We start from the raw sequence: 57,671 nt of genomic DNA, 5'->3' as shown, positions 1-57,671 counted from the left end.
GAGATGGCGTAAAACAGGCTTGTGATTCGGCCACATTTGTTCAGGAAGCCTTACATTATGTGGATACATTGTATTTTATGTGTATTGTCAGAGGTACCTGTGGAACCGATACCGTATATACGACACTTGATGTCGGCGATTACCGGCTGGCGAATTCTTCGCCGGATACCATATGTGCCGGAAGTAGTTATGCTTATTTGGTGGAGGTGGTTCCGTATGATTCTCCTTGTTATGGAGACGAGCCGGCTGTGTACACATGGTACCGGAACGATAGCGGGGTGAACGATACGATTAAAGGTGCCGGTCAGGTGTTACGTTTTCGGGATGTACAGCCCGGGGATGCGGGTACTTATTATTGTCATGTGTGGCGGGATTGCGGGGATACGACTTTTGCCTTGACATTGGTTGTGTTGGATGTACCGGATGTGCATTCGATCAGTGCTGTGGATAGTATTGTCATTGAAGGAACGGATTATGCCATTGAGGTGACGGCTTCCGGAAGCTCGCTTTCTTATAGCTGGGCAAAAGATGCTGTACCTTTGAGGGGAGAAAACAGGCCAATACTGGAGTTTTTGCCGGCAAAAGTGGAAGATAGTGGGAAATATACGGTTACGGTTGCTAATAAATGCGGGTATTTTTCCCGGAATTCGGTATTGAGGGTCTATGAGAAGACAATCGTGACTTCGCCTAAACGTCAGGCTGTTGCGGTATGTTATGGGGAACAGGCAACTTTCAGGGTGGAGGCTGTTGGAAAAGACCTGATGTATCGTTGGTATCTGGACGGGCGGTTGCTTGCCGCTTCGTACGATAATTTCTATTGTCCGGAAGATCAGACCGTATCAGGAGAGTATCTGTGTGAGGTTACAGGGGTTGCCGATGCGGATTCTTGTTATATTTCTTTTACGGTGAATTCGTTACCGCAAGTGCTGTTCAATGGAAATTTAGCGGTTTGCCGGGGTTCTTATCTTCAGGAATATAGCAGTGGCGTAGCGAACGGTGTGGCTTATGCCTGGACTTTTGCAGGGGCGGAAATCATCGGAAACTCAACCGATAGAGTAATACAGGTAAATTGGAACGGAGTAGGAGAAGGCGGAAAAATTAATCTGGTACATACGGATTTACTTACCGGTTGCCGGAATTCGTTGGAAAAGGAGGTAATATATCAGGAATTGCCGGAAGTGAATCTGGTGCTTCCGGAAATGGTGGGATATTGTTTTGATTCTCTGGCTTTGAATCAGGCTTGGCCTTCCGGAGGACAGTATATCGTGAATGGTTTTCCGGAAACGGTGTTGCAACTTACCGATAAATCGATTGATTATCAGGTTGTATATACTTACACAGATGCGACTACCGGTTGTGTTGCAAATGCGGACAGAACCGTCAAAATCGCTCCGCAACCCATTGTCCGTCTGGAAAAGAGAACGGATATGACAGGGCGTTGCCATACGCTTCCTTTGAATGTGGCGGAAGCGACTCCCGGAACGATCCGGTGGGATGGAGATGTAGATGTAGATTTGGATGTTACCGATCCTTTGCATGCCGTTTATGTACCTTCGGATCAGGATCCGGAAATTCTTTATTTCGAGGTTTCCCTGGAAGATGGTTACGGTTGCCGGGAGGAGGATTACGAATACGTAACTTCAGTGCCGTTACCCCGGATTGCATTACCGGCAGATACGATTATCGGTAAATGCGATGCAGCGGAAAAGATATTGGAGATTCCGGTGGAATACCATACAGGTTGGTTGGAAGACATCCGCTGGTCGCCCGATACCAATGTGACGGATTTGAGTTATTCTTCGGCTGTTTTGCATTTTACACATTCCGGGAAATATTTATTCGAAGCGACTGTTCTTGATGCTTTAGGATGTGAGAGTAAGGATACGATTAACGTGACAGTATCCGACGGACCGACGGTAGCGAGCCGGGACGTCTGTTACGGGGAAGCCATTCATGTGGATTGCCTGGATTACGATTTTGTGTGGAGCGACGGATATGGAGCGGCTTATCGGGAATTGAGGGATACTGGAAGCGTGAGTGTCCATCTGGAGGATACCCTGGGATGCCAGGCCGATGCTTATTTTTCCGTCCATCCTTTACCGGAATTGAGTTTGCCGGATACGTTGCTGATATTGAAAGGAGAGATGTTATTGCTGCAACCGTTACTGGATCCGAAGTATGCGCCTTATCAAATCCGTTGGCAGGACGGTAGTACGGATACAGAATATACGGTTAGCGAAGCCGGAGAGTATGAAGTGGTTGTAGCCGACCGGCTGGGATGTACTACAGTGGCCACGGTTGTCGTTTCGGATAGGATGAAGATTCTTTCTCCGGAGGAACGTAAAATAATTCTTTGTTTTGGAGAAGGTGTGGATTTCGATGTGAAGGTACAGGGGGAGGCAGAGGAGTATAGGTGGTATAGAAACGGCGAGCTTATGGAAGTATCCCGAAGCAATATCTGGAAGTTGTCCGGTCTGACAGAGGATGCCGAATATATGTGTGAAGTTATCGGGCCTTCGAATTCCGATACTTGCCGGATGAGTGTTGCTGTAAAAGCATTACCGGAAGTGTATTTGCCGGAGGATAAAGTGGTGGATGTCTGTCGGGAAGACCTTACTTACCGGATCGAAGGACGCTATGTAACAGCGGCGTTCGATACCTTGTTCTGGTATCCCGAAAATAGTGTCCGGCAAACGGGAAATGCTACCGGAGAGGTTGTTTTCCGGGATCCCGGAGAATATGAATATAAGCTTACTGTCAGAGATATATGGGGATGTGAAGGTTCCGACACCATCCGTTTTTCTGTCATCGGGCCTTTGGTTATCGAAGGAAAAGAAGTGTGTGCGGGAGAAACCATATCTGTCGATTGCAGCGGTTATCCTTTTGTGTGGGATGACGGTTATAACCAGGCGTACCGCCAGATTTCCGAAGTCGGACAATATGTATTGCGGGGAACCAATCCGTACGGTTGTGTAACGGAGGCTGTTTTTGCCGTCCATCCGCGACCGGTATTCGAATTGCCGGATACGCTCTATTTGTATGCGGGGCAACGTCATCTTTTCGAAGTGAATCCGGATGAAGTGTACGGGCCTTATTCGATTCGGTGGTCCAACGGCATATTGGGAGAGTCCTGTGAGATCAGCGACGAAGGATCGTACAGTGTAGAGGTGACCGACCGGGTCGGTTGTACTACCCGGAAAACGGTGGAGGTAATTCGTCCGGTACATTATTATGCTCCGAATGCCTTTTTACCGAATAGCAGTGGGGAAAATTCCCGTTTTTATCTGAAGGATGTCAATTTCTCGGAGCCTTTCGAGATGTATATTTATAACCGGTGGGGAGAATTGGTATATAAGACTAAAACGATTGGTTTTGAAGGGGGATGGAACGGAGTGTACGAAGGTGTTGATTGTTTGCCCGGTGCCTATGTATGGGTTGCTTACAGTGGTGGAAAGGTGTTGGGTAAAGGTACGTTGATGTTGATTAGATAATATGGATATTATGTGGAGATTGTTGTGTATATTATTGTTTATCGGGGGAGGTAGGCTTTGTGCCCAGGATTTGCAGTATTCGCAGTTTTTTGCGAATCAGCTTGATCTGAATCCTGCTTTTGCTGGTTCGCAACAATACCATCGTATTATTATGAATTACCGGAATCAGTGGCCGGAGATGGGAAATCCGTATGTAACTTATTCTTTTTCGTTTGATACTCATTTATACAAATGGAATAGTGGGGTAGGCGTGAGAATAGAACAGGACCGTCAGGGTGCCGGAGCATTGAAAACATTGACCGTAAGCGGGATGTATTCTTATTTGGTGAAGATTCGTCCGGAAGATGCCGGTTTGCGGTTTGCGGTAGGAGCTTCGATGATACAGAATTCCCTGGACATGTCGAAATTGGAATTTCCTGATATGATCGATCCGATTTACGGTTCGATTTATCCGCATAATCCTGCCGATGACCCGCAGAAATATAAAAAAGTTACCTGTGATTTCAGTGCGGGAGTACTCGGTTTTTTCGGACCTTATCATTTTGGCGCTTCGGTACAGCATATCGGAGAGCCTTCTCTGGCTTTTGGAAGTGATGCCCATTTACCGATGAAATATACGGTACATGCCGGGATGGAGATCGGGGTGAGAAGCGGGAAAATGTTCGGTTTGCATTGGCCGGTGAAGTTGACAATAAATCCTCTTTTGATGTATCAGAAACAAAGTGTTCACCAACAAATGAACTACGGGGCTTATTGTACGTATGGAGATTTTATAGCGGGGGCCTGGTATCGTCAGAATTTCGATCGTCCGTTGAGCGCCATGCTTTTTATGGTTGGCTATGATACGAAATATTTCCGGGTCGCTTATAGTTTCGATTGGACGATATCTAAACTGGAAACCGTAGGTAACGGGGCGCATGAAGTGTCGTTTATGTTTCTTTTCTGGAATAGCACCAAGAAAAAGTACAAGGCTATTCCTTGTCCTTCCTTCTATGGAAAGAACGGATTTTCGTAAAGCATAGAAAAATGTAGCCTGCAAGTTTGAAAGATCCGCATAAAATGACACGCTGGGACGGACTCATTTGTGTAATTTTGATTTTTGATTCTTTTGCAGTAGCAATGGTTATTTTGCTTTATTTTGTTTAAAACAGATTTTTTTGCTTCAACAGAACGTTTTCCCGGAAAAGGGTTAATTCCAATTGTATATCCGATATCGGAAATCGGAAATAAATTTGTAGAATCGGCGAAATCTGCGGGGCTCATTAAAAACAATTCTATTGTCTTTCCGAATTTGCATTTTATTAAGATTTTACGAAGATGTAATTCGTATTATCGGAAAGTTTTGCATTAAATCGGAAAGCATCCCATTCGAATTGCTTGATTTTTTCCGGTTCTTCGATTCGGTTTAACAGGATGTAACGGGTCATTTCACCCCGGGCCATTTTAGCGTAAGTACGGATGGTTTCATATTTCCCATTCCGAAATTCTTTAAATTCCGGCGTAATGACCCTGACTTTCTCGTTCAGCATTTTCATATCCAAGGCTCCGAGAACATCCAGGCTGGCCAGGTTAATTAAAATATTCCCGCTTTTTTGTGTCGCTTCAATTAAGGGGGTGGTGAGTTTGGGCAACCAGTATTCGTATAAATCTTTTTCTTCTATTCCTTTCAGTTTTATTTTGAAAGCAATGCGATAGGCTTTGATTAAGTCGAGTGGTTTGACGAGACCGTATAGGGTTGAGATGATGCGCAGGTGGTCTTGTGCATACCGGAAATCTTTATCGGTAAATGTAGACGGATTGATGTGTTGGAAAACATTTCCCGTATAGGCCAGTAAAGCCGGTTTTGCCGGTGTCGTATTCAAGCCGAAATCCCTGTATCTTTCATAATTGATATCTGTAAGCTTATTACTGATCTGAAGTAGAATTTGTAGTTGGTCACGGGAATATTCCTGCATTTTGGATGCGATAAATTCTGCATCGCTCTGAAATTGCGGTTTCGTTCCGGCAGGGGCATTGGCTACCGGATTCATATCCATTGACTTGGCAGGTGAAAGAATAATTAGCATGGTTCCAATCGGTTTATCGTGAAACAAAGATATAACTTCTTCGGGTTTTACGGAATTTTTGCATTTTTGATTTACAATTTACGGTTTATAATCAATCCGATCGTTTCCCTTTCTCAACTTTGTTTTCGAAGTTCTATTTAAAATCTGTAATCCGGCTGGTTTTATAATTTTCCGGTATTGTGTAACTAACTGTCCGTTATTAGGGTATAAATAGCACACGGGGATATTGTGCCTGAATGTTATAATGGATTATAAATCACGGGTGCAGGAACCGGGAAAAGTTTGTGATACATTGATTTAAAATTAAATATTATGAGACGTTTTTATGGAGTGATATTTATTTTAGGTGTCGTTTTACTGGCGGCATGTAATGATGACAATAGCGACCAATCGGGAAAACCGGGTGAAGGTCCCGGGAGAATAGAGTTATCGGTTACCGGACGGGTTGGAACTGTAACGGGGGAAAAATTGATTAATTATGTCAAATCTCTGGATTTGTTTTTGTTCCGGGAGAATACGAACGGTATTTATTTGTTGACGGAAACCGCTTCGCTGGATAAAGAGCAATTGGATGCATTAACCAATAGCACTACCGGAAGTAATGCCGGATTTACAGAACCGAAGGATGTCGATTTCGATAATCTGCCTATCGGTAATTACATGATTGTAGGGCTTGGAAATATGCTCGATTCGACGGGTATGGAGTTAGAGAATGCGAATCTGACCGGGGCTGTTATCGGGAATACGATGGATCAGGTAATTGCTTCGGTCGTATCGGGTAATACCGCACCACGCCTGTTTTTCGGACAGACGGAACGGATCGTATTGGGAAGTGCTATGCCGGTAACGCCGCAATTGACACTTTTCCGGAAAGTAGCTATGTTTTACCTGACGCTGGAAAATGTACCTTCTGCGGTGAAGCGTATCGATGTCGGAATTCAAAATACATACGGAGCATTCGATATGACCGGAGATTTTCTGAGTAACCGGATTATTTCAGTTGTTTCGTCGAACGAGTATATGTTTACGGAGGATCAGCCGCAGTTGCCGATAGGAGTGATTGCTTTGCCTACGGTTGCAGGACAGCAGTCTGCTTTTACATTGACTTTTTATCTCGATAACGGACAGGTAATTGATATTCCCTTGCAGAATGAATATACGTTGAAGAGTAATACGATTACGAAATTGACAGCGACCATCGATGCTAATCAGTCGGGAGGGGTATGGAAAGTAGATTTGACGCTTTCAATTTCAGCCGATGTCGAGTGGAATGTAGATCAGGAACCCGGAATAATCATCTAGTTATAGCCCTATAAATGAGAAAATTGTTAATCGGCTTGGGTGTCCTTTGTTTCGGATGTTCGGATAATACCGGAGAAATCGGCAATTTACCGGACCCGGATCCTTTTACCCGTTTGACGTTGACATCTGATGTTACAATAGACAGTTCGCAAGTGTTGTTTTTTCGTCAATTGGCAGAAGGAGATTCCCTGGTATGTCAGATAGGGATAGAAGGACCGAAAGCGGATCCGGACGAGCATATTTTCAGTGTACCTGCAGGATATTATCAATTGGTGACAATCGGGAACGGAGAACCGGAACATATCCGGTTTATGGGGGGACAACGCACGAAAGACAGTACTTTGATTGAGTATACCGGAGGGGTGCAGCCGCCTGATTTGTATTACGGGTCGGGTTATGTAAAAGCCGGAGAACAGAAAAGAATCGGTTCTGCCTTTCTGATTCTTACTTGTCGGATTGCATTGACAATACAGCAGGTGCCGCAGGAAGTAAAACGAATCCGGGCGGTTTTGGAAAATACGGCGGAGGGCGTGTACTTAAATCTGGTTATCCGGAAAAAGCCTGCTATACCGCCAATTTTTACAGAATTGACAGAGTTGCAGCCCGGAACGAGTCCGACGATTCATTTTAAATCGTTTCCGTCTGTCTCGTCAACGGACAGTTCTTTTCTGAATGTGAGTTGTTTTGATGCGGCAGATAATCTACTGTATCAGGGAAAATCGGTTTCTTTTCGTTTGGTGGGTTCGGAGGATATTCAGGTCAGTTGTCGTTTTCAATCGGTAGGGCGTACGGATGTGAAGCCGGTAAAGAAAAATAGCATTGTTTCCGATTTCCTTTTGCAATGAGATAAGATTTAAATCTGAAGAATATGAGGTATATACTCTTTTTTTTGACAGGAATATTACTGGCGGCTTGTTCCGATGATACCTCTTCTTTGCCGGCAAACCGAAAAATGATAAGGTTGAGCATGTCGACCCGGGGAATTTATGATTTTGCGACCTATATCAGAGATCTGCAAATATTTGCTTTCAAACAGGATATGAAAGGGGAATATGTCTTTTACGATAAATTGGCAGATTTGAATGAGCAGGAAATCCGGGAATTGGAGGAGGGAAAATCTCCGGGAACGACTTATACCGAATCAAAGTTATTGGATACGGAATTAGAGATCGGAAAGTACCGTTTTTATTTTGTAGGAAATGCACGGGCTGAGAGTGGGGGTATATTACAGGAGGGTATCACACGTCCTTCTGACGTCTGGTTGAATTATCCGGAGACCGGATTGTCTCTGCCTTATTTTCTGGGGCAGACGGAGACGGCGGTCGGAGAGGTTATCGAGACTGTAGCGGTCGAATTGCACCATGTTGTCAGCCGTTTGTTTATAAAGATTGACGGTGTCCCCCTGGAAATCGATACGATCCGTATGTCGGTGAAAAATATCGACCGTCGCATTACGCTGGAAGGTGAGTATTCAGAACCGGGGGATGCTCCGGCAGAGGTTTTTATTGTGAAAAATGAAAAACCTCACCAGCAGGTTACTGCTCTGTTCGATTTATATATTTTTCCATCTGCCGGAGAAACATCTGAAATTGAACTGGTGTTTCATGCCCGGAACGGGGAGGAAAGAACAAAGTTAGTGCCGGTAGAATTATTACCGGACCGGTATGTAAATTTGTTTGCAACCGTAAACAGTAGTTACGGGGCATTGTTGAGTTTTGAATTTACCTGCGTTTATTTTTTCGCTTTCGATTGGCAGAATATCGTATGGCCGGATTTTCCTTTAATACCGCAAAAATGATGAAGATTACCGGATATTGGATCATAGGGTGTATCCTTTTTGGGGGTATAGCTTGTACGGACGAAAAGGAATGTTCCCGGGAGGTGGCAGGAGCAGAGGGGCGTTTTAAAATGCAGGACGTAGCTTATGCTTTCGAGGGGGATGAGGCTGCGGATTACAAGCCTTATTATAATTTTACCGATCGGCTGGAATTATTGGCATTCCGGGAAAACCATATAGATACTTCTTTTGTTTATGATTATAATTACTGTCGTGAACATCCGGTTATTTCGGAATTTTTGAGACCGGGGAGCTATTATTTTTTATTTGCCGGGAATTTATTGGATCACAAATTAATGAACTGGCAGTTTATGGATTCCGGGATATTACAAGCCGTTTTCCGGATTGAGGATCATTTGGAGCCTCCGGTTTATCTGATAGATATTCTTCGGGGAAATCTTTGGGGCGTGGTTGATTTGCCTGTACAATTGCAGATGATTGTTTCCCGTTTGGAAATCAAAGTTATTAATCCGCCGGAATGGGTTACCGGCTTGGAGTTTTCTGTGCAACAAATTGCCCGGGAAATTCGTATTCGTAGAAATAATTATATGCAATTAGACGGGTTGGAAAGTGAACTTTCAGACACGACATCCGTATATAAAACAACCGATTTGAAATATATCGGTCCCGGTGATTATTGGGTCGGCGTAAACACCTTCCCGACTTATAAAGATCATCCGGCTGTCGTTGATGTGAAATTGAAAGGTGCTGAGAAAGTAAGTCAATTCGTCATTAATGATAACCGTTTGCTTTTTCGTCCGGGGCAGATCGTACGTATGAGTATTCTTTTTGAGACGGAGAGTACTATCCGGGTATCAGTAGAAATAAAAGAGAAATGGGAAATAATAGACGAAGGGAGAGTTGAAATTTGAGAAGGATGATTGTTAACAGAGAGGTAGAAATGGTCAGGTTAAATGGAATCCTAAAGGGGAAAAAACCGGTTTTAGTTCAATTCTATGCGAATTGGTGTCCTCATTGTCAACGAATGCGACCGATTTTGGATGCTTTGGAAAAAGAAAACAGTGAACACCTGATCGTAGAAAGGTATGATATCGATGCCCCGCAGAATGCGAGGTTGTTGGAATATTACCGAATACAATCTGTACCGACATTCCTGTTATTTTATGACGGGGATCAGGTATGGCGGCAAAGTGGCGAAATGCCTTCGGAACAATTGGAAGAAGTGGTCCGGAAATATGAATGAGTTTTTGATTGACGATTTACGATTCTGTCTCTCAATCCGAACAGTTAGTTTTGCTTTGTCCGGTTTAAAACAGATGTATTCTGACTCCGGCAAAACATCCTTGAATAAACACAGTTTATTCCGATCGTAAATTAAAAATGAATCGGCGGGAGCAATCCTGAATCGTCAATCAATCGATTCTTTTTTAAGCGGGGTTAAAATCGGAAGATTCCAGAATCTTTCCTAAATATTTGCTTAGATTTGCAAAAATAGGAAAGATATGAAAGTGCTTGTTATTGAAGATGAAGATAGTTTGCGGGGAACAATTGTGCGTTCCCTGGAGAAGGAACGGTTTATTGCGGAGTGGGCGGCAGATTACCGGACAGCTATGGAAAAGCTGAATGATTATGATTACGACTGTGTGTTGTTGGATATTATGCTACCGGATGGAAACGGTCTGGCTTTGTTGGAAGAGTTGAAAAAAATGCGTAAGAAAGAAAGCGTTATCATTATTTCAGCCAAGGATTCGATTGAAGATAAAGTGACCGGATTGGATCTGGGGGCGGACGATTATCTGGCTAAACCTTTCCATCTGGCGGAACTGCATGCCCGGGTGAAATCTGTTATCCGGCGTAAGCAAAATGACGGTGATGTGTCTATTGTATTGGAAAATTTGCATGTTTTTCCCGACCGGCATATTGTTTTTGTCAATGATGCTGAATTGGTGCTGAATAGAAAAGAATTTGATCTGCTTTATTATTTTGTGACGAACCCGGATCGTTTGATTCATAAGGAAGCTTTAGCCGAGGCTGTCTGGGGGGATTGTATAGATCAAGCGGATAGTTTTGATTTTATTTATTCTCAGGTAAAGAACCTGAGAAAGAAGATGAAAACAGCGGGAGCTTTGCCGGAAATAAAAGCCGTTTACGGTTTCGGATATAAAATGAATACAAAAGGGGACTGATTTTTAAGTATGAAACTGATTCACTATACAATAGGACGTTTGGCAATTGTCGTTTTAATAATTATGGCTTTCTGGTCGGTATTTTTCTATTTTCAGATTGTAGACGAGGTGTACGACGAGACGGACGATAGCCTGAAAAATTATAAAAAGATCGTTATCAAACAGATGTTGCGGGATGCAGACATACCGCGCAGTCATACGGATATTCTTACCCGTTATTATATTACGGAGATTCCTGCTGACGTGGGTAAACATTATCGGGAGCATTTTGAGACGACGGAGGCTTTTAATGAGTATGAAATGGACGATGAGCCTGTACGATTGTTGAGAACTGCTTTTAAGACGGAAAACGGACAGTATTACGAGTTGACGATCATGACCTCCATTATAGAGGAAGATGATATGCTGGAATCGATTTTATGGTCGATTGTTTATTTGTATGTTGCGGTGGTCATCTGTATTTTATTTGTTTCCCATTGGATGTTCCGGAAAAGTTTCCGGCCATTTTATGCTTTGATGGGGTGGCTGGATAATTTTACGGTGGGTAAACCCAATACACCTTTGGTAAACGAAACCCGGGTAACGGAATTCAGGCGTTTGAATAAGGCAATCGCAGAGATGGCCGGGCGGAATGAGACCGTATTTCATGAGCAGAAGCGATTTATTGAAAATGCTTCCCATGAATTGCAGACACCTTTGGCCATTTGCCGGAATAAACTGGAGTTATTGGCAGAGAGTCCGGCTTGTACGGAAGAGTTGCTGAATGAAATCGGAGATATACATCAAACTCTCGACCGGATTATTCGTTTGAATAAATCTTTGTTGTTGTTGTCCCGTATTGAAAATCGTCAGTATACGGAGGTTAAAAATGTGGTATTTAATACAATATTGCATGGAGCGGCAGATGATTTTAAAGATATTTATGCTTACCGGAATATCCGGATCGAAATAAAGGAGGAAGGCGTGTTTAGCTGTCAGATGAATGAAATGCTGTCTGTTGTTTTAATGACGAATTTACTTAAAAATGCGATTGTCCATAGTCCGGATTGCGGGGCTGTGAATATCGGAATTACGGTTGATGAGGTCCGGTTTGCTAATGATGCTGTTGACGGACCTCTCGACGATAAAAAGGTGTTTCAGCGTTTTTATCATGCAGGAGGTAAAAAGGAATCGACAGGCTTAGGCTTGGCCATCGTTAAATCGATAACGGATATGTATGGTTTACGGATAGATTATCGTTATGACGGGCGTCATCATTTTTGTATCAGAAGGAATAGGTAGTGATGTATTCGAAAAGAGAACGGTAGAACGGGTGTCGGGTGAGTGTCGTGGAATTTCCCAGAATAATGAGTTTCATGCGGGCACGGGTTATGGCAACGTTCATGCGGCGCAAATCATTTAAAAAACCGATGTTTCCTGCTTCATTTGCCCTTACAAGACTGACAAAAATGACATCGCGTTCCTGTCCTTGAAAGCCGTCTACGGAGTTTACTGTAATCAGAGACCGGAAAGGCTTGAAAAAACGGTCGGCTTTGAGGAGTCTTCGGATATAGTATACCTGTGCTTTGTATGGAGAAATTAATCCGAAATCGATTCGTTCTTCCAGAATACGGCTCATCCCGATTTTTTCAATATATGTCCGGAGGTGTTCGATCAGTAATGCAGCCTCATTTTTATTCATGCGGCTCATGCTGTCTCCCGCAGTTTCTTCCGCTGCTTCCGGTTCGGCGGTATCTATCCATACCAATGGCGAATCATACTCGAGAATGCTTCGGTGTTTTACTTCCGGTGCAGCTTCCAGACGATTGTGATAAAACCAACGGGAAGGAAAAGCCATTATGGCTTCATGCATACGGTATTGGGTTTGTAAGAGGGTTACGGCCGATGGCTGACGTCGGACCACTTTTTGCATTAATGTCTGTTCGAGCCCGCCTCGTGCCGCTTCGGGGCATTTTACCGTCGGTGGTAACTGACAGTGGTCGCCGGCAAAAATGACCCGTTCGGTTTTGCTTATTGCAATCCAACAGGCTGCTTCCAGGGCTTGTGATGCTTCGTCGATAAAGAGGGTGCTGAAACGTTTATTTGCCAGTAAACGGTTGGCAGCTCCGACCAGAGTACAGGCAATTACTCTGGCTTCGGCAAATAAATCGCGGTCGATTCCGATTTCCAGCTCGGTAGCCCGGTGACGTAGCTGGAGCAAACGGTCGTATTGTATTTTGCGATGTTGTCCTTCTGCTTTACGTATTATGCCGATGGCTTCCCGGATCATCTTTCTGATTTTCCATAATTCGGGGTAATCGGGATGTGCTTCGAAACGACGTTCGTAGCTGAAAGAAAGCATTTTGTCATTGACTCGCGTCGGATTTCCGATCCGAAGAACAGGAATTCCGCGGTCTGTCAGTTTTTCGGCAATCCAGTCGACGGCTGTATTACTTTGGGCGCAGACCAGAACTTGATTTTCTTTGTGTAATGTTTCATATACAGCTTCGACGAGCGTAGTGGTTTTCCCCGTTCCGGGAGGACCGTGAACGATACCGGTGTCTTTGGTATAAAGAATCCGGTTGACGGCTTCTTCTTGTTTCCGGTTGAGCCAGGGGAAGCGCATCGGCGGTATATTCCGGAAAAAAGCCGTTTGTTTGCCCAATATAATTTCGCGAAGCTCTGCCAAACGGTTGTCTTTAGCCTGCATCACTTCGTTCAGGGCTGCAAACATGGTTTTGTATGTCGTTTCGTCGAAATAAAGTTGTATGCCTAAATCCGTGCATTGCTGCAATGTTGTGGCCACTGAGGTATTGGGTAAAACCACGACCATGCGGTTGCCGTCTACATAGCTGATTGTACCGTTGAAATTGAAGTAGCGTTGGTTTCCCGCTGCATCCGGCGTAAAAAAACAAACCGGACGCCCGTATTCGAAATTATGTTCCGTGTCATCATCACTCTCTTTTGTAATTTCGATGACCGGCAGGTTCAATGAATTGTAATAGTTACGTCCGGCTCCGACCGGATACCAGCAGAACCCCTGCCGTATCTTATGTAAAATCCCTCCCGTTCTGGATTTTTGGAGGTAGCTTTCTTTTTCATAAGCGTATTCCTGTTCCAATAGACGGTATTGCTGTTGTAATTCAGCCAGGGAGGAAGGGAGGGTACGGTTGTTCATCGGTTGTTTATGTATCGGCAAAATTACAGACTTTCAGTTGAAATGAAAAAGATTAAAGAGAAAAAAGGAACAACCGGTGGATTTGTATTTTTATTCTGAATAAAATCGTTTTGTTTATTTCGGTTTTTACGGTTCCGGACCGGATTTGTCGACCGGAGCAGGAGAAGACGTGTTACCTGAATCCGGAATTGAGCAATACGCTTTGGCAGATTAAAACTTTTCCGGTCGCTTGCGGAACAAATTGCAGCAATAAATCGTTACTTTTGTCAATCGGGTTCTTTTGATTTTAAATGGTAATGAAAATGAAATTAGTAATATTTGATTTGGACGGGACATTATTGAATTCTCTGGAGGATTTGGCAGTCAGTGCCAATTATGCTTTGCGGAAATTCGGTTATCAGGAACATGTAACGGAGGACTATCGTTATATGGTGGGAAACGGTATTACGAAATTAATAGAGCGGGCATTGCCTGAAGATGCACGTACGGAAAACGAAATTATGCATGTCCGGGCCGAGTTCGTTGCCTATTATTCCGGACATATGATGGATAAAACCAAACCCTATCCGGGAATTCCGGAGTTGTTGAAAGAACTTAAGCACCGTGGATTGATGCTGGCAGTGGCATCGAATAAATATCAGGATGCTACGCGGGAATTAATCCGTACTTATTTCGGAGAGGGAATTTTTCAGGTCGTATTGGGGCAACGCGAAGGAGTTCCCGCTAAGCCGGACCCGGCTATCGTAAATGAAATATTGGGAACGACAGGGGCCGGCCAAGACGATACGCTTTATGTCGGAGATTCCTGTGTAGATATGCAAACGGCAATCCATAGCGGAGTCACTCCTATAGGAGTCACCTGGGGCTTTCGTCCTTGCAAGGAACTGATGGATAACGGTGCCGTTCATATTGTGAACCGGCCGGAGGATATACTGAAGTATATAGGGGAATAAATTGTCCGTTTCGGATTCGCATTTTTTATAGATCCCGCTGATTTCACAGATTTATAGGGTTTTGGCTATTCTGTTTCAATGGATTATTATTTTTGATTTGTTTGAAATGAATCTGTTCTCATTTCAGCGAAGTGCTCTGCCAAATCGTATTTTAACCCGATCGTAAATCCGAAATCGCAACTTACTAAGTTTTCCGGAAAAATATTTCTATTCCCAAATGTTTCCCAAATTCTATATTTTCTTTGTATCGTAAATTTAAAATATAAACGATATGAAAAGAGTATTTTTTCTGATAGTAGTCAGTTTATTTTTGGTACAGGCAGTTTTTGCCGATAAGAAAGTGTATACGACCGATACCCTTCAATTGCCTCAAACGGCCCGGGAGTTTATACGTAAACATTTTCCGGCTACAGGCGTATCTCATATTAAGATTGAAAAGGAGTTCTGGGAAGGAAATCAGTACGATGTCATTCTGACGAACGGTTTTGATCTGGATTTTGATAAAAACGGACAGTGGAAAGAAATCGACGGGCATAAAACCGCTTTGCCGGTGTCTGTTCTCCCGGCTAAAATCGCAGATTATCTGTCAAAGAACTTTTCCGGTATAGCTGTATGGAGTATCGATAAAGACAAAAACGGTTACGAGGTGAAACTGGCAAACCGATTGGAGTTGAAATTTAATCTTGCGCAAGTATTTGTCAGGTTTGACGATTGATTATTAACCAATAAACGCTAAGGATATGAAAACTGTATTATTTATTTTAGGTTTGATTTTTTCTTTGCCATTTGTGGCTTGTAGTAATGATGACGATCATTATAAACCGGAAGAGCCGGTGACCCGCGCTTTCGAGCAGAAATATCCGGGTATTACACCCAAAGAGTGGGAGCGGAAGGGAAATTATGTTGTAGCAGAATTCTATGAAAACGGAGTAGAAAAAGAAGCTTGGTTTGATAATACCGGTAATTGGTATATGACGGAAAGTGATATCCGTTTCAGCGCTTTACCGGAGGCCATTAAAACGGCTTTTGCTGCCGGTGAATATGCACAATGGCATGTTGACGACGTGGATATGCTCGAGCGGGCCGGAATGGAAACGGTTTATGTAATCGAGGTTGAACAAGGCAAGCAAGAGGTGGATTTGTATTATACGGAGAACGGCACTCTGGTAAAAACCGTTGTGGGCGACGACGGGAGCCATGTACCTTCTGCCGGTTTGCCTCAGGCTGTAACGGATTATTTAAATACACATTATGCCGGTGCCCGGATTGTTGAATATGAAATTGAAAAAGGTATACTGGAAGTCGATATTTACCATGACAATAGGTATAAGGAAGTAAAATTTGACAGTCAGAACCAGTGGTTATATACCGAATGGGAGGTCCGGCAATCGGATGTTCCGGCTGTTGTACTCGAAACCATTCGTACACAGTATGCCGCTTACCGGATCGACGACATTGATTTTATTGAAAGTGCAGCCGACGGTTCTTATTACCTCTTTGAACTGGAGCAAGGCGAACGGGATATTTATGTCAGAGTGAGCGAGGACGGAACGGTATTGCCTTGATCGGATGTAACCCTGCCCCGGGCTATTGAGTATAAATAGAAAACTAAATCAAAATAGCTATGGGGAAATTTGAAGAATTAATAAAAGGTGATAAACCGGTGCTGGTGGATTTTTTTGCTACCTGGTGCGGTCCGTGTAAAGCCATGCACCCGATACTCGAAGAGTTGAAAAAGGATATGGGAGATAAAATCCATATTATTACGATAGATGTAGACGGAGAGGCAAACCGGGCATTGGTTATGAATCATCAGATTCAATCTGTACCGACCCTGATGATCTTTAAGAAAGGGGAGATGGTTTGGAGGCAAAGCGGAGTTATGCAATCGGTACAGTTGAAAAATGTACTTGAGAAATATGTATAATGTTTGAAAATACGGGATAATTACTATCCCGTATTTTCGTTTTTAGCCTAAATATGTCTAACATTCCGGAGAAAACTCGGTGTTTAACCAAGGCATAACCGTCCGGCCGGTTATTCTTTGATCCCTCGTATCATACATCCCAGTGAACGTCTGTATGAGGTGGCGTAGCTGACGGCTATGTTGGAAAGCACATACGCATTGGCTGCCGTTTTGTATTCATAGGACGGAGTATTGTTCCAATAACCGCTGGTACCGGGACTGGCAACTTCGGCGTTTTCCCCCCAAAGTACTCCGCAAATCGGAAAACAAAGCTCGGCGGATCTTGTGGCGTTTGTAAACAGGTTTTCCGCTTCTCCTGCGGTTTGAAAATCAGTGTCGGCATTTCCTTTTATTTCTGTAAGTCTGATCCAGCTGTTGTAGGAAGATATGCCTTTGAATTCATACCGTATAACATAAGCTTCGGATGTCCCGAACATTTTTATGATATAAATCTTCGATGCTCCGTCAGAAATGGATACATAGTCGTATTCCGTGCCTATGATATCGAGAACATCCTTACCTTCCCTCCGTTCCTTGTCTTTAAATAGAATCTCATCACCGGGGAATATCCGTAAACATTCGTAATCATAAGGCAGACGATAGCCATTCCGGCAAGGATTGCTACCGGACCGGTCTGTCCAGCCGTATGTATTTTCAAGAGTGGGAAGTTTAGTGGTAAGGCTACCGTCACACAACCAATCATCCACGTGAGTAATGAATTCCGGCATTTGCTGGGCCTGGGCTGCTGTAATGTCGGAATTGGCGGCTATTGTTGTGACTGTTGTTACATTTTCGCAAGGAAATTCCACATTTCTGCCCCATTGGTAATAATTCCCCCAGGCTTGTTTAAATTGTTTTCCGGATAAGTTGGTCGGTGTGGAAGGGAGAGTTGCTCCTTCATTCGTATCTGACCATTTTTCAAGATTGAAATCTTTGTAATGAGTTTGAATGACCGGAATGATCCTTGCATTCTGGCCGTCGACCTGTACCGTAACGGTTGCATAACGCGCTTTTTGCTCGTCTTTGTAAGTATCGGCGGAGATCATAAGGGTATCTCCCTGCGCTACCGGGTGGCACCAGCTTTCATCCGCTTGGGCTTCCCACTCTACATTTCCCTTGATGGCAATGGGTACACCTTTTCCGGAGGCAGGGACATAAAGTTTTTCCGGGAAAATATCAAATTTCGAACCGGCTTGAATAACGGTAAATGTACCTTCACCGTTTCCTTCGGTTATTGTGATTACAGCCGTTCTTGTGGCTATTGTTAGGTTTAAGGGAGCTGTCAGGGTTAGTTTATTAGCGTTTTTCCCTACTGTACACCAGCTTTTGTCGGATACGGCTTGCCAGTTACCGTTCAGGTTGATGGAAACCTCCCGGCTTCCTCCGTTCGCTTCAAACGAAATATCCTGAATTCCTAAATCCAGAATGGATTTCCCCGTATTGTCATCCGAGTCGCATCCTGTTAGAAATAAAGTGAATAACAGTATTATATAACTTATTAGTTTCATATGCTTCAAATTAAAATCGTGTCATAAAATCCGGGAGAAGGAGTGGTAAAGCAAGCTTTACCGACTCCTGATCGTTTTCATTGTTTGGGTTCCCGGAATATTTCGGTATTATTCCATAATGCAACGTAACGGTGTTGCATAGCCGCAGATTGCCCCGGCTTCATTGATGCGTGTTGTGTTGAGTATATACATGCAACGCATCTTTTTATCAAGCCAGTACCAGGCGGCAGCACCCGGAGCCAGTAAGGTTGCTCCGTCACTCATGTTCAACATTCCGGCTGCCGGGAATATCCGGACTTCAGATTCTGTGGCTTCTGCAAATAAGGCTTCTGCATCTGTTGCATTGTCGAATACGGTATTTTCATCTGCTAGAATTTCAGTAATTTTCAAGTATAGATTTTTACCTACTTCTCCCAGCATTTCGAAACGAAGTATGTATGCATCAGCCGTTTCAAATTTCTTTATCGCGTAGATTTTAGAGTTTCCTTCATAAACGTATAAGGTACGGTCGGGTACTCCGGGTCTGTCTTCCAGGCGTTCATAGACAACGACGCTCTGGGAATTGCTGAATGTCCCTTTGTCTTCCGAAGAAGGATAGATACGTAATAAATCCATTTGATTGGGTAACCGGTAACCGGAAGGACATGGATAGGAGCCTGCCCGGTCGTTCCATACGCTTTCCGATCCCGGGTTGGTCAGCCAGTCGCCGTTTGAGGTAATAAATTCTGTCATCTCCTGTGCTTGTTCTGCCGTAATTGATTCATTGGCGGCAATCGTGGTTTCAGCTCCGGAATGAGGGAATCCGACATTTCGCCCCCATTGGTAATACATCCCCCAGGTGTCTTTGTAGTCAGGACCTGACATATTTTCTTCCGTTGCCGGTAATTTTGCACCTAAATTGCTGTTTGACCACCTGGACAGGACAAATTCCCTTTTGGCTGTCGGAGTCTGTATGATTTCAAGAGTTACCGGGTCGAGATCGGGAGCTGTTACGGTAACGGTTGCCGTACGTTCGTTATCACCGGAATAGGCTTCGGTAGTGACAATGAATGAACCTGAACCCGAACCGGTTGCCGGTTGTAATGTACACCAGGCGGCACCTGCGGACACCGTGGCCGTCCAGGTGATATCGGTATCTGTTGTAATGTCGACCGGAAGTTTACCTCCCTGGTTTCCGAACGCGTAGCTGACAATGCTTAATTTGAGCCGGGATTTGTCATATAGTCTGTCATTCGTCATGTTTTCGGTATCTTCTGTATTTCTCAATACTAATTTCCAGCTTTCCGCATTAGTGATATGCCCGATAATCGCTCCGTTTTTAGCAGCGACTTTTTGTTCCCGGAATGTCGCTGTCGCGGCTACAGCGAGAGGTAATTCTTCCGTTCCGTTCCAGAGGATAGGCTGATTGCCGTATGTTTGAGTTATATCTTTGAATTCGACATTTTCGATTTTTACCAGCAAACCGTCTCCGGCTTCTCCGGCAAGTATCTCTGCGATGGTTTTTACAGTCGGGTTTACAGTGATTGTCGCTGTCGGTACAGAGGTAATATTAGCGGTTTTCAAATTGTTAATGGTTGTCAGGCCGTTTACTGTTGTTCTGCTGCCTCCGTTTAATAATACATCGACCTGAGTACCGGGTGCGATATTATGTTCTTCTGTAAATTGCAGGGTGATCGCGTTACCGGTACCGTCTTGTATGATCATTTGGTTGTCGCCGATATTTTTGCCGGTGTTGTCAGAAGTTACAAGTCCGGTAACATATGTATAGTCCGTTTTACTGTTGGCTGCCAGGGCCCGCAATGCCGTAATCGTCATATTGGCAGGACCGTCCTGAATGATGGTAACGACATCGCTTTTTTCCTGATTGCCTTCGAGGGTCAGGGTGGCTTCTCTTTGTTCGGCAGTCGTATTCGGTGCCGATGTAATGGTTATGCCGGTTTTATCTTCGGATACGGTAATTGTCAGCCAGCTATCGGCACCATCGGATAATTGGGGCGTCCAGGTAACATTGGAAGTAACGGATACGGTTTCTGTTCCGCCGTCTACTTCAAAACCGATATTCTTCGGGTTTACGCTTAATACCGGGTCTAGGCCAGGCTGGGATACGACAACTCGTCCGCTCAATGAACCGGCTGTAACGATAAGGGTGAATTCCCGGGGAGCATAATCTTTATTTTCTGTAGCAGTTACGGTAACTGTAGCATCTTTTTTTCCGGAAGTTTCGGATAGTGTCAGCCAGGTCGGGGGAGTATTGAATGACCAGTTCTGATTGGTTGTGATTTCGATAACGTCATTTCCTCCCGTTTGCAGGAAGCTCATCGTGTTCTTTTGTATTTCCAGGGTAGGATCGGGACTCTTGTCGTCGTCTTTACATCCGGTTACGGTTATGACCAGCAGTAATGTCAATGCACTTAGCAGACAAAACCAACTTTTTGTGTTGTAATTTGTTTTTTTCATAATCGATAATTTAATTGTGAGAAAGTATAGGTTTAGGGTATTATTCGGCTTTGATACAACGGATCTGGCATCCTAACGACCGGGGACAATACAATGCGTCCACATGAAGCTGGAAGTTCGTCGCGCTCACATAAGTGGCGTATTCTTTATAGGGAGAAGCTGTCCAGTAATTACAACTGACACCTAAAGAAGTCGCAGTTGCTGTGTTGCAATAGAGATAACCGCTGGCCGGAAATATTTTTGTCGCTTGTTCGTCACTGGCGGAAAATAAAGCTTCGGCTTCCTCTGAGTTGGTAAAATCGGTGTAAGCATCTCCCCGGATTTCGGTCACTTTCAGATAACCGTTGTTATAGGGGCCTGTCTTCCATTCGTATTTCATTACATAGGCATTCTCGGTGCCGAATTTTTTAATTGCGTATTTGGTATAATTACCGTCGCCTACAGAAACACAGGTATAAGACGTACCGGCTGCATCCAAAACTTCCGTATTTGTGCAGCGGTCAATGACTACGTACCGTCCTTCTATTTCTCCGTAAGGAAATATTTGCCGGGCTTCGTAATCGAGAGGCAATCGCCAACCGTCCGGGCAGGGTTCCTGACCCGCACGGTCTTTCCAGACGTACGAGTTTCCGGTGGCGGGGAGGGTGGTTGCACTCCCGTCACTCAACCAGTCGAAAGGCGTTAGTTCACTTCCTATAAATTCCGTCATCGTCTGGGCGGCTTGCGCAGTTATTGAAGCATTTGTCATAACGACTGACGGTAAAATATCTCTGGAAAATGTCACATTGCGTCCCCATTGATACATGTCACCCCAAGTCTGTTGATAATCGGGGTTTTGCATATTTTCCTCCGTGGCCGGAAGGGTGGCGCCCAGGTCGGTATCCGACCATTTTTCAAGCATGAAATCCCCTTGATTGCGCTGGGATACCGATAGTATTTTGGTATTTTTTCCGGCACTTAATGTGATTTGTGTTGTCCGGGGGTCCGTATTGTCATAATGATCGGCGGATACTTTTAATGTATCGTCTGTGATATAGATATGACACCATCTGTCTTTGCTGCTGGCAGTCCATTTCAGATTGCTCTGAACAGTGACGTTTTTGGTTTTACCCGAAGCACCTAAAGTCAGTTTCGGTTGGGAAAGAGCAATAATGGAACCTTGCTGGGATACCGGTATTGTTTTATTTCCTTCGGGGGCTTTGATGGTAATCAGGGCTATCCGGGAAGAGATAGTCGGGTTTTCCGGGACGGTCACATGTACGATTTTGCCTGAAACGGTTACGGTACACCATGTTTTATTGGATGTTGCACTCCAGGCACCAGCGGAGAATACTTCGATCGTGCCCGTTCCTCCGACAGCCTCTATGGATAGGTCGGAAGAAATAACTTCCAGTTCGGACGAATCGGTTTTGTTGTCATCCGAATCGCAAGCTGCCAAAAACAGGCAGAAAATCAGGATGAGGTATTTAATTTTTTCCATATTCATATGTGAATTTTATAGGTTATATACTTTTTCTAGCGATAACTGAAACCATACATCCTGTTTGTCAGTTGACTTAAACATAATCACGGCCGGTTTGGACGGATTATCACAAGTGATGGTGTATTTACCGTTTAGCATTTGAAGAATAGCTTCTCCTCCGGAGTTGTAGAAAGCATTTCCGTTATCATCTACTTTTCCGGTGAATTCGATCTCAAGTTGATCGTCAGTCCATTTTACAGGCCGGCAATAAATCAACAACAAACATTCATACAGGTTATAACCATCGGTGAGTACGACGTTCAGAATCTGTGCTTCGAGTTCTGCATTGTAACTTAGATAAGCCTGGTAAATTCGGAGTCCTTGTCCTGATTGAACTAATTCACCGGCTTCTTTCCATTTTTCCCGGAAGGGAGAACTCATGATACCGGTGTGGAAGTACCACTCTTCTTTTGTGTAACAGAATCTTTTATTGAGGGGCATCGGATCAAAGGTAATCCGGGCATTTACGTCGTTGTCCGAACAAACCAAAGTACGTTCGATTTCGGACCAATCAAAGTATTGCAGGGTTTTTCCGCCGATCTGAATCGGTTGGTAGAGTTTGATACCGCTGGTGGTATAAATAAAGGGGGCGTTGATTGTCAGCGTATCCTTGCCTTCGATATAGTCAATTTCGAAATTTCTGCCGTTGGGTTCTGTCGTCAGTGCCCGTCCGGTCTGTGTCAAGAATATCTCCGTATTTTCTACTGTCAGGCCATAACCATAGTAGTCGGGAGGGGTAATTGTACGGATGATACTTTTGAGATCGTTCAACGTTTGTTCCCAGCTTTGATTTTTGGACAGGGGATGCATACGGAAAGTATTTCCCGTCTTTTTCCCTTTTAATATCAATTCATTGTTTTCCTGTCCCATGAATATGAATTCGTAATCCCCTTCATAGCCTAATCCGGGAAGTCCGGGAATAGCGGGATCGGAAAAGAAGTGGAAGATCTCGTTGTAGGTATCGAAACTCAATACCGGTCCCATATCTTCCTTCAATGAATACAGGCTTTTGGCGGACCTGGAAGAGATTTCCGAGGCGACAGTTACATCTTCTTCAGTGAAGGAAAGTAGTACGGTATATCCCCCGTAAGAACAATCGCCTTTGGGGTAATATTCCATAACCCAGCCGTTTTCAGGGGCAGTCAGAATCTTTTGGTAGGCTTGCAGGGCTTCAGAAAGACGTTCTGCTGCCGGTTTGTTAAAGATATCCTCTTCGTCCTGTACACAGGATTGTAAACCTAACAGGAAGCCGAAGATGAGCAGGTATGGTAGTTTTTTCATAATAGTACTTTTAGTAAACAAACATTTATCGGTTTCGTTTCACGTTATTCGTCGAGGTCGTAATCGATATTGCCGATTTCTGAAGAACGGCGTTCTACGACTTTCCGCAGATCGTCGATATTGATATTCCAGGAGTTTTTCAGCCAGTTACGTACAATACCGAACTTTTTCTGGATAATTTCACTACCGTCAGTGCCGGCCCCTTTTAATATTTCTTGCCAGGCTTCATTGTTGCTGGTTAGATAGATAGCGATGATTTCGACAAAATCTTCCTGCGGCTCACTGCTGGCATATTTGGAAACAAATCCCATTTTCCAGGCTTCTTTTTCTGTCCGGTTCATCCAGCCTGTGGGAGAGTAATCGGAGGTCGTGATTTTCTCGAAGTCTTTGGGGTAATTTTTAGTTTGATGGAGAATGTGAGCGAATTCGTGATGCATTGTCTTGAAATAAAAATAATTCAGACTGTCGATGTTTTCCGTATTCAGTTCATTGACCTTGTATAACGTGACCATCAATCCGCCTTCGGCTGTCCCCAATACTTCGGTTTGTGCTTCGGCATCGATAGCCGGAGAACCGATCAGGTGAATCACTTTAGGAACATAGGTACGCATGAAATCGACCCCGGCTACTTCGTCATAAACTTCCAGCCAGAGATGCTTTATCAGCTTGGATATTTTGATGGAATTTTCCAGACTGGCCGGTACCAGGTTGAACGTCATATCCGATATAACGTCTTCCATCCGATACTTCATGTCGATGTTATAGGCATTGACGTAATTGTCCAATAGCCAAAGATCAAATTCGGTGCGTTTTACTTCCGAAGGCTCGAAAATGGATTTTCCGCCGGGATCGTCTTCTGAGCAACCGTAAAAGAGAGGGGCCAGAGAGAAAAGGAGAAGCGTATAAATAACTGTTCTTTTCATATTATTTCGGTTATAAGTTTTGTAATTATCTCGGATTGGCGGGCATGCCTGCGCTGATGACGGATGACGGAATCTGGATCGCCCGGCGGAGATCGTCGGTTGTCAGTACGTCGTCCGTTTTACCGTGGCGGTTGTGGGCGATTTCAATACCGTAGCGTTTGATGTCGAACCACCGTAATCCTTCGTGTATATTTTCGATTCGTCTGCAATGGAGAATGAAATGGATAAAGCTTTCCTGAAGTCCTGTCTCTAAGGTGAATTTCGGATGCAACGGTTTCTTCGTCGTAAGATCCTGGGCATAATAGTTTTTGATATTATCCAGGCTCAGGCTTCCGCCTGTTGTCGTGTGTCCTTTCAGCCAGATTTGCATGTCGGCAAGGGCCCGGGCATATTCTTGCCGGTAGACATAGGCTTCTGCCCGGCATAAAATAGCTTCATCTGTTGTAAATGCCGGATACACCAGATTAATGAAGCCCGTTCCCGCAACTTTATCCGTATATTCGACAAAAGCTCCTAATTTAGGATATACCATTTTCGGTGTAGAGCCGAAAACCGTATTGTAGGCACTCAGGTTTTCTCCCCATAACCCAGGTGACCAGAAAGTTTGGGTTTTGGCAATGGAACGGGCGTGACCATACCGTTCTCCCTGGCTATAAGGACCGTGTATAATAGGCCAGTAGGATTTGGCGGGCAATAGCAGCAGATTGCTGTTGAGTTCTGCACTGACATAATTATTGATTCGCCAGTTCCAGTCGGAGGTTTTTGCGTCGCCGTTAAAATCCCGCATCACTTCGTCAGGTGTTTCTCCCAATGCTAATGTGGCGTATCGGATGACTTTGTCGTATTTCTCATACCATAAGTAAAAACGGGATGCAAAAGCACAGGCTGCTTTGTAGTTGAAATGATAACGGGGGACGGTATAGATTTGGTCGTCGATCAAGGGGATTCCGGCTTCGATATCTTCGGCAATTTTAGCGTAGACATCGGCAACGGTTCCGCGGTCGTAATTTTTGGATACGGTTGTTTCCGGTTCCTCTACATAGGGAATACCCATATCCCGGGTGCTGGTTGCCGTATTGTAATGTTGGCAAAATAAATTCACCAGGATAAAATGAGCATAGGCACGACACAATAAGGCTTCGCCTTTTTGGGGACTGTTTTTGTCCATGCCCAGTTCCTCAATAGCCTTTATAGCATGGTTTGCCGAAGCAATCGCCAGGTAGTAGTTGTCCCAGATATATTGGGGCGAATCCTGGCTTACTTCCGTCACATCCTGCCAATGATAAGCTTCCTCGTCCATCAGGGAATAGGCCGAATATAATGTTCCATTGTCTTGGGTATTATCTGACATCATTTCTGCCAGCATACTGAAAGAGGCGCTTGGATAGGCCGATACCAACAGACGGGTAATTTTTTGTTCTGTTGTCAGTTCTGCCCGGTTGTCCGGCATCTTATCCAGAAAGTCGTTACAGGAACTGGCCAGCAACGATGCTATAAAAAGCAGGGGGATAATTATATTTTTCTTTTTCATAATCTGTATGTATTAAAATCCAAACCTCAGAGTAAATGTAAATTGCCTGGGTACCGGGGCAGAAACCCCTCCGGAGCGGAAAAACTCCGGGTCCTGGCCGTTCAGTTTCGAATCCGCATAAAGCAGAAATAAGTTCGTTGCCTGTGCTTTCAGGGACAGGTTGTTCAGGTTGAGCCGGCGGATGAATTTTTGAGGGAAATCGTAGGTAAGCGATATTTCTTTCATCCGGATAAAGCCTCCGTCTGCAATTCGGGCATCCGAGTAATTGTAAGCATTGTATGCATACCTGAGATTTTTGATGTCTTTATCCTGGCGGTTACTGGCAATGACCGGAATATCGGTGTGAGCTTCATCGCCCGGCATCATCCAACGGTTTTTAAATTCTTTGGGCATGGCGTCCAAATCGGAATAAGAACTGCTGAATACCGGATCCAGACGGATAACATTGCCGAACGAGTAGGTTATAAAAACGTTTAATTTGAGGTTTTTGTAAGTGAAAATATTTCCCAAACTTCCTGTAATTGTCGGGTCGGTCGGACCTTCGTATTTTAGGAAGTCAACCATGTCCCGTTCCTGGAAATTGATATCCGTAATCGTAATTTCACCTTTGTGATTCAGGAATGTCGGTAAACCGTCCTTATTCAATCCTTTGAACGGCATTGAAAACAGAGAACGTACCGGATAGTTTTTCCGTGCAAAACCATTACCGGATACCAGGTCGATAACTCTGGAGCGGGCATCCAGTTTCGTCACTGTGTTTTTATTTTTGGAAAAGATCAAATCGGTACTCCAGGTAAAATTGGGGAGTTTGATATTTTTTGTCGAAAGGGTAAATTCGAATCCACTCGATTTCATGGAAGCGACATTGGCGTATTTGATGGTTTCACCTCCGGCACCTTGTGTGTTGATTAAACCGATCAGGTCGTAGTTATTACGGGTGTAATAATCACTACTAAGGTTGATCCGGTTATCTAAAAAACCGAAGTCCAATCCAATATTCAATTCGTGTTTTTTTTCGTAAGTCAGTTCGCTGTTTTCCAAAGAACTGATTTCCAATCCCGGCTCTTTTACCGTAGAGGAAGGACGCCAGGGGGTGTAACTGGTATATATGGCTCTTGAATTGGATACGGAAGCCGGTCCCCGGTCGGCAGTCAAGCTGTAGGATGTTCTGAAAGTAAGGTGTGAAACCGCAGGTTTTAAACTTTCAAAAAATGATTCTTCATGTGCATTCCAGGCGAGAGCGATATTCCAGGTCGGGAGCCAGCGGGAACTTCTTGATTTACCCAGTTTGTTTGATCCTTCGTAGCGTAAGGTTCCGTTTAAGGTATAGATTCCTTTGTAGGAATACGTGGCTGTTCCGAAAAATGCGACATTGCGGGAAGTTGTGCTTGTATTTTGGTAATATTGTCCGTTCTCTTCAGCCAATTGTTTGAAAGCATAGTAGTTAAAGAACGGATTACCTCCCATATCGTATTGATATCCCATTCCCATAAACCAGGTGGCTTGACGTTCTACCGAATTGGTTTCCATACCGCCGAAAAAATTGGTAATATGCGTTTCGTTGAAAACTTTGTTAAAACTTAATGTTGCCCGAAAATCCGTCCCGAACATTTTGTAATTGGTACGTTTGTAGATACCGCCTTCCGGTAATATGCTTACAGGTAAGGAATAGGCAATGTCCGGATCGGTGTACAGGAAAGGGTTGGCGTCGCGAATTGTCGCATCGCTCATTTCACGGTAGGCTTGTGCTTGGTTGGACTGATCTTTGATGTGATGTTCCTGTGAGGAATTCTGGTATTTAACTGCTCCGACCATGCTGACTTCCAGGCCGGTTCGTATTTTCCATTTCAACTCTCCCTGGAATTTCAGATCTACCATGTTCAGATCGATGTAATTGTTTTCCAATTCATGTAATATGTTGAACGGAGCGTAGTTTCGGGTATAGTAAGTGTACCCTTTTGCATCTTTTACCGCCAGCGCTCTGGAGGTGTTCAAAGCATAACTGTACGGGTTGATATCGAAATCCCGTTTTACTTCTCCGCTGACAACGTCGACTTGCTGGCTAAGTGTTCCCGGAGCTTGTTGATCCCGGTAAGAGCCGTTTGTAAGCAGACTGAGGGTAAGATTCGGTAAAATGTCATAAGAAGCATTGGCATTGGCCGTATAACGGTTTACCGAACTGGCTTTTGACCATCCCGGATCGTGATATATACTCATTGAAGCGTAATATCTGGCTTTTTCAGTACCGGAGCTGATACTGATAGAATGATTTTGCGTCAGTGAATTCCGAAATAATTCATTGAACCAGTCCGTATTCCGCATTTCAGCTTCCTGCAAATATTTATTCCGGGCTTCCGGTGTATTTGCCAGTGCCCATGTCCCGGATACCGGATCATAAGTGTTCATCAGTTTATACATTTTCCCGTACACGCCGCTTTCCGATGCCCGATAGGTTTTGGCAAAGCTTAGCCAGCCTTTCTGATACATTTCATTATAAACACTCATCTGGTCCTGGGAGTTCATGATGTTGAACGTAGAATAGTCAGGAACCAGCCGCATGGATAATTCTCCGGTGTAATTGATGTGGCTTACGCCCGCTTTGCCCCGTTTGGTCGTAATGACGACAACACCCGCCATGGCCCTGGCTCCGTAGATTGAAGTGGCAGAGCCGTCCTTTAAAATTTGAAAATTTTCAATGTCGTCGGCACTTAAACCGGCAATTGCAGAACTGATGAGTGTAACGGCATCTCCCGAGGATAGTTCGTCGGCTCCCAGTTCAACAACATCCTCCATGACAACACCGTCTACAACCCACAACGGTTTGCTGCTTCCATAGATAGAAGTAGCTCCCCGTACGCGGATTTTAGGTGCCGTACCGAATGTCCCTGAAACATTTTGTACGGATACACCGGCTGAACGGCCTTCGAGAGCCCGGCTTACATCAGGTAAACCCTGTACGATGACCTGATCGGCCGACAAACGGTCGGTGGCTCCCGTAAAGAGTCGCTTGTCCATTTGTGCCATTCCGGTTACAACCACTTCTTCCAGTGTTTCACTATCCGGTTTAAGTGTAACATCAATGACATTTTTGTCGGCAATACGAACTGTTTGGTCTTTCATTCCTACAAACGAGAATTTCAGAGTATTCCCGGCTCTGACTTTCAGGGTGTACTTCCCTTCGACGTCAGTTGCCGTTCCGGAGGTCGTGCCTATGATCATAATTGTCACGCCGGGGAGAGGTTCACCTTGCTCATCGGTTACTTTCCCGGTAATTGTTCGTTCGTCCGGATTGCTTTTCTGCTGTTGCTGATTGGCTTGACTGGGCCGGATAATGACATAGGTACTGGTGATTTCGGCTTGAAGATGAGTGCCTTTTAAAATGAGGTCATATAACTCCTTTACCGTGAAATTCGCTTTTTCAATCTGTACTTTGCGGTACATATCCAACTCGTTGTTACTGAAAAAGGTTAGTAAACCGGCTTGTTTTTCGACTTCCTCAAAAAGGGCTTTCAGGGTATGCTCCTGTTCTTTGAGGTGTACTACCTGAGCTGAGGTATGGGCAGAAACTTGCAAGGTCAGGCCCAAGGTCAGGAAAAATACAAACTGAGTCACACGCAGCATCTTTCCCGAAATTTTTCTGGAAAGTACTCTTGGCTTTCGGATTTTTTCCATACATTTGTTTTTGAAGTTAGTAATATTGTCTGTTGTTACGAACAGACATTTGGTTAGCTGGAATGAGGAGTGTTAGCGCACTCCTTATTTTTGTATTATCTCTATTTCATTGTTATTTATTTTGAATTGTATATTGGGGTTTGTTGCCTCTATCCGGCGTAAGAGTTCCTGTAAGTCTCCGTCTTTTCGGGCAGCGCCGGTAAACCGGTATTTTTTGCATTGCTCATTTTTAAAAATGAAACAGACATTATACCAGCGTTTGAGTTTTAGTGTAATATCTTCAATCGGAAGGTCTACAAAACGGAATAAATCGTTCCGCCAGGATGTGTATAACTCCGTATCGACTTCTTTGATTTCTACTTTTTCCGATGATTTTCGGGAAATCAGTTGTTGTCCCGGACGGAGTGGGTAATTTTTTTCACCGACTTTTACTTTTACGGCTCCGTTTACAAGTGTAATTTGTTCCGATTTTTCGTCGTGATAACTGCATACATTGAAAGCCGTACCCAAAACCCGTATGGAAGAAGAGCCTGTGTTGACGATGAAAGGCTTACCGTTTTTGGAAACTTCAAAATAAGCTTCTCCGCTTAACTCAACGGTCCGCTCCGGACCGTAAAAGTGATTGGGAAACGTAAGACGACTGTCGGAATTGACCCAAACTTTAGTACCGTCACACAAGATGATGCTGTATTCTCCGCCGACCGGAACGTAAATACGGTTCGGTTTTTCAGATGCTTTAACCGAATCTCCGGCATGTGTAATGGCTATGGTATTGGTGGAGTCTATTCCGACAATGAGACCCTCGGCACTCTGAATTTTCTGATTGACAGATTTATCCAAAACAATTTGTTCTCCACTCGATAATTCCAATATTGCTTGGGTAGAATGCTCCGGCGAACATTCTGGAGTTTCGGCAGTGATAGCCGGTGTGATTTGTTCGTTCACTCCTAGATGTTGAAGTAAAATAATACCGATCAGTAACGGAAATATAAGCCCCGCTGCAATTTCATAACGATGTAAAATGACTTTTCTTCTCCATCGGGCACGTGGAACTGTACGGGAATTGATTGTAGCCCAGGCTTTGTTGGTATCTATATTTTTGAAACGAATAGCATCCGTCGTGTTTTTATAGGTATCTTTTAATCTTCCGATTTCTGTTTGATGTTCCGGATGTGTTTCCAACCACTTTTGCAGGCGGCGGGAATCGGACGAATTAAGCCGTCCTTTCAGGGAATCAATCAATAAGCAGATAATATAGGACGGAATTTTTACCATATTGTTTTTTCTCCTATGACAGGAAAAAAACAAAAACGGGTGACAAGATTTTTATATTTTTTATTTAAATTTAGCGATAAAGAGTAAAAACAGATAAGATTTTTTATTCAGATTGTTTTTAAGAGTAAGCATTGCACGGGAAAGAATCGTTTTTACTGTATTGACAGAAATATTCAATTCTCCGGCAATTTCTTTATATTTTTTATTATGAAAAACGATAGCAATAAAGATTTCCCGGGAACGCGGAGGGAGATTGTTAATTTCCTGATATATTTCCTCCATGCGGAGATTCCAAATGGCTTCTTCCGACATTTCCTCTTCTGTAATTTCTATCCGTTCAAATGAATTCTCAAGGCGATGATTTGCATTTTTTTCGAGATAGTTCAGGCAATGATTCCGTACGGCCTGATAAAGATAAGCTTTCAATTGAGAAGCAACCGAGATAAAACTGTTTTTTTCCCAGAATTTAATGAAGACTTCCTGTACCATGTCTTCGGCTTCGTCCTGTCTGTGTACATATTTCATGGCATACATAACCAAAGGCTTGTAAAATTTATGGAACAGTAACTGTAAGCCTTTTTTCTCTCCCCGCTTCAACAAATCTAATATTTCCGTCATGTTCTCCATATGACACGGTGTTAAGGCTTATAATTACTATAAATGTAAATTGTTTGTTTTTGATATTCCACAAAATTTCATAAATATGCACAAATACCGAAAGACAAATAAAATAAATTTATATTAAAAATCCTAACGGAAATTTCTTACTTTTCCACCATTAATCCATTTCTTTTTGTAATAGGTTTCGTCTAACGTATTGAGACGTACGCCACTATGGGTCGTGGAATGAATAAATATGTTGTTTTTTAAAAAGATGCCGACATGACTGGCAGATTTGTGTGTTTTAGCCGTATTGAAAAATACCAGATCGCCGGGCCGGAGTTTGGCACGTCCGATTTTCCGGCAATTTTTTTTATACATTCCTGCTACAGTACGTTCTAATTTGATGTTGTAAGCATTACGGTAGATATTGCAGGTGAGCCCGGAACAATCTACCCCTGTTTTCGTATTTCCTCCGTATTTGTAGGGAACTCCCAGCCATTTTACAGCTTCACTATAGAGTTTCAGATCATCTTTCCGGGTGACCTTAAACCCTAGCTTTTGGGACAGTTGTGCGGTTGATACCCGGGAAGTTGTCATTTTGCGACTACTGCTACAGGATAGAGTCAAAAGTGAAAAGAAAATCAGCGTGTAAAACAGGATTGTTTTCATTGTTTTTTATTTGTCCGACAAATATACGTTCCTTTTGGCAAATTTTAAATTGAAAGACAGATGTTTTAGATGTACGATTTTGACTGATCATACAAAACTACTTTTTTTGAAAAATGAGATTTGTATGAAATAAATGAATAACCTATCCAAATGCATGGAATCGTAAATCAAAAATCGTAAATCAAGAATTTTAAACATTACTTTTGTTGTAAAATTTAGGTATGAATTATCTGGCTCATATATTGCTTTCGGGAAAAAACGGACAAATTCAAGTCGGTAATTTTATCGGAGATGCCGTAAAGGGCCGATCTTACGAAAATTATCCGGCCCATATCCGACAGGGAATTTTGTTGCACCGGTCGATTGATGATTTTGCGGATCACCATGCGGATGTTAAGCAAGCTGTGGCTTTGGCTAAGGTGAAATTCGGCAGATATGCGGGGGTAATGACCGATATGTTTTTCGATTACTTATTGGCACGTAATTTCCGGCAATATTCCGGAATTTCACTTCGCTACTTTACGTTCCGTTTCTATTTGTCGCTTGTGCGGAATTATTTTTATTTGCCGGTACGTATAAAACGATTCGTGTGGCATTTTATTCTGACGGACAGGCTGAATCGTTATGCTTCGTTACGGGGATTGAAGCAATCGCTTCGGATAATGGCAGAATATAAAAAGTTGCCGGTAGATCCGGAGGAAGCTATTGTTTTTTTTACGGAACATGAACGACAGTTAGAAAAATTGTTTGCTCATTTTTTTCCGGAAATATGGAAATTCTGCCGGGAACAATAAACTTTTTGTTACTTTTGATACTCATATTGGATTTAATCTTAACTACAAATGAATAAGACCGATTGGCAAAAAGAGTTGGCTGAATATGCCGATAATGAAGAAATTCTTCAGGTATATGAAGATTGGGGAAATTCCGGATATTTACAAGAGGTATTCCGGTTGTTGAACGAATTCAACCCGGATTGGAATAAAGAAAAAGAGTTGGGAAGCTGGGCTGCTGAATTTATATTGGATATGCTGGAAGAGGCGGAGGAAGAATTGGAGGATTCGACGCCGGAAAATCGGGAAGAGCTTTTCAGAGAAATGCTGGAAGAGCGTTATGAGGATTTCCGCAATGGGCATCAGTTTGCACGTATAAATAATGTCGCTATTCAGGCAACCGGAGATTCTCCGGAAAATATTCGTGAAAATGCAGCGGCTGAAGGAGAGAAAATCGGCTTTCCGGTTTTATGATTTCCGGTTTTAGAGCATGCTGGAAAGATTTGTTTTTAAATTGTCAGTAAAATCCGGCATTAAATCGGTCGATTGGGATTTCCCAAATCGGTTCAGTACGAAAAAAAGGAGCATGATGTAATCTTTATGTGATTTATTTTCAATGTATTATAGACTTTTGTTGTAAATTGAAATTACACAATGAGTCCGTCCCAGTGTGTAATTTTTATACGTTTACTCAAAAGTCGTAAATCCAAAATCTTTTAGCTTTGCCTGTTTTTTACCTGCAATAGAAAATGCTTGGGGATTGCTGTTTCGAATGTCATTTCTTTCCCGCTTTCCGGATGGATAAAATGGAGTTTAAAAGCATGTAAACATAATCGGTTCAACGGATTATAACGGGCTCCGTATTTTTTGTCTCCGCTAACGGGACATCCGGCTTCCTGCATGTGTACCCGGATCTGGTTTTTTCTGCCGGTTTCCAATTCCAATTCCAGGAGAGAAAATTGTTGGTTGCTTTTTAACACCCGGTAATGCGTAATGGCTAATTTACCCTCTTCGGCAGAAGCTTTATGTACAACTAAAGCCGTGTTTTCGGATATATAAGATTTTAGGGTACCTTCTTCCTGCTTCGGTTTACCTTCGACAACGGCGACGTATTTTCGTTCCGTGATCGCTTCGTTCCAATGCCGTTGTAATTTTTCCTGAACATTTTGGTTTTTGGCAAACATCATCAGGCCCGAAGTTTCGCGGTCCAGACGATGGAGTATAAAGATCCGGTGATATGGATTTTTTCTTTTTACATATTCACTGAGAATGTGGTAAGCCGTTTTTTCCCGGATCTTATCCGTAGCCATCGACAGCAGGCCGGCTGCTTTATTGACGACGATCAGGGAATCGTCTTCGTATACGATCTCTATTTTAGGGTGGCTGAACGGTAAATTTGCTTTATCGAATCCGACGGTGACTTTATCTCCTTTTTTCAAAGGCTTATCGAACTGGGTCGTCATACGGCCGTTGATACTGATTTGCCGGTGCGCAAGCAGGGATTTAACCGTCGTCCGGCTCAGGTGATTCAAAGATAGCAGTAAAAAATTCAATAAAGTATTTTCTTCCGTTACCTCTAAAGTTTGATTTTTGGGAGAGGAACGACGAGCTCCCTGACGACTTGTTTTCATAGTATGGATTTTGAGGGACAAAGATAACAAAAAATCCGGTGGAATATTCCACCGGATTTTTTATCATATAGTTGCCGTTAAGCTTCGATTTCGATTAATTTGGCACCGGCCTGAACGCTGGCTCCTTCTTTAACGAATATACGCTTTACGGTTCCGGCGTAGTCTGAAGCTATGTTGTTTTCCATCTTCATGGCTTCGAGGATAATTACAGATTGTCCTTTTGTTATTGCATCACCGGGTTTTACCTGTATTTTAAAGATATTCCCCGGCATCGGAGCTTCCACTACTTTTCCGGTGATCGGTTCTTCCTGTTTAACCGCAGTCGTTTCTTGTTTTACTTCTTCGGTTTTGTGTTGTGCCTGATAACGGGCTTCTTTTTGTTTGGTCAGGAAGTTTTTAGCAACTTGCGGGAACAATTCCAGCAACAATATTTCTTTTTCATTTTCAGCCAGTTTTACACCTCCGGCTTCCGCTAAAGTCGGGTTGGGCTGCATTTGGTATTTGGAGGTATCATAAGGGGTTTCTTCCCGGACACCGGCAATTTTCAAGCGGAATTCCGGATCAACGGGAACCGGTGTTTTTCCGTATTCGCCTTTAACCAATGCGACAAACTGGTTGGAGACATTGGAATACATCGGTTTCCCGGCTTTGATGTCCAATGCACAGTTTACAGCTTGAGCACCTACAATCTGACTGGTAGGAGTAACCAAAGGAGGCAAACCGGCAGATAAACGTACTGTCGGGATCAACTCCATCGCTTTTTCCAGAATATCCATGGAATTCAGTTGTTTCAACTGAGCGACCATGTTGGTATACATACCTCCGGGGATTTCAGCTTTCTTGACCAATTCGTTCGGTTTCGGGAAATTGAAATAAGCTTCAATAGCATGACACGCATCCAGTAAGGTTGTTTCGTCATTCGTTTGTGCAGCCTGGATGGCTTTATCAAACAGTTTATCGATTTCAGCCGGAAGTGTATCGGTCAGCGGATTGAACGGATTCGGGATTTGCTTAACGGCATCGAAAGCTTCTAATTCTTTACGGATACCCAATAGCTCTTTGTTGATCTGAGCAACGGCTTCCATGTTGATATCCAGTTCTACGCCGAGTTTCTTACAGAAAATATAGACTAATTCGATAGCCGGAGCTGCAGGACCGCCTGCAAAATTCCAGATATTGGTATCTACGATGTCTACACCTTTGATGATAGACATCAAAACGGCTCCTAAACCATAACCCGGCGTACAATGGGTATGAAAATCAATAGGAACTTTCAGATTTTGTTTGAATAAAGGTATTAATTCTGCTATGCGGGAAGGAGGCACCAAACCACTCATGTCTTTAATCGTGATCATATCAGCACCTAACGCTTCCATTTCCTTGGCTTTATTCAGAAAGTATTCATTGGTAAAAACCGGTTCCGGATTCTTTTTTCCTTTCAGCTTATCGAAAAAGCCGAGCTTCGGATATTTGGGGTCGATTGTATAGCAAACGGCACAATCGGCAATACCGCCGTATTGTTTAACGTATTTTACAGTTGACTTTACATTGTTTACGTCATTCAGAGCGTCAAAGATACGCATGATACCCAGCCCCGATTCAATAGCGTTTTTACAGAATCCGTCGATAATTTGATCGGTGTAAGGAGCGTATCCGAAAAGGTTACGACCCCGGGAAAGAGCGGTTAATTTAGAAACATCGCCGATTGCAGCTTTGATTTTCTCTAATCTGTCCCAAGGGTTTTCATTCAGGTAACGCATTACGGAATCGGGTACGGCACCACCCCATACTTCCATGGCATAGAAGCCCGCATTTTTGTAGTAAGGTAATACCCGGTCTACCTGTTGTTGATTCATACGGGTTGCGAAAGAAGATTGCTGCCCGTCACGTAACGTAAGATCTCTGATCAGTAGTTTCTTAGTCATAACAATAACTGTATTAATTCGTTAGATGTTTATTGTGTGGTTTGTCCTGCTGTGTTCATTGGGCGAGGGCAAAATAATTGTTTTTAGAACTCTACAAACTTATTAAATAAAATCCGAAATTGTATCAAATTCTAAGAAAATTATAGAAAAATTTCAGTATTTATTCTTGAAACGATAAGATAGATTATAAACTGTAAGTTTGTCGGCACTTTTTCTTTTTTTTCTTTCGTTTATAACGTTTGTTTATCTATGTTTGTATCTTTAAACCGGTCTGAGGTGTTAAAATGCCGGATATGTTGCTGTTCATCCTTTCCAGGCTTTTTGTCTCTTCCGACCTTTGATTTTAAATTATGGAAAAAATAGCAGTATTTCCCGGTTCTTTTGATCCTTTTACTGTCGGTCATGAAGAAATTGTAAACCGGGGGTTGAAGATTTTCGATAAAATTGTGATTGCTGTCGGAGTGAATGCTCTGAAAAAGGAATTTCTGGATGTCGATAGCCGGGTGCAATTAATACAGAAAGTTTTCTCTTATACGGATCGGGTTATTGTAGAACCTTATTCCGGCTTGACCGTTGATTTTTGTAAAGAGATGGGAGCGCCTATTATTATCAGAGGTTTGAGAACGGCGGCTGATTTTGAGTACGAACGGGCTGTAGGGCAGGCTAACCGGGCCATGGATTCGGAAATAGAGACGGTTTTTATTTTGACATCGACCGAACACACTTTTATCAGTTCCACGATTGTCCGCAATATATATATGAATGGAGGTAATATAGATCGTTTTTTGCCTTCCGGCTTGAAGACGGAGGATTTATGCAGGTTTGACAAAAAAAGTAAATGATTATGATGAGCAGAAAGCGGTTGCGGATCAGTTCGGCCATATTGGTACTGATCGCCCTGTTCTTTTTAGGTATGCCTACCTATATGCGGGAGGCATTGATTCATTGGTATCCGGATATTTCCGATACCTATCTGTTTGCTTCTCATACGGTTGAAAAACCGGATACATGCTGGGAATGGCCGGTTGCTCCGGATTGTAACACCTATGTTTTGGACAGTGCCGATAATGCTTATCTCGACGAGTTGAAAACCGTGGCTTTTCTGGTTATACAAAATGACAGTATTTTGTATGAGGAATACCGGGAAGACTGGACTCCTCAAACCTTATCGAATATTTTTTCCGCGACGAAAAGTATTGTGGGGTTGTTGATCGGGGTCGCCTGCGATGAAGGGTATATCAAAAGTCTGGATGATCCGGTCGGTAAGTATCTGCCGGAATTTCAGCAAGGTGAAAAATCCAGGATTACGGTGCGTAATTTATTGACGATGAGTTCGGGTTTAAATTGGGACGAGGCTTATACGGCTCTTTTTTCCAAGACGACGCAGGCCTATTACGGGGACAATATACGGGAGTTGGTTATGGGACTCGAGCCGGAAACGGAACCGGGAAAGCAGTATTCATATAAGAGCGGGGATACCCAGCTTTTATCGTTTGTTTTGGAAGCGGCCACCGGCCGTACGATCAGTGATTATGCACAGGAGAAACTTTGGAAACCGATGCAGGCCTGCAACGATGCCTTGTGGAATTTGGATAAGAAGGGAGGAGATGAAAAATCTTATTGCTGCTTTAATACGACGGCCCGGGATGTGGCTCGTTTTGCCCGTTTGATGTTGCATAACGGGAATTGGAATGGGCGTCAATTGGTTTCTGAAGCTTATATGGCGGAAGCGATGGCTCCGGCTGCCTATCTGGAAAATGAGTTCGGGGACGGGGCGTTGGATTATTACGGCTTTCAGATATGGATTGTGCATTATAAAGGAATGCAATTCCCTGCATTTCGGGGATTAGGGGGGCAGTATATTTTTGCTATCCCACAGAAAAATGCCATCGTTGTTCGTTTGGGACATAAGCGGAGCGATGAGTATAACCGGGAAAAGACAATCGATCTGGACCGTTATCTCGATATTGCTTTTAAAATCTTGAAATAAAAAATGTGATATAAAAAAACCGAAGGCTGAACCTTCGGTTTTTTATTTTTAATTTTGATGCTTACCAGGCAAACATCGGACGTGGATTCATCATGGCGTTCACTTCTTTCTTTACTTGTGCAATGACATTCTCATCGTCGATGTTCGACAGGATCCGGTCGATCATATCTACAATTACAGTCATATCGGCTTCTTTCAGTCCGCGGGTTGTAATAGCAGGTGTGCCGACGCGTATACCGGATGTCTGGAACGGAGAACGGCTGTCAAACGGTACCATATTCTTGTTGATGGTAATATCGGCTTTTACCAATGTATTTTCAGCCTTTTTACCGGTTAATTCCGGGAATTTTGTACGTAAATCGATCAGCATGCAATGATTGTCAGTGCCGCCTGAAACAACTTTGTATCCTTTGTCAATGAAAGCCTGAGCCATAGCTTTGGCATTCTTTTGCATCTGTACAGCATATTCGGTATATGAATCAGAAAGAGCTTCTTCAAAGGCAACGGCTTTGGCAGCAATGACATGTTCCAGCGGACCGCCTTGTTGTCCCGGGAATACGGCAAAATTGAGTACTTGTGACATCATTTTGATTTCGCCTTTCGGTGTTGTTTGTCCCCATGGGTTCGGGAAATCTTTGGGCAGAAGAATCATTCCTCCGCGCGGTCCCCGCAATGTTTTGTGAGTCGTGGTCGTTATGATGTGACAATATTCAAACGGGTTGTTCAACAAGCCTTTGGCGATTAAACCGGCCGGATGGGACATATCGCACATCAATAAAGCATTTACTTTGTCGGCGATTTCACGCATGCGTTTGTAATCCCAGTCTCTGGAATAGGCAGAAGCTCCGCAAACGATCATTTTGGGCTGATGTTCCAAGGCCAGTTTTTCCATTTCGTCATAATCAACCCTGCCGGTTTCCTCTTTTACATGATAAGGAACGGGTTTGTAGTTGATACCCGAAAGGTTAACGGGAGAACCGTGTGACAGGTGACCTCCGTGAGCTAAATCCAAACCCAAAAAAGTATCGCCCGGTTTCATACAGGCGAAGAAAACAGCTGCATTAGCCTGTGCGCCGGAATGCGGTTGAACGTTTGCATATTCGGCTCCGAATAATTTGCAAGCCCGGTCAATAGCCAACTGTTCTGTCTGGTCTACAATTTGACAACCGCCGTAATAACGGGCTCCGGGATAACCTTCTGCATATTTGTTGGTCAGGCAGGACCCCATAGCCTGCATTACTTCTTCACTGACAAAATTTTCTGAAGCAATCAACTCAATACCTTCTTTTTGGCGATGGCATTCTTTTTCAATCAGATCAAATATTACTGTATCTCTTTTCATAACTGCTATTAAATTTGTAGAAATTTTTCTCAAATGTAGAGGTTTCATTCGGACTTAACAAATTTTCCGGAGGAATTCTGAAAACGTTTGAATCTCAGGTTCCCGATTCGGATATTCCGGAATTCATTTACGATCGGATCCGCAGATTTTACAGATACTGCAGATTCATTTTTAATTAACGATCGGAGTCATTTGTCAATGTTGATTTGGGGTGTAAACGATCACTGAAACTTTTGATCTATGGGAAATCTGACGATCTGAAAATCCGCAAAAATTGTGGTTTTGATTTAAAATCTACAGACTGTATTTCGAATTACCTGAAAGAGAAAATTATGAGGTTTTTAGTTTCCCTTATACATCTTTCCTTTTTTTCTTTATTTTTGTAGTAATAAAAATAAGAAATTATGGAAAATCCTTTTGAAACAAATCAATTGAAGCGGCCTACATTTTTGACCGTATTGTGTATTTTAACCTTTATCGGTAGCGGTTGGGGCGTACTATCCCAATTATTTAGTCTTTTGTTTACAAATCTGGTGGATGTGAGTGCTCAGACCGAGCAGCTCAATACTATGATGGATAATATGGAATCCGGAGCCGGAACTTCTTTTCTTTCCGGTATCTTGAGTTCATCGCAGGAGGTTATGCAGGCGACGATGATGCATGCAAAGTCCATAGCTGTAATTAGTCTGGTACTTTCTTTATTGAGTTTATGCGGAGCTATTCTGATGTTTTCCCTTCGTCGTATCGGATTTTATATTTATACTGTCGCTCAATTGCTGCTGCTTTTCGTTGTACCCTATTTTGCCGGCTTTTCGATGATTGTCGTTATGGGAATGCTATTCTCGGCCTTATTTACCGTCGTTTTTATCATTTTGTATGCGCTGAATCTGAAAGCTATGCGTTGATTCCGGTTAGTAAAAATGAACACCCCTTAAAAAGAGCATGCTTTTTTTAAGGGGTGTTTTCTTTACAAAAATATCCTATTTGAAGGTAGAGATTATATTATTTCACCCATACGTTCAGGATTTCGCCGATGTACATTTTGTGCATGGGTTTGCCGCTCCATTGTGTTTTTAGGGTCGGATCGGTGAGGGCTTCGGGGATTAGTGACTGGGATACCAGTTTTTTGCATTCGAGGATAAGCCAGGCCTCGGAGAAGGCTTTGGCTCCGGAAGGCGTGGTGATGGGGGTAAGGCCGGCTGCCTTTACCTTATCGCCGTCTTTACCGGAATTGTGACCGCAATAGTTCAAGGCATCCCGGTAGGCTTCGGTATAGAAACTAAGAGTATAGGTATCTCCGGATTCCATCAACTGATAGGTATAACGGGCAGGATTAATGAAGCAAATGCTTACGGGTTTGTTGTATAAATGTCCCAAACCTCCCCAACTGGCTGTCATCATATTGAAACGGCTGTCGTTACCTGCAGTGATCAGCATCCAGTCTTCGGAAAGCATTTTGATTATATTTCCGGGGATTTTATCCGGAGCGATTTGACGGTAGCCTTGCAATGCTCCGCTTGTTGCCGCTGCTGTCGGAATATGGGCTGTCAGTTGTGAAGCCGGAGTTTCCGGTTTTGGAGTGGTTATTGCCGGCGGTGTAGTTGCCGGTGCTGTGGAGGGTTGCCCTGCGGTCAGAACAGCGGCTGCATCCGTAAATAGCTGATCGACCATATCGATGGTGTGGGTTCTGAATTTGCCGGTTTTACGGATCAGTTTATCTTTGTTTTTATTCAGGGTGTATTCATCTGTAATAAGTTCTTCGGCCATGTATTTTTCCGGTTCGTTCTTATTGGCAACATTGTAGCTGTAGCGAATAGCCGTAATTTTTAAGTTACATTCCCCGGGCTCGCAGGTGATGATCATCTGGTAGGTAATGAGCGTTCTGTCCAAAGAAAGAGCTGCTTTGTTGAAAGTGAGGTATTCTTCTCCCCAGCAGGCGATATCCCCTTTTGTCTGATCCGAATATAATATTCTGCCTTTTTGTTCTTTATCGGTAACAAACCGCTCGCTGGTCCATTGTTGTATGCGCTTGAAAATTTCGTCTTGCGACAGGCCGGGAACGGATATGGTTTTGGTGAAAACGACTTTGCCGTTGACAACGGGAACGGCACCTGCCAGATATTTACTATCGTCTTGAGCCAGAAGGCATAGTGGGAGGCACACAAAAGCCGCGAGGAAATAAATCATTCTTTTCATGGTGTTATTTAAATTGCTGATTAGGCAAAGATAACAGGTGTAAATGAATTTAAGCCTTTCCGGAGCTATAAAATATGTTTATATTTATGGAAAAGCGGGTGGGGAGAGGATACCGGGATTTCCCTCTTTTATTGTTTAAAGGGGTAATGACTCACTTTCTATTGTGAGTATCCTGTCCCTGATTTCTATTCTGTTTTTTTTGTTTTCTTTGCTCTGCTTTCTTATTTAACCAATCAACCAATTTCTTGCCCATAGGTGGGGCAAAAATTCCAGCAAGCACAGAACTTACGATTATAGAAATGATTTCTTCTTTTGTCATCGTCATAACTTGTTTAAAAAAGTTTAGTAGCCATTTGCCAACCTTTGCTATGGCACGTTGAAACTAATATTGCTCCGCCAACTGTTTGCCAACCGAGACTTTTCCTGCTAAAGTAATTGTATTAACAGTTGAAATGAATAACGATCAAATAAAATGATCTTCTTTCAGATGCTGTTTGTACAATATACTGAGAAAAATATGTAATATGCAAATTTAAAAGAAGAAAAATTAATTTGTTGTGCAGTTTTCTATCTGCCTGCCTGCCGGATATGGAGGTCTTTATCAATTTTAACCAATGCATCAGTCAGATTTTCAAGTCTTTTTTTGTATGTTGCAGGGCTTCCAAAACGGATGAGGGGCACCGTTCCGTTTTATTCCGGGATAAGTGGACCTGCAGGCATATGTTCCTTTTTCAAGTAGCCGTCAAATAACAACGTTGACATTTGACGGCAGATGATTCTGCCTCTTTCGTTAACGTCGATTATGTAGATTATCAATCATATTAAGATGAGGGATTGAATTTTGAATCTCTCGCAAATCGGCGTATATCGGAGAAGAAAATGTTTGGTAGGAAAGAAAAATCGTGATAAAAAATACATTTTATCACGATTTTCTACATCAAAAATGGAACTCAGTTCCTTTTTATCAACCTCCGAAGTTATCGTACATGACGTTCTCGTCGGGTACTCCCAGATCGTACAGCATTTTGGTAACTGCTGCAATCATCATAGGAGGTCCACAGAGGTAGTATTCAATATCTTCCGGATTTTCGTGGTTTTTGAGGTAGTTCTCAAAAATCACCTGATGCACGAACCCGGGTTTATAAGCTACGCCGGCGGCATCGGCTTCCGGATCCGGTCTGTCGAGGGCCAGCGTCCAATGGAAATTCGGGTTTTCTTCTTGTATTTTGTTGAATTCATCCACATAGGGGGCTTCCTGTAAAGCACGGGCACCGTACCAGAAAGAAACTTTCCGTTTGGTGTGCATGGTGTGGAAAAGATTGAAAATATGTGAACGCATCGGAGCCATACCCGCACCACCGCCGATAAACATCATTTCATTGTCGGTTTCGCGGAGGAAGAACTCACCGTAAGGTCCGGAAATCGTTACTTTGTCACCCGGTTTGCGGGTAAAGATGTATGACGAGCAAACTCCGGGATTGACAGGCATGAACGTTTTTGTGGCCCGGTCGATCGGAGGAGTGGCGATACGGATGTTCAGCATAATGATATTGCCTTCTGCCGGAGAGTTGGCCATTGAATAAGCGCGGTAGGTCGGTTCCGGGTTACGCATTTTCAAATCGAACATCTTCATCCGTTCCCAGTCGCCTTTGTACCTGGCATCAATGTCCATGTCTTTGAAATCCACGTCGATAGCCGGAACGTCAATTTGAATATAACCTCCGGATTTGAATTTCAGGTTTTCCCCTTCCGGTAATTTTACAACAAATTCTTTCAGGAAGGTCGAGATATTCCGGTTGGAAACGACGGTGCATTCCCATTTCTTGATACCCAATACAGCCTCAGGTATACGCATTTCTATGTTTTCCTTCACTTTTACCTGACAGGCCAGACGCCAGTCGTCGTGTTGCTGTTTGTAAGAGAAAAAACCGGTTTCTGTCGGCAGAATGCTTCCTGCTCCGGATAAAACCTGGCATTTACACATACCGCAGGAACCTTTTCCTCCGCAAGCCGAAGGCAGGAATATTTTTTGTGCTCCCAATGTCGAGAGCAAAGAACTTCCCGGTTCTGTAGTAATTACCCGTTCACCGTTATTGATGCTGACTTGTACGTCTCCTTTTGCTGTCAGTTTAGCCTTGGCAAATAGAAGCATGCCCACCAGAATCAGGGTTACGATCAGGAATACTACAATCCCGGCAGTAATGATTGTTGTATTTATTGCTAAAAGTATCATCTTGATTTTAAATTTTAGATTTTAAATTTTAAGATTATTCCGCTTCAGCAGTGCTTTCTGTTTCCGATGAAGGTGTCTCCACAGTGCCTGTATTTGCATTTGCTTCGTCATTCCCCGTAACAGATTCATTCTCCGGAGCGGTTGCCGGTAGGATTTGTGCCGTTTCGGTTTGGGCAGATTCTGCTTTCATTTTGTCCAGGTCGATACCCAGGAAACTCATAAAAGAGATCGCCATTAAACCGGTAATGATAAATGTGATACCGATGCCGCGTAACGGAGCCGGGATATTGGAATATTTCAGTTTTTCGCGGATAGCAGCAATACATACGATAGCGAGCAGCCAGCCTATACCGGAACCTAATCCGAAAGTCGTTGCTTCGAGTACATTGGCATAGTTGCGCTGTTGCATAAACAAAGACGCACCCATAATGGCGCAGTTTACTGCAATCAAGGGTAGGAATATACCCAATTGATTGTATAAGGCCGGAGCGAATTTCTCAACGACCATTTCAACCAATTGTACCATTGCTGCAATGATGGCGATGAACATGATAAAGCTCAGGAAGCTCAGATCGATTCCTGCAGCCTGTTCGCCCAACAGCCATTGTAAAGCACCGGGTTTCAATACGAAATTATCCAACAGGTAGTTGACCGGAACAGTGATAAACAAAACGAATATAACTGCTATACCCAGTCCGAAAGAGGTTTTCACGGTCTTCGAAACGGCCAGATATGAACACATACCTAAGAAATAGGCGAAGATCATATTGTCGATGAAGATCGAACGGACGAATATGTTTAATAGATTTTCCATGTTTCAGTGTCTTCTTTAAATAACGTAAATAAGTCGACAGACTTTATTTTTCTATTAACTCCTTATTTCTGGAACGGTGTACCCAAATGATCAGGCCGACCAGGATCAATGCCATGGCCGGCATGATCATCAAACCGTTGTTGGCATAGAAACCACCGTTTTTTACGTACCATGATTCAGGAATGATGCGGAAACCGTAAAGGGTGCCGGAGCCGAATAATTCGCGGAAAAAGGCTACGATTACCAGAATGATACCATATCCCAATCCGTTACCGATGCCGTCCAAAAGGGAAGGCCAGGGTTTGTTTGCCAAAGCAAAAGCTTCGATACGTCCCATGATGATACAGTTGGTAATGATCAGTCCGACATATACGGAAAGCTGTTTGCTGACTTCGTAAGCAAAAGCTTTCAGTAACTGGTCAACAATGATTACCAGAGCGGCCACAACGACCAATTGTACGATGATACGGATACGTGTAGGAATCGTATTTCTCAATAAAGAAAGAATCACATTTGCGAAAGCAGTTACGGCGGTTACTGAAAGTCCCATCACGATAGCGGGCTCCAGCTTGGCTGTAACGGCAAGAGCAGAACAGATACCAAGCACCTGTACGATTACCGGATTGTTCTTACTCAGAGGACCGAGCAGAAATTCCCGGTTCTTAGCTGAAAATAATGCGCTCATTTTATTTTTGTTTTAAAAACGGTTCGTAATAGGTTAAGTAATTTTTAAGCATTTTCTCCACTCCTTTGGAGGTAATCGTACCGCCTGAAATGGCATCTACTTCGTGTGTACCGGTAGCATTACCGCCTTTAACGACAGCTATACCTACCAGTTGATCACCGGAAAATACCTGCTTGTTCTGAAATTGATTGTTGAATTGCGGTGTTGTAATTTCAGCACCCAAGCCCGGCGTTTCGCCCTGGTGGTCAAAGAACGTACCGTAGATGTTGTCTTTATTGGCATCCAACGAGATATATCCCCAGATGGGGCCCCAAAGACCGGCACCGTATATCGGTAATATGTATTTGACCGCCCCCTCGATCTCCGCTACAAAAACCGGTAATTCCCTTTTTTCAACCGGAAGATTGTATTGTGTCGCAATGCTTACATTGAAAGCATTGCCTTCTACTTTTTTCCCTTCTGCATTCACAATAAATTGCTCTTTGATGTATTTGTCGAACAATTCGGCTGAATTTTCTGCCGTAGAGGAAATGTGGATTGCACTCAGAATATTCTGTCTCTTTTCGTTTTGCTTATTTTCGTTTTGGCGCGGTTGCAGAGAAAGAGATATCACGGATAGTAATGCTGCAACGACTACTACCAGAACTACTGAATACAGGAATGTATATGTATTTCCTTGTCTATTCATAATTTATTTCAATTTTAGATTTTAGATTTTAGATTTTAGATTTACGAAAGAAAATTAATCGTCAATCGTCAATCATCAATCGTCAATTTACAATGGCTTTAGCTCTCTTTAACCGGCGTTTAATGTTGGATTGTACGACAAGCCAGTCGATCAGCGGAGCAAAGGTATTCATCAGTAATATCGCCAACATCATACCTTCCGGATACCCGGGGTTGATGCAGCGGATAATGATAGCCATAGCACCGATGAGTAATCCGTAAATGTATTTACCTGTATTGGTTTGAGCAGAGGTTACCGGGTCTGTAGCCATAAATACGGCTCCGAAGGCGAAACCTCCCATCAGCAATTGCTGGTAAGCTTCGACACCTGAAATCGACTGGAATGCCCAAGCCATTAAGAAACCTCCTGCAAATACCGACAACATGGTCCGCCAACTGGCAACATTGGTCATGAGCAACAGAATTGCACCGAGTAATACACAAAAGGTCGATGTTTCTCCGATAGAACCCGGGATGAGGCCCCAGAACATGTCGGCTGTGCTATAGCTTAACGGTTGTCCCAATGCCATCTGAGCCAGCGGTGTAGCCTGAGAGATGGCGTCGGCCGTATCGCTGGCAATCCATACCTGGTCACCGGAAATCATAGACGGGTAGGAAAAGAAGAAAAAGGCCCGGGCCAGCAAGGCCGGATTCCAGATATTCATTCCTGTTCCGCCGAAAATTTCTTTACCGATAATAACGGCAAAAGCCGTTGATAAAGCAACCATCCACAGAGGAGCTTCCACCGGCATAATCATCGGAATCAACAGCCCTGAAACCAGAAAACCTTCGTTGATTTCATGCCCTTTTACCTGGGCCACAGCAAATTCAATTCCTAAACCGACAACGTAGGAAACGATAATCATCGGCAACACCTTCCATAATCCGTAGAAGAACAGTTGCCACATACCGGTTTCTCCCAACAGACCTAATGCGTTGAAATGCTGGTATCCGACGTTGTAGATACCGAATAATAAGGCCGGTATCAAAGCCATAACGACAACAATCATCGTTCTTTTCAGATCGACAGCGTCACGGATATGAGCCCCGGAGGTCGTTGTGCGGTTCGGCACAAAAAGAAAAGACTCGAAACCCGTAAAAACAGAGTGGAATTTTTGTAATTTCCCTCCTTTTTCGAATTTGGGTTTTTGCTTATCTAAGAAATTCCTTAAACAATTCATTTTTATTATTTTTTGATTTTTGATTTACGATTTTTGATTTACGATTAAAATTTTTGTATGATAAATCGTAAATCGTCAATCATCAATCGTCAATTTAGTTGGTTTCTTTCATCATCAGTTCAATACCTTGCTCGAGAATTTTCTGTACCGGAGTTTTGGACGTGCAGACAAATTCACACAAAGCCATATCTTCGGGAAGTACTTCGTAGATACCCAATTGCTCCATATTGTCAATATCACCGGCTAAAACGGCTTTTAACAGGTATACGGGCAGAATATCCATCGGTAGTACTTTTTCATATTGTCCGGATACAACAAAAGCCCTTCTTTCTCCGTGGTAATTTGCGTCGAGTGAATAATGCTTGTTCGGGAAAAGAAATGAAGGAAATAGCTTGGAAGCTGAAAACTTGTTGAATCCGGGAGTTGCCCAACCCAAGAATTCATAACAGTCGCCTTCCGGTATAACTGTAATCTGGTTGGCATAGTAACCGATGAAGTTGTCAGAAGTAACCTTCTCTCCGGTCAATACGTTTCCGGAAATGATACGCTGGTGCACCTGATTTTTCAGATTGCCTTCCGTCAGGCATGCTACTTTAGCCCCTAAGATCGTATGGTAATAAATCGGTTTTTTTACTTCGGAACCGGTCAATGCAATGATTTTTTGTGCGTCGAAATACCCTTCGGTAAACAGACGTCCGATAATCGCCAGGTCCTGTATATTGACCGTCCACACATGTTCTCCTTTGTTGATCGGATTTACATGATTGATTTGTATACCGACATTTCCGGCCGGATGCGGACCGTCAAAATAAGTGATCACCGTGTTTTTCAAACGGGTAAAAACGGAATTCATGGTTGTGCCTTCTTTCACTCCGATATTTACATCTTTTCCGCTGATTTTTTTCAGACAGTCGATACCGGCCTGAAGATTTTTCTCTTCGTTTTTCAGTACCAATTCGAAGTCCGGAGCCAAAGGAGCTGTGTCGAAAGTGGAAATGAAAACTGCTTTGGGGGTAATTTCCGGATTAGCGATGATTCCATAAGGGCGCTGGATGATCATCGGCCAAACACCGCTATCCATTAATTTGGAAATAATTTCTTCCCGGCTTAAAGAGTTGACATCTGCTTTTCCGAAATCTTTATACGTAATTTCGGCGTCGGCTTTTACGACGACTTCCAGCAGTTTTCTCCTTTCTCCTCTCGTAACGGCAGCGATTGTGCCGCTGACCGGAGCTGTGAATTTAATTTCGGGATTCGCTTTATCCGTAAATAAAACATCGCCCGCTTTTACTACATCACCAACCTTGACAGCAAGTCGGGGAGTCAGTGTCCTGAAATCGGTCGGCTTTACAGCATATAAATCGCATGATTCTGCCTGTAGAACCGTTTTTTCGGCTTCTCCGTTCAACTTTATATCAAGGCCTTTTTTTAATTTGATTACCTTGGACATGTTATATTATATTAAATAGTTTAATTATATTAGATGCTGAAGTCTAATTTTTCCAAATTAGCCACAAATATACAAACCTATTACGTAATTTTGTCGTTAATTGGATTTTAAATTTGCCGGATATGAGATTTTTTTTGTTTTTGCTTTTGAGTGGTATTATAACCGGGGGATTTGCCCAGCCGGATTACATACGGACGGTACAGTGCTATCCGGAAGGTAAGCCTTTTGCAGAACCTGTCATTGAATTGGGGGGAGCTACCCCTTTATTGTTTTCATTCGATGATTTGAGTCCTGATATTAATTCATATACTTACAAAATTCAGCATTGTGATCCGGACTGGAATAGTTCGAATCTGAGTCCTTTTACCTATCTGAACGGATTTTTCAGTAATCCGTTGGAAGATTATAATTCTTCTTTCAATACGGTGGTTGCTTATACGCATTTTACGTTGACATTGCCGAATGAAAATGTCAGTATGAAGTTGTCCGGAAATTATCTTTTACAGGTTTTTAACGATGCCCAATCAGATACGCCTGTGATTTCACAGCGTTTTTCGGTGGTGGAACCCAAGGCAACAATACAAGCCAATCTGACGACAGCAACGATCCCGCAGTATTTGCAAACTTCCCAGCAATTGAATTTTACGGTAAACTATGATAATTTGCCGGTATACAATCCGATCCGGGATCTGAAAGTATATGTAACCCAGAATCAGGATCCTCACAGCAGGCGGGCGTTTACGCCGACTTTTGTCCGTGACGGGCAATTGGTGTATGGCAACGGCCAGAATAATATATTTAACGGATTGGCTCCATTTCGTAATTTTCAGTGTTCCAGCTTGGTTTATTATACGCAATATGTAAAAGACGTTATTCGGGGCCCACAGGGGGTATATAATTTTATTTTACAGCCGGCTTCTGTTTATACGAATTATGTTCCGTTGCCGACTCTTCACGGTAATTACCGGATTGAGGCAGAGAATACAAACGATCCGGAACTGGAAGCCGATTATGTGACGGTACATTTTGCCATATATTATCCGGAGCAGATACCGCAGGCCGATGTGTATGTTTACGGCAAATTCTCAGACTGGCAGTTATTGCCTTCCCAAAAGCTGCAATATGATTTTAAAAATAAGGCGTATGTGGGAGAAGCTGAAGTGAAGCAAGGGAACTACGATTATATGTTTGCCGTTGTACCGTATGGAACCGGACAGCCGGACCTGATTACGCTGCAAGGAAATTTTTATCAGACACAGAATAATTATTATATACGTTGTTATTTATATAATTTTAATCAGAACTACTACGAATTGGTCGCTTATTCACCGGTTTTTTATAACGGAATCGGATTTTAATATCCCGGAAAAGTTTTCTTTGAAAGCACGGTTAAAGAGTATTTGGGAAAAAATAAGTGAATAAAGTTTTCTGTTTTTTGTCATTTTGGCATAAGTTTTGATAATATAGTGACAGTAATAATAAAATGAAAATAAAATGATGAAGACATTGTTAATTCTGATAGGTATGATTGGTTTGGGATTTACCTCCTGTGATTCGGCTGATAAGAAAGTAGATCTGACGGGTATGAAATGGGTATTGCAAACCTTGGATGGGAAAAAAGTGGATTTGCAGGAAGAACGGAGTCAGGTTTATATTCAGTTTAACGCAACAGATAAAAGGGCAATAGGGATGGCCGGTTGTAACCGTTTTTTCGGTGGCTATGAATTGGATGGTACAAAATTGAAATTCTCCCAGATGGGAGCTACCCGTATGGCTTGCCCGGATATGCAGGTGGAGTCGGCATTTTTTAAGATGCTGGAAAGTACGGATAGTTGTGGAATAAAGGAGCATACATTAACGCTGTTTTCAAAAGGAAAAGCATTGGCTGTTTTTAAAGGCGAGCTTCTTACGGAAGAAAAAGAATAGTTTATTTTTGATTATACTGAAAAATCCTGTAAACCGAAAGATTTACAGGATTTTTTAATTTGCGGTTTTACGCACAACTCTGCACTGTTTCCGGAAAAGGCCCGTATTTAAGTTTATATAAATTGTAAATTTTAAATGGCTTGCAACCCGATTCGTTATCGGATTTTTTGGTCTGAAATCTACAGCTAAAACTTTCGTTTTAACATTTAACAAATGCATTTCAAAGTTAAGCTTTACTAATTAAGATTTTATTAATAGTCTCTTGGCAAAGATATTGCATAAATTGTCGTACAACAGGAAGGCAAGATGTATAAGGCGTGTTTTGTTGTAAATAGTTGAATAATTAAAATGAGGAAGATATGGATGTAAAAAAAACAGTAATCAGTCTTTTGTTGGGAATTGCAGGTGGGTTTATCGCATTTTTTATTGCAGATAGCCTGAAAGATAAACAAGTTACTCCGGAAATCCGGCATGAAATTGTCGGCCCCGGTATCAAATCAGTTGCTTATCGGCCGGAGCCGGAAAATACCGTCGGCGGAGCCGGAAGTGTTGATTTAAGGGAGGCTGCCAAAAAGTCAGTACCGGGAGTAGTACACGTGAAAACCATGCAGATGGGAAGAGAGTTTGTCGGAAATTCATTGTTGGATTTTTGGTTCGGAACTCCTTCTCAAAGCCGGGAGGTCCCTATGGCGATGGGATATGGTTCGGGGGTAATTATTTCGGATGACGGATATATTATTACGAATAATCATGTCATTAAAGATGCTGATAAAATTGTCGTTGTATTGAATGATAAAAAAGAATACGAGGCCAAATTAATCGGGCAGGATCCGATTACGGATATCGCTTTGCTGAAAATCGACGGGAAAAATCTTGCATATGTAGAGTATGGAAATTCGGATGAGGTTGCTTTGGGAGAATGGGTGTTAGCTGTCGGTAATCCTTATAATCTGACCTCTACCGTGACTGCCGGAATTATCAGTGCAAAAGCCAGGGATCTCGGTATGAGCCGGGGACAGATGAGCCTGGAGTCTTTTTTGCAGACCGATGCTGCTATCAATCCGGGGAATAGCGGTGGTGCTTTAGTGAATGCCAAAGGCGAACTGATCGGTATCAATACCCTGATACAATCTCCGACTGGGGCATATTCGGGATATGCGTTTGCCATACCGGTGAATATTGCGCGAAAGGTTGTAACCGACCTGAAAGATTACGGGAAGGTACAACGGGGTGTACTGGGTATCCGTATGGGAGAATTGACTCCGGTATTGGCAGAGGGCCTGGGAGTCAAAGAAACGTCCGGTATATATGTGGGGGAAGTCGTGAGCGGAGGTGCCGCCCAGAAAGCCGGAATAAAGAAAGGAGATATTATCCAGGGAATAAATGGCATCGATGTAAAAACCACGCCGGAATTTTATGAGCAACTGGGAAAATATCATCCCGGGTCAGAGATACAGTTGAAAATAAAGAGAGGAGGACAGGAAAAACTCGTTGATGTTACTTTACAGAATTCTTATGGAGATACAGCTTTAGAACAGGCTCAGGAATTCGGTGTATTGGGTGTAAAAGTAAGTCCGTTGACAAAGGAAGACCGTTATCGCTATCGTCTGAATAAGGGCGTAAAGATTACAGAAATCCAAAATGGTAAGTTTAAAGCTGCCGGCCTGGATAAAGGATACATCATTGTCAAGATTAACAATAATGTAATTTATGATCAGGAAGATTTAAGCCGGGCGATAAGTTCTGTAGGAGATAACGGCGTGTTTGTTACAGCGGTAAGTCCACGCGGAAAGGTTGAATATTTCGCGTTTTCATTGTTGAATTAAAAAATGTTAATATTGAATATCGGCAAGTTTCCGACATTGGTATATGAATAAAAAAGACTACCTTTGCGAAATATTTGCGGTGGTATAAAAATATAGTATGAGACAACTAAAAATTACAAAGTCAATAACCAACAGGGAAAGTGCATCCCTCGACAAGTATTTACAAGAAATTGGTAAGGAAGACTTGATCACGGTTGAAGAGGAAGTTGAATTAGCACAACGAATCAGGAAGGGAGATCAAAAAGCGTTGGAGAAGTTGACGAGGGCTAATTTACGTTTTGTGGTATCCGTCGCCAAGCAATATCAAAATCAAGGACTGAGTCTACCGGATTTGATTAATGAAGGTAATTTGGGATTGATCAAGGCTGCAGAGAAATTCGATGAGACCCGGGGATTCAAGTTTATTTCTTATGCAGTATGGTGGATCCGGCAGTCGATTTTACAAGCTTTAGCCGAACAATCGCGTATTGTACGTTTGCCGTTGAATCAGGTGGGATCTTTGAATAAAATCAATAAGGCTTATTCCCGTTTCGAACAGGAAAACGAACGCCGTCCTTCTCCCGAGGAGTTGGCAGATACGTTGGATTTACCGGCAGAGAAGGTTGCCGATACGTTGCGTGTTTCCGGACGTCATATTTCTGTGGATGCTCCGTTTGTAGAAGGTGAGGACAACAGTTTGCTGGATGTTTTGGTAAACGATGATTCACCGGTAGCCGACCGTACACTGATCAATGAATCTTTATCTACGGAAGTAGAACGTGCTTTGTCTACATTGACAGAACGGGAAAGAGATATTATCAAATCGTTTTTCGGTATCAATACACAGGAAATGACTTTGGAAGAAATCGGCGAACAATTCGGATTGACTCGAGAGCGGGTCCGTCAGATCAAAGAAAAAGCAATCCGCCGTTTGCGTCATTCTTCACGCAGTAAGTTGTTAAAGACCTATTTAGGATAAATTTCAATAGAATAAAAAGGCGCCGGGAGGTGCCTTTTTTAATTTAATACCCTATTGCTTTTCAGGTAAGAATTTCCAGAACCGGGCCGGCATATTCTGGCGGTGTAGCTTAGGATTGATGCGTTCGCGGATGGTGATGGACTGGAAATAAGCTTTCCAGAGTCGTTGAAATTGTTTCTCATCTTCAGCAAGTAGCTCTTCTGCCGGTTTGCCTGTAAACAGATGCGGAAGTTCTTCAGCAAAGCTGACTTCCGTTGCCTCTTTTAAATTGTAATAGTAGCCGTATTTTCTTTTTACATCGTAAATTAACCATTTTTGGTCGCGGAATCGGTCTGTAAAATGAGGAATCACTAACGGTAAAACATTATAGAGTGGTTCGAATACAGCGAAAAAGATATCGTCTGCCGTTTTGCTGAAACGGATAAACTGAGTGGCCCGGACTCTCTCATGATCTACTTTTTTCCAGATTTTGGATATTTCCAGTACATCCGGATCTCCGAAATTCATTTCTACAGACCGGGAAGCATCGATATTTTTACATATATAACGGAAAAGGAGCATGTCAATGCCGTCTAATTCCGATAACCAGGTTGCACGGAGTATGCGAAGGCCTCCCGGAGTTACTTTTTTTTCCAGGCTTTTCCATACCCGTTCGGCTTTACTGTCGTTCGTTGCAATAGTGATATTCCGGTCATAAAATAGGGGGAGAGGGGTACCTTCCTCAAGCAGTATATCCGGTTTCAATTTGTGAATATAAGATTCGAATACGGCGCATAACAAACCTTCGAAACTTTTATCATAGGTAAAGATGGTCATAGCGGAGTAACTGTGATTGTTATATGTAATTTTCAAAAGGGATTTTTAATTGCCTGTCATCTTCTTTTTTCCCCTTTGTTTTTGGGGTCAATATTTTCCGGATGTAATCGGGATGTACTTCATTTATCGTCTGTAAGGGCAATTCGTGACAGGTGATAAAATATTGGGCTTTTTTCAGTACGATACCCATTTTTTTCAATTGGAAAATACCTATTCGTCCGTAACGCCGGGAAGCAATAATCAGTTGGGCCGATTTTACGCCGATACCCGGTACTCTTAGGATCAGTTCATACTCAGCTTTATTGATATCCACCGGAAATTTTTCAGGGTGGCGCAATGCCCAGGCCAGTTTGGGATCGATTTCCAAATCGAGATTCGGGTAGGCGTCATCGACTATTTCTTCGGCTTTGAATTGATAAAAACGCATCAGCCAATCCGCCTGATACAACCGGTTTTCCCTTACCAGCGGAGGCTGTTTGAGCATCGGCAGCCTTTTGTCGTAAGTGTTTACCGGAACAAAACCGGAATAATATACCCGTTTCATGGTCGGGCGGTGATACAAAGCCGAGGATAACCGTAAAATTTCTCTATCCGTTTCGGGAGTCGCACCGACAATCATTTGAGTACTTTGTCCGGCAGGGGCAAAACGAGGTACTTTCCTGAATTTTTTCCGGTCTTCGAGATTTTCCAATATGCCTTGCTTTATATAACGCATAGGGGCAAAAACACTTGGAAAATCCTTTTCCGGAGCCAATTTTTGCAGGCTTGTCTCATTGGGGATTTCTATGTTTACACTTAACCGGTCGGCATATCGCCCGGCTTCGTCGACGAGTTCTTTGCTGGCACCCGGAATACTTTTCAGATGGATATAACCGTTGAAGCGGTATTGGAGACGGAGGTCTTTGGCGATACGGACCAGACGTTCCATTGTATAGTCCGGATTTCGCACGACACCGGAGCTTAAAAACAGACCTTCTATATAATTGCGGCGGTAAAACTCGATAGTGAGATTTACCAGTTCGGAAACGGAAAAGGTAGCTCTCGGGATGTCGTTACTGCGGCGGTTGACGCAGTAAGCACAATCGTATATACAGAAGTTGGTCAGCATAATTTTCAGCAGAGAGATACAACGTCCGTCTTCAGCAAAACTGTGACAGATACCCCAGCCGGTAGCATTGCCGATGCCGTTGGCCTTATTGCGCCGGGTCGTACCGCTGGAGGCGCACGAAACGTCGTATTTGGCCGATTCTGCAAGAATTTTGAGTTTTTCGAGAATATTGTCGTTCATCGTTTCCTGAAAATGTACATATAAATTGTAGACTTTGGATTTACGATTTTAGATTATGCGTATGAACCAACCCGATTTTTGGGGAAAATCTTCAATTAAGATATATTTTAATTGTAGATTCTGGCTGGACCTGCCATTCTTCCTTGTAAAAAAGGAAAATCATAAATCGTAAATCAAGAATAATCGTACCTACAAAGAAACGAATTAAATTGAAGATCGTGAGCGAAGAAATAAAAATTAACAGGGATTATTTATTTTTCCTGTTCGATACTTCTCTTAGCTGTGGTTCAATGATTTGCCGATATTCGTAGATAAAATTGGGGGTAAAAATATTTTTGTCGAGATGGGCTTCGATCTCTGCTTTCGGCCAAAACCGGCCTTCGTCAACTTCGTCGTTATTGATGTTTATCCGGTTGTAACGGGTACAGAAAAAAGAAAATACCAATTCTTTTTCGCGGGGACTTTCCCAAAGATAGGAACCGTTGAAACGAGCTTCGAATTCTGTGATGCCGAGCTCTTCAAACGTTTCACGCTTTAAGGCATCTTCAAGTTTTTCATTGACACCGATATGACCACCGACAGCCGTATCCCACATACCGGGCAGCAAGTCTTTTTTCATGCTTCTTTTTTGCAGGAAAATTTCATTCTTTGCATTGATGATTTGTAAATGGACTACCGGATGAAGCAGTCGGGAACCGGAGTGACAGATACTACGGGGGGCTTTTCCGGTAACTTCTCCTTTTTCATTTACAAGAGGTAGCCATTCTTCTTTGTTGTATTTTTTCATCTGTAGGTATTTTTTACAGAATAGAAGGAGTAAAAAGATACCGATAAGAATATAGAGCAAAGGACCCCCAATAAATGTCTGTAATTCGGAAGATAATAAAAAGTAAGCGCAAAATATGAGTACCAGGTGGCCGCTTAATAAATAGAACAGGTATTTAAGGGACATTTTCATAGCCCGCTGTTGTTCCGGACTGAATTGAATACTTTTGCGGGCCGGAGCGGGGAGGGTTGAAAGCGGATTCGCTTTTGAAAAGGCAAGTATGCCTGTAAAGAGCCATAGTCCGGCTTCAATAATAATTGTATTCAGATTTAAAGAAGAAACTTGGATTTTGTATAGATTTAATAATACAGGCACACAAAATAGGACGGTTAGCAGTAAAATCAGCCAGTCTGTCGATTTTTCCTTAAAACGGGTGTAAAGAAATTCTCCGATACCCAGGCCGCTCAGACAGATGAGGGCAGGAAGCGGAGGCAGGAATTCATCGGCAATAAGATAAATTGCTAATAGCAAAATAGACGGTAGTAATTTTTTTAAAGAAAACATGTATGTTTTGGTTTTGTCAGACAAAGATGGCGTAAATCGAACGCAATACTAAACTTGTATAAATATTGTAAAGCTACAACCAATTTTTTGCAAAGATAATGCAAGTTGAATGCAGAATCAAATTTATTTGAACTCTGTTGAAATATCTTATGTTTTCTGTAAAGACAATGCTTGTAGCGGAAAAATTACACAATGAGTCCGTCCCAGTCATGTTCGGAAGA

At 42.9% G+C, this 57,671-nt stretch carries 47 protein-coding genes and 1 pseudogene (1 of these 48 running past the window's edge); 22 read left to right on the top strand and 26 right to left on the bottom strand.

Annotated elements, in window-relative coordinates:
- Window positions 1-3,491: the final stretch of a T9SS type B sorting domain-containing protein gene (locus DD657_RS02605; RefSeq protein ID WP_287048364.1), read on the top strand. The gene continues 4,513 nt to the left of window position 1, outside the view; only the last 3,491 of its 8,004 coding nucleotides appear in the window; the start codon falls outside the window, past its left edge; the stop codon is at window positions 3,489-3,491.
- A gap of 10 nt (window positions 3,492-3,501) precedes the next feature.
- Entirely contained in the window at window positions 3,502-4,506 is a 1,005-nt protein-coding gene (locus tag DD657_RS02600; protein ID WP_021987446.1) for a PorP/SprF family type IX secretion system membrane protein, read from the top strand.
- Between the two features lie 286 nt (window positions 4,507-4,792).
- Here DD657_RS02600 and DD657_RS02595 read toward each other — a convergent pair whose 3' ends face one another.
- Window positions 4,793-5,557: a YaaA family protein gene (locus DD657_RS02595; protein ID WP_021987447.1), complete on the bottom strand. Its 765-nt coding sequence runs from the start codon at window positions 5,555-5,557 to the stop codon at window positions 4,793-4,795.
- A 312-nt stretch (window positions 5,558-5,869) separates the two neighbouring features.
- Between DD657_RS02595 and DD657_RS02590 the strand changes: the two genes are divergently transcribed.
- The 7 genes from DD657_RS02590 (at window position 5,870) to DD657_RS02560 (ending at window position 12,124) form a co-directional block, all read left to right on the top strand.
- Window positions 5,870-6,859 (top strand): FimB/Mfa2 family fimbrial subunit, encoded by a 990-nt coding sequence (locus tag DD657_RS02590; protein WP_068690441.1) that lies wholly within the window; start codon window positions 5,870-5,872, stop codon window positions 6,857-6,859.
- A gap of 14 nt (window positions 6,860-6,873) precedes the next feature.
- The gene (locus DD657_RS02585) at window positions 6,874-7,704 is read left to right on the top strand and encodes a hypothetical protein (RefSeq protein WP_021987449.1); all 831 of its coding nucleotides are present in this window, start codon (window positions 6,874-6,876) and stop codon (window positions 7,702-7,704) included.
- 23 nt (window positions 7,705-7,727) lie between these two features.
- Window positions 7,728-8,657 (top strand): hypothetical protein, encoded by a 930-nt coding sequence (locus tag DD657_RS02580; RefSeq protein ID WP_068690436.1) that lies wholly within the window; start codon window positions 7,728-7,730, stop codon window positions 8,655-8,657.
- Entirely contained in the window at window positions 8,654-9,568 is a 915-nt protein-coding gene (locus DD657_RS02575) for a FimB/Mfa2 family fimbrial subunit (RefSeq protein WP_148453276.1), read from the top strand. Before DD657_RS02580 ends, DD657_RS02575 begins: the two co-directional genes overlap by 4 nt.
- Before the next feature lie 5 nt (window positions 9,569-9,573).
- Window positions 9,574-9,900 (top strand): thioredoxin family protein, encoded by a 327-nt coding sequence (locus tag DD657_RS02570; RefSeq protein WP_227461758.1) that lies wholly within the window; start codon window positions 9,574-9,576, stop codon window positions 9,898-9,900.
- Between the two features lie 259 nt (window positions 9,901-10,159).
- Window positions 10,160-10,843 (top strand): response regulator transcription factor, encoded by a 684-nt coding sequence (locus DD657_RS02565; RefSeq protein ID WP_068690429.1) that lies wholly within the window; start codon window positions 10,160-10,162, stop codon window positions 10,841-10,843.
- Between the two features lie 9 nt (window positions 10,844-10,852).
- Window positions 10,853-12,124 (top strand): sensor histidine kinase, encoded by a 1,272-nt coding sequence (locus DD657_RS02560; RefSeq protein ID WP_021987454.1) that lies wholly within the window; start codon window positions 10,853-10,855, stop codon window positions 12,122-12,124.
- On the opposite strand, the gene DD657_RS02555 is transcribed toward DD657_RS02560, so the two are convergent.
- Entirely contained in the window at window positions 12,108-14,000 is a 1,893-nt protein-coding gene (locus DD657_RS02555) for an AAA domain-containing protein (RefSeq protein ID WP_287048400.1), read from the bottom strand. The genes DD657_RS02560 and DD657_RS02555 overlap by 17 nt on opposite strands.
- Before the next feature lie 296 nt (window positions 14,001-14,296).
- Here DD657_RS02555 and DD657_RS02550 point away from each other — a divergent pair, with 296 nt between their 5' ends.
- The 4 genes from DD657_RS02550 (at window position 14,297) to trxA (ending at window position 16,880) form a co-directional block, all read left to right on the top strand.
- Window positions 14,297-14,953 (top strand): HAD family hydrolase, encoded by a 657-nt coding sequence (locus tag DD657_RS02550; protein ID WP_118773197.1) that lies wholly within the window; start codon window positions 14,297-14,299, stop codon window positions 14,951-14,953.
- Between the two features lie 271 nt (window positions 14,954-15,224).
- Window positions 15,225-15,668, top strand: a complete 444-nt coding sequence (locus DD657_RS02545) for a PepSY-like domain-containing protein (protein ID WP_021987457.1) — start codon at window positions 15,225-15,227, stop codon at window positions 15,666-15,668.
- A 25-nt stretch (window positions 15,669-15,693) separates the two neighbouring features.
- Window positions 15,694-16,518: a PepSY-like domain-containing protein gene (locus DD657_RS02540; protein ID WP_287048359.1), complete on the top strand. Its 825-nt coding sequence runs from the start codon at window positions 15,694-15,696 to the stop codon at window positions 16,516-16,518.
- Window positions 16,519-16,577: 59 nt separating this feature from the next.
- Window positions 16,578-16,880, top strand: a complete 303-nt coding sequence (gene trxA, locus DD657_RS02535; RefSeq protein WP_021987459.1) for a thioredoxin — start codon at window positions 16,578-16,580, stop codon at window positions 16,878-16,880.
- A gap of 110 nt (window positions 16,881-16,990) precedes the next feature.
- Here trxA and DD657_RS02530 read toward each other — a convergent pair whose 3' ends face one another.
- From DD657_RS02530 to DD657_RS02485, 10 genes are all read right to left on the bottom strand, one after another.
- Window positions 16,991-18,427 (bottom strand): BACON domain-containing protein, encoded by a 1,437-nt coding sequence (locus tag DD657_RS02530; RefSeq protein WP_287048357.1) that lies wholly within the window; start codon window positions 18,425-18,427, stop codon window positions 16,991-16,993.
- Between the two features lie 108 nt (window positions 18,428-18,535).
- Window positions 18,536-20,884 (bottom strand): BACON domain-containing protein, encoded by a 2,349-nt coding sequence (locus DD657_RS02525; RefSeq protein ID WP_287048355.1) that lies wholly within the window; start codon window positions 20,882-20,884, stop codon window positions 18,536-18,538.
- A gap of 40 nt (window positions 20,885-20,924) precedes the next feature.
- Window positions 20,925-22,364, bottom strand: a complete 1,440-nt coding sequence (locus DD657_RS02520; RefSeq protein ID WP_021987462.1) for a BACON domain-containing protein — start codon at window positions 22,362-22,364, stop codon at window positions 20,925-20,927.
- 15 nt (window positions 22,365-22,379) lie between these two features.
- Entirely contained in the window at window positions 22,380-23,687 is a 1,308-nt protein-coding gene (locus DD657_RS02515; RefSeq protein WP_068690404.1) for a DUF4302 domain-containing protein, read from the bottom strand.
- 44 nt (window positions 23,688-23,731) lie between these two features.
- Window positions 23,732-24,610, bottom strand: coding sequence for a zinc-binding metallopeptidase (locus tag DD657_RS02510; RefSeq protein WP_021987464.1), 879 nt, complete (start codon window positions 24,608-24,610; stop codon window positions 23,732-23,734).
- 25 nt (window positions 24,611-24,635) lie between these two features.
- Window positions 24,636-26,141, bottom strand: coding sequence for a RagB/SusD family nutrient uptake outer membrane protein (locus DD657_RS02505; protein ID WP_287048353.1), 1,506 nt, complete (start codon window positions 26,139-26,141; stop codon window positions 24,636-24,638).
- 12 nt (window positions 26,142-26,153) lie between these two features.
- Window positions 26,154-29,762 carry a SusC/RagA family TonB-linked outer membrane protein gene (locus tag DD657_RS02500; protein WP_082989246.1) on the bottom strand — a complete coding sequence of 1,203 codons (3,609 nt, stop codon included), beginning with the start codon at window positions 29,760-29,762 and terminating at the stop codon, window positions 26,154-26,156.
- 135 nt (window positions 29,763-29,897) lie between these two features.
- Window positions 29,898-31,088: a FecR family protein gene (locus tag DD657_RS02495; protein ID WP_287048351.1), complete on the bottom strand. Its 1,191-nt coding sequence runs from the start codon at window positions 31,086-31,088 to the stop codon at window positions 29,898-29,900.
- A gap of 60 nt (window positions 31,089-31,148) precedes the next feature.
- Window positions 31,149-31,715: an RNA polymerase sigma factor gene (locus DD657_RS02490; RefSeq protein ID WP_021987468.1), complete on the bottom strand. Its 567-nt coding sequence runs from the start codon at window positions 31,713-31,715 to the stop codon at window positions 31,149-31,151.
- A gap of 123 nt (window positions 31,716-31,838) precedes the next feature.
- Window positions 31,839-32,360 (bottom strand): C40 family peptidase, encoded by a 522-nt coding sequence (locus DD657_RS02485; protein WP_021987469.1) that lies wholly within the window; start codon window positions 32,358-32,360, stop codon window positions 31,839-31,841.
- 221 nt (window positions 32,361-32,581) lie between these two features.
- Here DD657_RS02485 and DD657_RS02480 point away from each other — a divergent pair, with 221 nt between their 5' ends.
- Complete coding sequence (locus DD657_RS02480; RefSeq protein WP_287048348.1) at window positions 32,582-33,154, top strand: acyl carrier protein phosphodiesterase; 573 nt, start codon at window positions 32,582-32,584, stop codon at window positions 33,152-33,154.
- A gap of 48 nt (window positions 33,155-33,202) precedes the next feature.
- The gene (locus tag DD657_RS02475) at window positions 33,203-33,607 is read left to right on the top strand and encodes a hypothetical protein (protein WP_021987472.1); all 405 of its coding nucleotides are present in this window, start codon (window positions 33,203-33,205) and stop codon (window positions 33,605-33,607) included.
- A 242-nt stretch (window positions 33,608-33,849) separates the two neighbouring features.
- Here DD657_RS02475 and DD657_RS02470 read toward each other — a convergent pair whose 3' ends face one another.
- A complete protein-coding gene (locus tag DD657_RS02470; protein WP_287048347.1) occupies window positions 33,850-34,764 on the bottom strand; it encodes an RluA family pseudouridine synthase in 915 nt (304 codons plus the stop codon).
- A 77-nt stretch (window positions 34,765-34,841) separates the two neighbouring features.
- Window positions 34,842-36,689: a biotin/lipoyl-containing protein gene (locus DD657_RS02465; RefSeq protein WP_021987474.1), complete on the bottom strand. Its 1,848-nt coding sequence runs from the start codon at window positions 36,687-36,689 to the stop codon at window positions 34,842-34,844.
- 350 nt (window positions 36,690-37,039) lie between these two features.
- On the opposite strand from DD657_RS02465, the gene coaD reads away from it, so the two are divergent.
- Window positions 37,040-37,531 carry a pantetheine-phosphate adenylyltransferase gene (coaD, locus tag DD657_RS02460; RefSeq protein ID WP_021987475.1) on the top strand — a complete coding sequence of 164 codons (492 nt, stop codon included), beginning with the start codon at window positions 37,040-37,042 and terminating at the stop codon, window positions 37,529-37,531.
- A 2-nt stretch (window positions 37,532-37,533) separates the two neighbouring features.
- Window positions 37,534-38,679: a serine hydrolase domain-containing protein gene (locus tag DD657_RS02455; RefSeq protein WP_287048346.1), complete on the top strand. Its 1,146-nt coding sequence runs from the start codon at window positions 37,534-37,536 to the stop codon at window positions 38,677-38,679.
- A 61-nt stretch (window positions 38,680-38,740) separates the two neighbouring features.
- On the opposite strand, the gene glyA is transcribed toward DD657_RS02455, so the two are convergent.
- Window positions 38,741-40,021, bottom strand: a complete 1,281-nt coding sequence (gene glyA / locus DD657_RS02450) for a serine hydroxymethyltransferase (protein WP_021987477.1) — start codon at window positions 40,019-40,021, stop codon at window positions 38,741-38,743.
- A 404-nt stretch (window positions 40,022-40,425) separates the two neighbouring features.
- On the opposite strand from glyA, the gene DD657_RS02445 reads away from it, so the two are divergent.
- On the top strand, window positions 40,426-40,926 hold the full coding sequence (locus DD657_RS02445; RefSeq protein ID WP_021987478.1) for a hypothetical protein: 501 nt from the start codon (window positions 40,426-40,428) through the stop codon (window positions 40,924-40,926).
- 97 nt (window positions 40,927-41,023) lie between these two features.
- Here the strand turns inward: DD657_RS02445 and DD657_RS02440 are convergent, their stop codons facing one another.
- The 8 genes and pseudogenes from DD657_RS02440 to DD657_RS02405 all read right to left on the bottom strand — a co-directional run bounded on the left by DD657_RS02440 (window position 41,024) and on the right by DD657_RS02405 (window position 49,306).
- Window positions 41,024-42,217 carry a DUF4468 domain-containing protein gene (locus tag DD657_RS02440; RefSeq protein WP_287048345.1) on the bottom strand — a complete coding sequence of 398 codons (1,194 nt, stop codon included), beginning with the start codon at window positions 42,215-42,217 and terminating at the stop codon, window positions 41,024-41,026.
- Between the two features lie 151 nt (window positions 42,218-42,368).
- Entirely contained in the window at window positions 42,369-42,536 is a 168-nt protein-coding gene (locus DD657_RS02435) for a hypothetical protein (protein WP_193617461.1), read from the bottom strand.
- A 645-nt stretch (window positions 42,537-43,181) separates the two neighbouring features.
- Window positions 43,182-44,450, bottom strand: a complete 1,269-nt coding sequence (gene nqrF / locus DD657_RS02430) for an NADH:ubiquinone reductase (Na(+)-transporting) subunit F (RefSeq protein ID WP_021987486.1) — start codon at window positions 44,448-44,450, stop codon at window positions 43,182-43,184.
- Between the two features lie 196 nt (window positions 44,451-44,646).
- Window positions 44,647-45,264, bottom strand: a pseudogene (gene nqrE / locus DD657_RS02425) (NADH:ubiquinone reductase (Na(+)-transporting) subunit E); the annotation flags it as partial.
- A 43-nt stretch (window positions 45,265-45,307) separates the two neighbouring features.
- Complete coding sequence (locus DD657_RS02420) at window positions 45,308-45,949, bottom strand: NADH:ubiquinone reductase (Na(+)-transporting) subunit D (RefSeq protein WP_021987488.1); 642 nt, start codon at window positions 45,947-45,949, stop codon at window positions 45,308-45,310.
- 1 nt (window position 45,950) lies between these two features.
- Complete coding sequence (gene nqrC / locus DD657_RS02415) at window positions 45,951-46,637, bottom strand: NADH:ubiquinone reductase (Na(+)-transporting) subunit C (protein WP_273133807.1); 687 nt, start codon at window positions 46,635-46,637, stop codon at window positions 45,951-45,953.
- Between the two features lie 82 nt (window positions 46,638-46,719).
- The gene (locus DD657_RS02410; RefSeq protein ID WP_021987490.1) at window positions 46,720-47,856 is read right to left on the bottom strand and encodes an NADH:ubiquinone reductase (Na(+)-transporting) subunit B; all 1,137 of its coding nucleotides are present in this window, start codon (window positions 47,854-47,856) and stop codon (window positions 46,720-46,722) included.
- A 94-nt stretch (window positions 47,857-47,950) separates the two neighbouring features.
- A complete protein-coding gene (locus tag DD657_RS02405) occupies window positions 47,951-49,306 on the bottom strand; it encodes a Na(+)-translocating NADH-quinone reductase subunit A (RefSeq protein WP_021987491.1) in 1,356 nt (451 codons plus the stop codon).
- A 122-nt stretch (window positions 49,307-49,428) separates the two neighbouring features.
- On the opposite strand from DD657_RS02405, the gene DD657_RS02400 reads away from it, so the two are divergent.
- The 4 genes from DD657_RS02400 (at window position 49,429) to DD657_RS02385 (ending at window position 54,016) form a co-directional block, all read left to right on the top strand.
- Window positions 49,429-50,664 carry a type IX secretion system plug protein gene (locus DD657_RS02400; protein WP_021987492.1) on the top strand — a complete coding sequence of 412 codons (1,236 nt, stop codon included), beginning with the start codon at window positions 49,429-49,431 and terminating at the stop codon, window positions 50,662-50,664.
- Window positions 50,665-50,800: 136 nt separating this feature from the next.
- The gene (locus tag DD657_RS02395) at window positions 50,801-51,232 is read left to right on the top strand and encodes an META domain-containing protein (RefSeq protein WP_287048344.1); all 432 of its coding nucleotides are present in this window, start codon (window positions 50,801-50,803) and stop codon (window positions 51,230-51,232) included.
- 359 nt (window positions 51,233-51,591) lie between these two features.
- Window positions 51,592-53,058 (top strand): Do family serine endopeptidase, encoded by a 1,467-nt coding sequence (locus tag DD657_RS02390; protein WP_021987494.1) that lies wholly within the window; start codon window positions 51,592-51,594, stop codon window positions 53,056-53,058.
- A 97-nt stretch (window positions 53,059-53,155) separates the two neighbouring features.
- On the top strand, window positions 53,156-54,016 hold the full coding sequence (locus DD657_RS02385) for a sigma-70 family RNA polymerase sigma factor (RefSeq protein ID WP_021987495.1): 861 nt from the start codon (window positions 53,156-53,158) through the stop codon (window positions 54,014-54,016).
- Window positions 54,017-54,067: 51 nt separating this feature from the next.
- On the opposite strand, the gene DD657_RS02380 is transcribed toward DD657_RS02385, so the two are convergent.
- The 3 genes from DD657_RS02380 to DD657_RS02370 form a co-directional block, all read right to left on the bottom strand.
- Complete coding sequence (locus DD657_RS02380) at window positions 54,068-54,832, bottom strand: TIGR03915 family putative DNA repair protein (RefSeq protein ID WP_021987496.1); 765 nt, start codon at window positions 54,830-54,832, stop codon at window positions 54,068-54,070.
- Window positions 54,833-54,851: 19 nt separating this feature from the next.
- A complete protein-coding gene (locus DD657_RS02375) occupies window positions 54,852-56,120 on the bottom strand; it encodes a putative DNA modification/repair radical SAM protein (protein WP_287048343.1) in 1,269 nt (422 codons plus the stop codon).
- Between the two features lie 247 nt (window positions 56,121-56,367).
- Window positions 56,368-56,907, bottom strand: a complete 540-nt coding sequence (locus DD657_RS02370) for an NUDIX hydrolase (RefSeq protein WP_068692215.1) — start codon at window positions 56,905-56,907, stop codon at window positions 56,368-56,370.
- Window positions 56,908-57,671 lie beyond the last annotated feature (764 nt).

The sequence above is a fragment of the Culturomica sp. genome (assembly GCF_003524185.1).
GTDB lineage: Bacteria > Bacteroidota > Bacteroidia > Bacteroidales > Marinifilaceae > Culturomica > Culturomica massiliensis.
The sequence above is the reverse complement of the archived record's forward strand: the minus strand, read 5'-3'. Positions and strand labels throughout refer to the sequence as shown.

Coding starts and splice junctions, on each gene's coding strand:
- DD657_RS02600 (WP_021987446.1), top strand. CDS start 3,502: ATGTGGAGATTGTTGTGTATATTATTGTTTATCGGGGGAGGTAGGCTT.
- DD657_RS02595 (WP_021987447.1), bottom strand. CDS start 5,557: ATGCTAATTATTCTTTCACCTGCCAAGTCAATGGATATGAATCCGGTA.
- DD657_RS02590 (WP_068690441.1), top strand. CDS start 5,870: ATGAGACGTTTTTATGGAGTGATATTTATTTTAGGTGTCGTTTTACTG.
- DD657_RS02585 (WP_021987449.1), top strand. CDS start 6,874: ATGAGAAAATTGTTAATCGGCTTGGGTGTCCTTTGTTTCGGATGTTCG.
- DD657_RS02580 (WP_068690436.1), top strand. CDS start 7,728: ATGAGGTATATACTCTTTTTTTTGACAGGAATATTACTGGCGGCTTGT.
- DD657_RS02575 (WP_148453276.1), top strand. CDS start 8,654: ATGATGAAGATTACCGGATATTGGATCATAGGGTGTATCCTTTTTGGG.
- DD657_RS02570 (WP_227461758.1), top strand. CDS start 9,574: ATGATTGTTAACAGAGAGGTAGAAATGGTCAGGTTAAATGGAATCCTA.
- DD657_RS02565 (WP_068690429.1), top strand. CDS start 10,160: ATGAAAGTGCTTGTTATTGAAGATGAAGATAGTTTGCGGGGAACAATT.
- DD657_RS02560 (WP_021987454.1), top strand. CDS start 10,853: ATGAAACTGATTCACTATACAATAGGACGTTTGGCAATTGTCGTTTTA.
- DD657_RS02555 (WP_287048400.1), bottom strand. CDS start 14,000: ATGAACAACCGTACCCTCCCTTCCTCCCTGGCTGAATTACAACAGCAA.
- DD657_RS02550 (WP_118773197.1), top strand. CDS start 14,297: ATGAAAATGAAATTAGTAATATTTGATTTGGACGGGACATTATTGAAT.
- DD657_RS02545 (WP_021987457.1), top strand. CDS start 15,225: ATGAAAAGAGTATTTTTTCTGATAGTAGTCAGTTTATTTTTGGTACAG.
- DD657_RS02540 (WP_287048359.1), top strand. CDS start 15,694: ATGAAAACTGTATTATTTATTTTAGGTTTGATTTTTTCTTTGCCATTT.
- trxA (WP_021987459.1), top strand. CDS start 16,578: ATGGGGAAATTTGAAGAATTAATAAAAGGTGATAAACCGGTGCTGGTG.
- DD657_RS02530 (WP_287048357.1), bottom strand. CDS start 18,427: ATGAAACTAATAAGTTATATAATACTGTTATTCACTTTATTTCTAACA.
- DD657_RS02525 (WP_287048355.1), bottom strand. CDS start 20,884: ATGAAAAAAACAAATTACAACACAAAAAGTTGGTTTTGTCTGCTAAGT.
- DD657_RS02520 (WP_021987462.1), bottom strand. CDS start 22,364: ATGGAAAAAATTAAATACCTCATCCTGATTTTCTGCCTGTTTTTGGCA.
- DD657_RS02515 (WP_068690404.1), bottom strand. CDS start 23,687: ATGAAAAAACTACCATACCTGCTCATCTTCGGCTTCCTGTTAGGTTTA.
- DD657_RS02510 (WP_021987464.1), bottom strand. CDS start 24,610: ATGAAAAGAACAGTTATTTATACGCTTCTCCTTTTCTCTCTGGCCCCT.
- DD657_RS02505 (WP_287048353.1), bottom strand. CDS start 26,141: ATGAAAAAGAAAAATATAATTATCCCCCTGCTTTTTATAGCATCGTTG.
- DD657_RS02500 (WP_082989246.1), bottom strand. CDS start 29,762: ATGCTGCGTGTGACTCAGTTTGTATTTTTCCTGACCTTGGGCCTGACC.
- DD657_RS02495 (WP_287048351.1), bottom strand. CDS start 31,088: ATGGTAAAAATTCCGTCCTATATTATCTGCTTATTGATTGATTCCCTG.
- DD657_RS02490 (WP_021987468.1), bottom strand. CDS start 31,715: ATGGAGAACATGACGGAAATATTAGATTTGTTGAAGCGGGGAGAGAAA.
- DD657_RS02485 (WP_021987469.1), bottom strand. CDS start 32,360: ATGAAAACAATCCTGTTTTACACGCTGATTTTCTTTTCACTTTTGACT.
- DD657_RS02480 (WP_287048348.1), top strand. CDS start 32,582: ATGAATTATCTGGCTCATATATTGCTTTCGGGAAAAAACGGACAAATT.
- DD657_RS02475 (WP_021987472.1), top strand. CDS start 33,203: ATGAATAAGACCGATTGGCAAAAAGAGTTGGCTGAATATGCCGATAAT.
- DD657_RS02470 (WP_287048347.1), bottom strand. CDS start 34,764: ATGAAAACAAGTCGTCAGGGAGCTCGTCGTTCCTCTCCCAAAAATCAA.
- DD657_RS02465 (WP_021987474.1), bottom strand. CDS start 36,689: ATGACTAAGAAACTACTGATCAGAGATCTTACGTTACGTGACGGGCAG.
- coaD (WP_021987475.1), top strand. CDS start 37,040: ATGGAAAAAATAGCAGTATTTCCCGGTTCTTTTGATCCTTTTACTGTC.
- DD657_RS02455 (WP_287048346.1), top strand. CDS start 37,534: ATGATGAGCAGAAAGCGGTTGCGGATCAGTTCGGCCATATTGGTACTG.
- glyA (WP_021987477.1), bottom strand. CDS start 40,021: ATGAAAAGAGATACAGTAATATTTGATCTGATTGAAAAAGAATGCCAT.
- DD657_RS02445 (WP_021987478.1), top strand. CDS start 40,426: ATGGAAAATCCTTTTGAAACAAATCAATTGAAGCGGCCTACATTTTTG.
- DD657_RS02440 (WP_287048345.1), bottom strand. CDS start 42,217: ATGAAAAGAATGATTTATTTCCTCGCGGCTTTTGTGTGCCTCCCACTA.
- DD657_RS02435 (WP_193617461.1), bottom strand. CDS start 42,536: ATGACAAAAGAAGAAATCATTTCTATAATCGTAAGTTCTGTGCTTGCT.
- nqrF (WP_021987486.1), bottom strand. CDS start 44,450: ATGATACTTTTAGCAATAAATACAACAATCATTACTGCCGGGATTGTA.
- DD657_RS02420 (WP_021987488.1), bottom strand. CDS start 45,949: ATGAGCGCATTATTTTCAGCTAAGAACCGGGAATTTCTGCTCGGTCCT.
- nqrC (WP_273133807.1), bottom strand. CDS start 46,637: ATGAATAGACAAGGAAATACATATACATTCCTGTATTCAGTAGTTCTG.
- DD657_RS02410 (WP_021987490.1), bottom strand. CDS start 47,856: ATGAATTGTTTAAGGAATTTCTTAGATAAGCAAAAACCCAAATTCGAA.
- DD657_RS02405 (WP_021987491.1), bottom strand. CDS start 49,306: ATGTCCAAGGTAATCAAATTAAAAAAAGGCCTTGATATAAAGTTGAAC.
- DD657_RS02400 (WP_021987492.1), top strand. CDS start 49,429: ATGAGATTTTTTTTGTTTTTGCTTTTGAGTGGTATTATAACCGGGGGA.
- DD657_RS02395 (WP_287048344.1), top strand. CDS start 50,801: ATGATGAAGACATTGTTAATTCTGATAGGTATGATTGGTTTGGGATTT.
- DD657_RS02390 (WP_021987494.1), top strand. CDS start 51,592: ATGGATGTAAAAAAAACAGTAATCAGTCTTTTGTTGGGAATTGCAGGT.
- DD657_RS02385 (WP_021987495.1), top strand. CDS start 53,156: ATGAGACAACTAAAAATTACAAAGTCAATAACCAACAGGGAAAGTGCA.
- DD657_RS02380 (WP_021987496.1), bottom strand. CDS start 54,832: ATGACCATCTTTACCTATGATAAAAGTTTCGAAGGTTTGTTATGCGCC.
- DD657_RS02375 (WP_287048343.1), bottom strand. CDS start 56,120: ATGAACGACAATATTCTCGAAAAACTCAAAATTCTTGCAGAATCGGCC.
- DD657_RS02370 (WP_068692215.1), bottom strand. CDS start 56,907: ATGAAAAAATACAACAAAGAAGAATGGCTACCTCTTGTAAATGAAAAA.